Annotated in this window: 45 protein-coding genes, 3 tRNA genes and 1 riboswitch (1 of these 49 running past the window's edge); of the genes, 29 read left to right on the top strand and 19 right to left on the bottom strand. The window is 41.6% G+C overall.

Going from position 1 to position 57,671, the window contains the following annotated elements:
- On the bottom strand, positions 1-429 hold the 5' portion of the coding sequence (locus ACJAZP_RS12385; RefSeq protein WP_415231056.1) for a cation diffusion facilitator family transporter. It extends 528 nt beyond the left edge of the window; the window shows 429 of its 957 coding nt (coding positions 1-429); it begins with the start codon at positions 427-429; its stop codon lies off the left edge, out of view.
- Between the two features lie 472 nt (positions 430-901).
- Between ACJAZP_RS12385 and ACJAZP_RS12380 the strand changes: the two genes are divergently transcribed.
- The 3 genes from ACJAZP_RS12380 (at position 902) to trmL (ending at position 3,833) form a co-directional block, all read left to right on the top strand.
- Positions 902-1,609, top strand: a complete 708-nt coding sequence (locus ACJAZP_RS12380) for a response regulator (protein ID WP_415231055.1) — start codon at positions 902-904, stop codon at positions 1,607-1,609.
- Between the two features lie 103 nt (positions 1,610-1,712).
- The gene (locus ACJAZP_RS12375; RefSeq protein WP_415231054.1) at positions 1,713-3,062 is read left to right on the top strand and encodes an ATP-binding protein; all 1,350 of its coding nucleotides are present in this window, start codon (positions 1,713-1,715) and stop codon (positions 3,060-3,062) included.
- A 306-nt stretch (positions 3,063-3,368) separates the two neighbouring features.
- A complete protein-coding gene (gene trmL / locus ACJAZP_RS12370; protein WP_415231053.1) occupies positions 3,369-3,833 on the top strand; it encodes a tRNA (uridine(34)/cytosine(34)/5-carboxymethylaminomethyluridine(34)-2'-O)-methyltransferase TrmL in 465 nt (154 codons plus the stop codon).
- 169 nt (positions 3,834-4,002) lie between these two features.
- Here trmL and recJ read toward each other — a convergent pair whose 3' ends face one another.
- From recJ to xerD, 3 genes are all read right to left on the bottom strand, one after another.
- Positions 4,003-5,721: a single-stranded-DNA-specific exonuclease RecJ gene (gene recJ, locus ACJAZP_RS12365; protein ID WP_415231052.1), complete on the bottom strand. Its 1,719-nt coding sequence runs from the start codon at positions 5,719-5,721 to the stop codon at positions 4,003-4,005.
- Positions 5,722-5,886: 165 nt separating this feature from the next.
- Positions 5,887-6,639 carry a bifunctional protein-disulfide isomerase/oxidoreductase DsbC gene (dsbC, locus tag ACJAZP_RS12360; RefSeq protein ID WP_415231051.1) on the bottom strand — a complete coding sequence of 251 codons (753 nt, stop codon included), beginning with the start codon at positions 6,637-6,639 and terminating at the stop codon, positions 5,887-5,889.
- A 165-nt stretch (positions 6,640-6,804) separates the two neighbouring features.
- Positions 6,805-7,701: a site-specific tyrosine recombinase XerD gene (gene xerD / locus ACJAZP_RS12355; protein ID WP_415231050.1), complete on the bottom strand. Its 897-nt coding sequence runs from the start codon at positions 7,699-7,701 to the stop codon at positions 6,805-6,807.
- Positions 7,702-7,757: 56 nt separating this feature from the next.
- On the opposite strand from xerD, the gene fldB reads away from it, so the two are divergent.
- Both fldB and ACJAZP_RS12345 read left to right on the top strand, forming a co-directional pair.
- Entirely contained in the window at positions 7,758-8,276 is a 519-nt protein-coding gene (fldB, locus tag ACJAZP_RS12350) for a flavodoxin FldB (RefSeq protein WP_415231049.1), read from the top strand.
- A gap of 313 nt (positions 8,277-8,589) precedes the next feature.
- A complete protein-coding gene (locus tag ACJAZP_RS12345; RefSeq protein WP_415231048.1) occupies positions 8,590-10,116 on the top strand; it encodes a DUF3360 family protein in 1,527 nt (508 codons plus the stop codon).
- A gap of 80 nt (positions 10,117-10,196) precedes the next feature.
- On the opposite strand, the gene ACJAZP_RS12340 is transcribed toward ACJAZP_RS12345, so the two are convergent.
- Positions 10,197-10,697 (bottom strand): glycine cleavage system protein R, encoded by a 501-nt coding sequence (locus ACJAZP_RS12340; RefSeq protein ID WP_415231047.1) that lies wholly within the window; start codon positions 10,695-10,697, stop codon positions 10,197-10,199.
- A 781-nt stretch (positions 10,698-11,478) separates the two neighbouring features.
- Here ACJAZP_RS12340 and pflB point away from each other — a divergent pair.
- From pflB to rlmA, 3 genes are all read left to right on the top strand, one after another.
- Entirely contained in the window at positions 11,479-13,764 is a 2,286-nt protein-coding gene (gene pflB, locus ACJAZP_RS12335; RefSeq protein ID WP_415231046.1) for a formate C-acetyltransferase, read from the top strand.
- Between the two features lie 162 nt (positions 13,765-13,926).
- Positions 13,927-14,667 (top strand): pyruvate formate lyase 1-activating protein, encoded by a 741-nt coding sequence (pflA, locus tag ACJAZP_RS12330; protein ID WP_415231045.1) that lies wholly within the window; start codon positions 13,927-13,929, stop codon positions 14,665-14,667.
- Positions 14,668-14,950: 283 nt separating this feature from the next.
- The gene (gene rlmA / locus ACJAZP_RS12325) at positions 14,951-15,769 is read left to right on the top strand and encodes a 23S rRNA (guanine(745)-N(1))-methyltransferase (RefSeq protein ID WP_415231044.1); all 819 of its coding nucleotides are present in this window, start codon (positions 14,951-14,953) and stop codon (positions 15,767-15,769) included.
- Between the two features lie 78 nt (positions 15,770-15,847).
- Here rlmA and yfbV read toward each other — a convergent pair whose 3' ends face one another.
- Positions 15,848-16,297 (bottom strand): terminus macrodomain insulation protein YfbV, encoded by a 450-nt coding sequence (gene yfbV, locus ACJAZP_RS12320; RefSeq protein ID WP_415231043.1) that lies wholly within the window; start codon positions 16,295-16,297, stop codon positions 15,848-15,850.
- A 413-nt stretch (positions 16,298-16,710) separates the two neighbouring features.
- On the opposite strand from yfbV, the gene ACJAZP_RS12315 reads away from it, so the two are divergent.
- Both ACJAZP_RS12315 and pta read left to right on the top strand, forming a co-directional pair.
- On the top strand, positions 16,711-17,913 hold the full coding sequence (locus tag ACJAZP_RS12315; RefSeq protein ID WP_415231042.1) for an acetate kinase: 1,203 nt from the start codon (positions 16,711-16,713) through the stop codon (positions 17,911-17,913).
- A 70-nt stretch (positions 17,914-17,983) separates the two neighbouring features.
- On the top strand, positions 17,984-20,146 hold the full coding sequence (pta, locus tag ACJAZP_RS12310; RefSeq protein WP_415231041.1) for a phosphate acetyltransferase: 2,163 nt from the start codon (positions 17,984-17,986) through the stop codon (positions 20,144-20,146).
- An 89-nt stretch (positions 20,147-20,235) separates the two neighbouring features.
- Here the strand turns inward: pta and ACJAZP_RS12305 are convergent, their stop codons facing one another.
- Positions 20,236-21,174, bottom strand: a complete 939-nt coding sequence (locus ACJAZP_RS12305) for a class I SAM-dependent methyltransferase (RefSeq protein WP_415231040.1) — start codon at positions 21,172-21,174, stop codon at positions 20,236-20,238.
- The gene (locus ACJAZP_RS12300) at positions 21,174-22,235 is read right to left on the bottom strand and encodes an AI-2E family transporter (RefSeq protein ID WP_415231039.1); all 1,062 of its coding nucleotides are present in this window, start codon (positions 22,233-22,235) and stop codon (positions 21,174-21,176) included. Before ACJAZP_RS12300 ends, ACJAZP_RS12305 begins: the two co-directional genes overlap by 1 nt.
- 386 nt (positions 22,236-22,621) lie before the next feature.
- Between ACJAZP_RS12300 and adhE the strand changes: the two genes are divergently transcribed.
- Entirely contained in the window at positions 22,622-25,267 is a 2,646-nt protein-coding gene (gene adhE, locus ACJAZP_RS12295) for a bifunctional acetaldehyde-CoA/alcohol dehydrogenase (protein ID WP_415231038.1), read from the top strand.
- A gap of 205 nt (positions 25,268-25,472) precedes the next feature.
- Here adhE and cls read toward each other — a convergent pair whose 3' ends face one another.
- The 3 genes from cls to purL form a co-directional block, all read right to left on the bottom strand.
- Positions 25,473-26,951 (bottom strand): cardiolipin synthase, encoded by a 1,479-nt coding sequence (gene cls / locus ACJAZP_RS12290; RefSeq protein WP_415231037.1) that lies wholly within the window; start codon positions 26,949-26,951, stop codon positions 25,473-25,475.
- Positions 26,952-27,050: 99 nt separating this feature from the next.
- Positions 27,051-29,750 carry a diguanylate cyclase domain-containing protein gene (locus ACJAZP_RS12285; protein ID WP_415231036.1) on the bottom strand — a complete coding sequence of 900 codons (2,700 nt, stop codon included), beginning with the start codon at positions 29,748-29,750 and terminating at the stop codon, positions 27,051-27,053.
- 147 nt (positions 29,751-29,897) lie between these two features.
- The gene (purL, locus tag ACJAZP_RS12280; protein WP_415231035.1) at positions 29,898-33,791 is read right to left on the bottom strand and encodes a phosphoribosylformylglycinamidine synthase; all 3,894 of its coding nucleotides are present in this window, start codon (positions 33,789-33,791) and stop codon (positions 29,898-29,900) included.
- A 280-nt stretch (positions 33,792-34,071) separates the two neighbouring features.
- Between purL and mltF the strand changes: the two genes are divergently transcribed.
- Positions 34,072-36,036: a membrane-bound lytic murein transglycosylase MltF gene (gene mltF, locus ACJAZP_RS12275; RefSeq protein WP_415231034.1), complete on the top strand. Its 1,965-nt coding sequence runs from the start codon at positions 34,072-34,074 to the stop codon at positions 36,034-36,036.
- A 217-nt stretch (positions 36,037-36,253) separates the two neighbouring features.
- On the opposite strand, the gene tadA is transcribed toward mltF, so the two are convergent.
- From tadA to ndk, 3 genes are read right to left on the bottom strand one after another with little or no spacing between them, the layout of a single operon-like run.
- Positions 36,254-36,799: a tRNA adenosine(34) deaminase TadA gene (gene tadA / locus ACJAZP_RS12270; RefSeq protein ID WP_415231033.1), complete on the bottom strand. Its 546-nt coding sequence runs from the start codon at positions 36,797-36,799 to the stop codon at positions 36,254-36,256.
- The gene (locus tag ACJAZP_RS12265) at positions 36,799-37,671 is read right to left on the bottom strand and encodes a prepilin peptidase (protein WP_415231032.1); all 873 of its coding nucleotides are present in this window, start codon (positions 37,669-37,671) and stop codon (positions 36,799-36,801) included. Before ACJAZP_RS12265 ends, tadA begins: the two co-directional genes overlap by 1 nt.
- Positions 37,672-37,689: 18 nt before the next feature.
- A complete protein-coding gene (ndk, locus tag ACJAZP_RS12260; RefSeq protein ID WP_415231031.1) occupies positions 37,690-38,124 on the bottom strand; it encodes a nucleoside-diphosphate kinase in 435 nt (144 codons plus the stop codon).
- A gap of 79 nt (positions 38,125-38,203) precedes the next feature.
- Here ndk and ACJAZP_RS12255 point away from each other — a divergent pair, with 79 nt between their 5' ends.
- From ACJAZP_RS12255 to ACJAZP_RS12230, 6 genes are all read left to right on the top strand, one after another.
- Positions 38,204-39,079: an endonuclease/exonuclease/phosphatase family protein gene (locus ACJAZP_RS12255; protein WP_415231030.1), complete on the top strand. Its 876-nt coding sequence runs from the start codon at positions 38,204-38,206 to the stop codon at positions 39,077-39,079.
- A gap of 97 nt (positions 39,080-39,176) precedes the next feature.
- On the top strand, positions 39,177-39,347 hold the full coding sequence (locus ACJAZP_RS12250) for a nicotinate-nucleotide--dimethylbenzimidazole phosphoribosyltransferase (protein WP_415231029.1): 171 nt from the start codon (positions 39,177-39,179) through the stop codon (positions 39,345-39,347).
- A 17-nt stretch (positions 39,348-39,364) separates the two neighbouring features.
- Entirely contained in the window at positions 39,365-40,231 is an 867-nt protein-coding gene (cobT, locus tag ACJAZP_RS12245; RefSeq protein WP_415231028.1) for a nicotinate-nucleotide--dimethylbenzimidazole phosphoribosyltransferase, read from the top strand.
- Positions 40,228-41,064 carry an adenosylcobinamide-GDP ribazoletransferase gene (locus ACJAZP_RS12240; protein ID WP_415231027.1) on the top strand — a complete coding sequence of 279 codons (837 nt, stop codon included), beginning with the start codon at positions 40,228-40,230 and terminating at the stop codon, positions 41,062-41,064. The genes cobT and ACJAZP_RS12240 overlap by 4 nt, the downstream gene beginning before the upstream one ends.
- A gap of 8 nt (positions 41,065-41,072) precedes the next feature.
- Entirely contained in the window at positions 41,073-41,678 is a 606-nt protein-coding gene (gene cobU, locus ACJAZP_RS12235; protein WP_415231026.1) for a bifunctional adenosylcobinamide kinase/adenosylcobinamide-phosphate guanylyltransferase, read from the top strand.
- Positions 41,679-42,308 carry a histidine phosphatase family protein gene (locus ACJAZP_RS12230; protein WP_415231025.1) on the top strand — a complete coding sequence of 210 codons (630 nt, stop codon included), beginning with the start codon at positions 41,679-41,681 and terminating at the stop codon, positions 42,306-42,308.
- A 218-nt stretch (positions 42,309-42,526) separates the two neighbouring features.
- Here the strand turns inward: ACJAZP_RS12230 and ACJAZP_RS12225 are convergent.
- The 4 genes from ACJAZP_RS12225 to orn all read right to left on the bottom strand — a co-directional run bounded on the left by ACJAZP_RS12225 (position 42,527) and on the right by orn (position 43,915).
- Positions 42,527-42,601, bottom strand: a tRNA-Gly gene (locus ACJAZP_RS12225).
- 132 nt (positions 42,602-42,733) lie between these two features.
- Positions 42,734-42,808: transfer RNA gene (locus ACJAZP_RS12220), tRNA-Gly, on the bottom strand.
- Positions 42,809-43,031: 223 nt separating this feature from the next.
- Positions 43,032-43,106 (bottom strand) — tRNA-Gly (locus ACJAZP_RS12215).
- A gap of 269 nt (positions 43,107-43,375) precedes the next feature.
- Positions 43,376-43,915, bottom strand: a complete 540-nt coding sequence (gene orn, locus ACJAZP_RS12210) for an oligoribonuclease (RefSeq protein WP_415231024.1) — start codon at positions 43,913-43,915, stop codon at positions 43,376-43,378.
- Between the two features lie 96 nt (positions 43,916-44,011).
- Between orn and rsgA the strand changes: the two genes are divergently transcribed.
- From rsgA to ACJAZP_RS12155, 11 genes are all read left to right on the top strand, one after another.
- On the top strand, positions 44,012-45,055 hold the full coding sequence (rsgA, locus tag ACJAZP_RS12205; protein WP_415231023.1) for a small ribosomal subunit biogenesis GTPase RsgA: 1,044 nt from the start codon (positions 44,012-44,014) through the stop codon (positions 45,053-45,055).
- 69 nt (positions 45,056-45,124) lie between these two features.
- Entirely contained in the window at positions 45,125-45,976 is an 852-nt protein-coding gene (gene asd, locus ACJAZP_RS12200) for an archaetidylserine decarboxylase (RefSeq protein ID WP_415231022.1), read from the top strand.
- Between the two features lie 25 nt (positions 45,977-46,001).
- Positions 46,002-47,537 carry a threonine ammonia-lyase, biosynthetic gene (ilvA, locus tag ACJAZP_RS12195; protein WP_415231021.1) on the top strand — a complete coding sequence of 512 codons (1,536 nt, stop codon included), beginning with the start codon at positions 46,002-46,004 and terminating at the stop codon, positions 47,535-47,537.
- Between the two features lie 13 nt (positions 47,538-47,550).
- Positions 47,551-48,615: a potassium channel family protein gene (locus ACJAZP_RS12190; RefSeq protein ID WP_415231020.1), complete on the top strand. Its 1,065-nt coding sequence runs from the start codon at positions 47,551-47,553 to the stop codon at positions 48,613-48,615.
- A gap of 79 nt (positions 48,616-48,694) precedes the next feature.
- Positions 48,695-48,866: riboswitch (cobalamin riboswitch) on the top strand.
- Between the two features lie 204 nt (positions 48,867-49,070).
- The gene (locus ACJAZP_RS12185; protein ID WP_415231019.1) at positions 49,071-50,909 is read left to right on the top strand and encodes a TonB-dependent receptor plug domain-containing protein; all 1,839 of its coding nucleotides are present in this window, start codon (positions 49,071-49,073) and stop codon (positions 50,907-50,909) included.
- A 26-nt stretch (positions 50,910-50,935) separates the two neighbouring features.
- The gene (locus ACJAZP_RS12180; protein ID WP_415231018.1) at positions 50,936-51,943 is read left to right on the top strand and encodes an ABC transporter substrate-binding protein; all 1,008 of its coding nucleotides are present in this window, start codon (positions 50,936-50,938) and stop codon (positions 51,941-51,943) included.
- Positions 51,933-52,970, top strand: a complete 1,038-nt coding sequence (locus ACJAZP_RS12175; RefSeq protein WP_415231017.1) for a FecCD family ABC transporter permease — start codon at positions 51,933-51,935, stop codon at positions 52,968-52,970. Before ACJAZP_RS12180 ends, ACJAZP_RS12175 begins: the two co-directional genes overlap by 11 nt.
- 13 nt (positions 52,971-52,983) lie before the next feature.
- A complete protein-coding gene (locus ACJAZP_RS12170; protein ID WP_415231016.1) occupies positions 52,984-53,841 on the top strand; it encodes an ABC transporter ATP-binding protein in 858 nt (285 codons plus the stop codon).
- Positions 53,842-53,940: 99 nt separating this feature from the next.
- Positions 53,941-54,936, top strand: a complete 996-nt coding sequence (locus tag ACJAZP_RS12165) for a MotA/TolQ/ExbB proton channel family protein (protein ID WP_415231015.1) — start codon at positions 53,941-53,943, stop codon at positions 54,934-54,936.
- Positions 54,933-55,346, top strand: a complete 414-nt coding sequence (locus tag ACJAZP_RS12160) for an ExbD/TolR family protein (RefSeq protein ID WP_415231014.1) — start codon at positions 54,933-54,935, stop codon at positions 55,344-55,346. The genes ACJAZP_RS12165 and ACJAZP_RS12160 overlap by 4 nt, the downstream gene beginning before the upstream one ends.
- 15 nt (positions 55,347-55,361) lie before the next feature.
- The gene (locus tag ACJAZP_RS12155) at positions 55,362-56,189 is read left to right on the top strand and encodes an energy transducer TonB (protein WP_415231013.1); all 828 of its coding nucleotides are present in this window, start codon (positions 55,362-55,364) and stop codon (positions 56,187-56,189) included.
- 234 nt (positions 56,190-56,423) lie between these two features.
- Here ACJAZP_RS12155 and ACJAZP_RS12150 read toward each other — a convergent pair whose 3' ends face one another.
- The gene (locus ACJAZP_RS12150) at positions 56,424-56,897 is read right to left on the bottom strand and encodes a hypothetical protein (RefSeq protein WP_415231012.1); all 474 of its coding nucleotides are present in this window, start codon (positions 56,895-56,897) and stop codon (positions 56,424-56,426) included.
- Between the last annotated feature and the right edge of the window lie 774 nt (positions 56,898-57,671).

Raw genomic sequence — 57,671 nt, 5'->3', positions numbered from 1 at the left:
AATATAGCTTTGAAACGCAACCAATAAAATAGTAACGATAACAGAGAAGATCATAACACCAATGCCAACACTGGATGCGCTTATTTGATGGCCGTTAACCAAAGCAGAGATACCATTAAACATCAGGTAAACAGAGGTACCGGAAATAAAGGCAGCTTGCGCGAGCCCGGCAAGACTTTCTGCTTTACCATGGCCAAAACGGTGCTCATCATCGGCAGGTTGAAGTGCTATTTTAATCGCTAACAAATTGATAATAGAGGTTGTAACATCCATTAATGAATCAGTCAGGGTGGCTAAAATACTGGCCGATCCCGTCATCACCCAAGCAATCAATTTAACGATAATGAGCAAAGAGGCGGCGAAAATAGCAGCCCGTCCGGCAAGATTAACCAAACGGTTGTATTCTTCTTTTTTGAGATTGTTGGACAAAAATAACACCTATAATATAACAAAAAAATCAGGCAGTTATTATACCCTACCCAGTTATAAATGCGAGTATCAGAGAACCCTCAAAGCGTTAAAATAACCCCTTCAACAGAGCACGTTCGCCCGCCTTAATGTCGACAACATATTTTAATATAATCAATTTTTATCTTTTCAGACCTGCATGTTCAAACAAATCAGGTATAATAGGAAGCCTGACGAATGGGCATGACACCAACTTAACCGCGTAAACAACCGCCCGGCTTAAGAGTTATTATGCAAAAATTGCGTGTGCTATTGTGTAAAGAAACGTAAATAATCATACAAATGCTTAAAAATATTGTCTAATAGTCAGGCAAATAATATGCATTATGTTCTTTCATTTAGTTTTTAATTTGGGAGGTATTTAAATTTTTCCTAAATATATTTTACAGAGCCTCGAGTTATATTATGCCGAGGTACCGGATAAGGCCACAACGTGGAAAAGTTACTAATAATTGATGATGATATTGAGCTTGTTTCTTTACTTGCCGAATTTTTGTCTCTCGAAAATTTTGATGTTGAAACAGCGAATGATGGCGAAGAGGGTTTACAAAAAGCACTTAGTGGCGATTATGAACTGATCCTGTTAGATGTCATGATGCCGCGGATGAATGGCTTTGAAATGTTGACTCTATTACGCCAAAAAAGTGAAATTCCAGTATTAATGCTAACCGCTAAAGGAGATGATCTAAATAAAGTATTAGGGCTTGAGATGGGCGCTGATGATTATCTGGCAAAACCATTTAGCGAACGTGAATTAATTGCACGTATCAGAGCTATTTTACGACGTACTCAATATAAAAATGTTGATCAGTTAGGCAGAATAAATCATCTGGATATTGAACTTTTTCCCGCTCAGCAACAGGCTGTCTGTCAGGGTATTACCATTGAATTAACCGCAACTGAATTGTTGCTATTAGAAAAATTTATTCTTCATCCTGGAGAGTTATTTTCAAAAGCTGAGCTTAGTGAGCAGGTATTAGATAAAAAATTAGAACCTTTTGACCGTAGCATTGATATGCATTTAAGTAACTTAAGACGGAAGTTACCCGCGAGACTTGATGGTAACACTCGGGTTAAAAACTTTAGAGGCCGTGGTTATATGTGGTTAGAGGGTCAACTGAATCTGCAAGGGGTTATTTGACAAACGCTTAGGCCCCGGTATTAAGGATCACCCTTTAATAAAAGAGGATGATCTTAACAATTCAAAAAGTAGGATTAATATCTCCACTTACATAGGATGCATTGTGAATTGGAAGCCGATCAACACCTTATTTATAAAAATATTTTTATCTTTTTGGTTTTTAATCTCATTATTAACCACGGTGTTAATTTCATTTCCTCTCTTAGATAACAGACAACTTCAGAATGTCACCAGCAGTGATTTAGATGATTTAAATCTGGCTCAACAAAATTTGCAAAATTTCGCAGAGCTCCACCCTGAAGCGACGGTCAGAGAATTACTCGAGTATGACCCGGGAACTGATTTTCGTAAGGTCTATTTAACTTATTTTTCCGGAAGTTTCGTCAATAATAGTGCCCCGAGGAAGATGCGCCAGTTTATCTTAGATAGCGATTCAGCCGAGCAGCCCCAGAAAAAAATCACCAGAGAGCTGACTTATTTAGGCCCAATCATATTTAAACACCACCAACAGAGTTATTTGCTGTATTTTTCAGCCCCGAACCAAAAAGACTCATTAGAAGTGATTGAATGGTTAATTGACAATCCTTTTTTATTGCTGCTCACCGCCTTATTTATCAGCACCCCACTTTGCGCAATACTGGCATGGCATTTAACCCAACCACTTCGTCAACTCCAACAAGTGGCCAATCAGGTTGCTCAGGGCGAACTGAATACACCTTTCCCGATCATTAATAATAGTGATGAAATACAAAAACTTGCCGATTCAATGCAGTTAATGGTCATTTTCTTAAAAAACATGCTCAATAACCAACAACGCTTGCTGAGTGATATTTCCCACGAATTGCGCTCGCCTCTAACGCGCTTGGGTCTGGCGCTGGCGATTAGCAAAAAACATTCAGGCACGAGCAAAGAATTTCAACGTATTGAACTTGAAGCGAAACGAATTGAATCAATGATAAGTGAGATGTTAAACCTTTCACGAATCCAATTGAGTCCAATGCAAAAAGAGGATATTGCACTTAATGATTTTTTAGAGGAGCTTTTTTTAGATGCTAAATTTGAAGCAAATGAATATGGAAAAATATTCACCTATCCGCCCTTATCAACCATTAATATCAATCTGTATCCGGAGTTAGCTTACCGCGCTATCGAAAATGTTATTCGCAATGCCATTAAGTATGCGTTGCACAACATAATTGTTGAAATATCAATAAAACCCCAGACCATCATTTTGAGTATTAAAAATGATGGACCGCTGATTCCTGAAAATGAATTGACCAATATTTTCCGCCCTTTTTATCGCTTAAGCGAAGCAAGAGATCGCGGCACAGGCGGGGAAGGCTTAGGTTTGAGTATTGCTGAAAATGCCATGTTTAAACATGGCGGAAAAATTTGGGCGGAAAACATTGATAATCAGGTATGTATGCACTTACAATTCCCTCGCTTTGATTAAGAGCAAAAGAACTAAAAAAGTGATCGCCCTTGCTGGTCAAAATTATTCTTCACTGCGCGGTGAGTTTTATTCAGAACATCCTGTCCTTCACCACTTTGTAGTCAGCTAAAGCTGTTCCATACTATTTTGTGAAGTGAGCATAGCGATCGAATGCAACTCCCGCTTTGTTAGTACTAATTTTTTCTTCGCAATCCTTGATCATTTAATTAGTTATTTTGCTATAAAAAATCAACTCACACCATGAAAAACACGATTTGCAGCGGATATTCCTGTAATAAGACTAAACAAAAAAAATGGCTACCCACTATGATTGAAATAGCACTATTTGAACCTGAAATCCCCCCAAACACAGGCAATATTATTCGACTCTGCGCCAATACAGGTTGTGTTTTGCACTTAATCGAACCTTTAGGTTTTGATTTAGACGATAAAAAAGTCCGCAGAGCAGGACTCGACTACCATGAAATGACCCATGTTTATTGTCATAAAAATTATGCGGATTTTTTACAGGCAGTATCAGGTAAAAGAATTTTTGCTTGTACAACAAAAACAACCACCTTTCATAGTCAGGCAAATTTTCAAGCAAACGATGTCTTACTCTTTGGTCCTGAAACGCGTGGCCTGCCAAGTGAAATTCTCGATGCTTTACCCCTCGAGCAAAAACTGCGAATTCCAATGATGGCAGAAAGTCGCTCAATGAACTTATCTAATGCGGTATCGGTATTCGTCTACGAAGCCTGGCGTCAACTGGATTTTAACGGCGCTGTTTAAAAACGGCTGTTAGCTGACAACTGTCGGCTAACTGCTTGTTATTTCGCTTGTAACACTTCCACCAGCATTTGCACTGTTCTAATTTGGCGACTAAGCTTGGTCTCTATTCGATTTTAACGGTGCGGTTTAAACACGGCTGTTAGCTGACAGGCTGTCGGCTAACAGCTTGTTATTTAGCTTGTAAGACTTCCACCAGCATCTGCACCGTTCTATTGCCTCTAAATTCATTAATCTCCAAACGGTAAACACAATAAACATTTTTCACCATCGGATTTGGCCAGAACTCGATATCAACATTAAAGGCAATCGCCTCAATAGTCTTACCTTCAAACTCTAAGGTCATTTTCAAATGTTTGCTGCCCACCAGACGCTGCTGTAACAGTTTAAACTCGCCATCAAACAGAGGAGGCGGAAAGCCCTGCCCCCAGGGACCAGCATCCCTTAACTCTTGAGCTTGTTCAAGGCTAAACTGCTGGCTATTTAACTGCCCGTCACAAAGGATAATATTGTTTAGCAGGTCATTATCAACCTGTTCTTCAAGTACCCTGTTGATTGTTTGACTAAATAATTCAAAATCAGCCTCCCTTAAAGAGAGCCCTGCGGCCATCGCATGTCCGCCGAATTTTAAAATAACACCGGGTATTTGTTTGTCTACTAAATCGAGCATATCACGAATATGTACACCGGGAATGGAGCGTGCCGATGCTTTAATTTCACCATTATTCGCCTTGGCAAAGGCAAAGGTAGGACGGTAATATTTTTCTTTAATACGCGATGCCACTAAACCTATCACGCCCTGATGCCATTCTTTTTCAAATAAGCAGATCGCATGGGGAATATTATTTTCATCCAGTGACAAACTCGCCAGCGTTTTTAACGCCTCATCCTGCATACTTTGCTCAATCTCGCGGCGCGACTGATTTAAAGCATCCAATTCATTAGCCAGTATATTTGCCTGCTCAACATTTTCGCATAATAATAACTCAACCCCGAAGCTCATTTCATCAAGGCGCCCGGCGGCGTTTAACCTCGGACCTAATGAAAATCCTAAATCACTGGCAACTAACTGGCTTTGGTTTCTTTTAGCAACACTGATTAAAGCGCTGATCCCGACCCGGCAAACTCCCGCGCGAATACGTGCCAAGCCCTGATGGACTAAAGTGCGGTTATTGGCATCAAGCACCACCACATCGGCAACCGTGCCTAGGGCAACGATATCTAGCAATTTTGCTAAATTAGGCGCTTTAAAATGAGTAAAATAGCCTTTGTTTTGCATAAAAGCACGCAGCGCCAGCATCACGTAAAATGCGACTCCGACACCGGCGAGATTTTTACTCGGAAAATCACAGCCAACCTGATTCGGATTAACGATGGCATCAGCTTGCGGTGTTTCGACTCCGGGTAAATGGTGATCTGTAATCAATAGCTTCAGACCTTTATCTTTCGCATGTTTAGCACCGGAGAGACTGGAAATACCATTATCAACGGTCATCAGTACCTGTGCACCCTTGCTAATGGCTAAATCGACGATCTCCGGGCTTAACCCATAACCGTAATCAAAACGATTGGGAATAAGATAATCAATATTGGTAAAACCTAAAGCGCGTAATGCCAAAATACTCAGTGCAGTACTGGTCGCGCCATCTGCGTCAAAATCGCCCACGACTATTATTTTTTGTGAAGTTAACAACGCCTGGTACAAAAGTTCACAGGCCGTGGTGATCCCTTTTAATTGTTGCGCGTGCAGCAAACTTTGGGTGCTGTTATCAAGTTCAGTTGCGCAGCTAATACCGCGATTGATATACAGCTGTGTTAATAAAGGGGAACAGGATAAGTTGATCGAAGCCGAATCTAAAATACTTCGGTTTTTAACTTGGACTGCAGACATAATGGCTACCAGATACGTTTGTAACAGGAATAGATTAAAGAGGCAGGAATCTGCATCTTTAGATGATTTTCTGTAGGGCTTTTTATTGAGTCGCCAATAAACCGCAGATTGCTAAAAGCGCAGTGCAGTTTATTGGACAAACTTGACCAAAAACCCAAGTTTGCTTTATTTTTTATCTAACAGTTGCAGTAAACGCGCGGCGGGCAGGTAACCGGGAGCCAGCGTACCATCTTCTAAAATCAAAGCGGGAGTGCCGTTTATCCCGAGCAAGCGCCCTAGCTGATATTGTTCTTTGACGGTGTTTTCACAGGTTTTAAAAGGAATTTCGCGGCGTTTTTTAGCGCTGTTCATCGCCTCTTTGGGATCATCTGAGCACCATATTGAGACCATAGTACGGTAGGTTGCAGAATCAATACCGGCGCGTGGAAATGCTAAATAGCGAATCGTAATGCCCAATTTATTATAATCTTGCATTTCTGAATGTAATTTCTGGCAGTAACTGCAGGTCGGATCGGTAAAGACGGTAACAACGTGTTTCTCATTCGGCGCTTTATAAACAATCATGTCTTTTTCAAAGGCGCTTATTTTATCGATATTTTTAGCAACATTTGCGCGACTTAATTGGGCTTTTTTCTGTTCGGTAATATTGACCATCTGATTGTCTAAATCGTAAATACTGCCATACAACAAATACTTTGTATCTGCACTAATATAATAAATATCACCATCGGAGGTAACTTCATATAACCCCTCTATGGCTGACTTATTAATCGCATTAACGGGGATCTTAAGGCTTTGCATTTTAGTTGTAATTTGCTCAACCACCGAAAGGGAGGATTCCGATGTCGCTCCAACGGCTGCAAAACTGCTTAATAACAAAGTACAAATAAGCCCTGTTTTTGAAAAAATAGTCGCCATAAAAACCTCATGTTGTTAGTGGAATAAAGAGAGTCTTTCTTAAGAGCTAATTATGCCTAGTAAGGACTGCTTTGTGAAATTTTTAATTTACCATCAATTAATACTAGCTTAAAGTTATCTGCTTGTGGCCATATAGGGCAATGAAGAGTGCACAGTGCGACCGCTTTATGCTCGAGGATGATGCTCCCGATGCAGCTCTTTAATTCTGTCCTGGGCAATATGGGTATATATTTGTGTGGTAGAAAGGTCGCTATGCCCCAATAGCATCTGCACCACACGCAGATCCGCGCCGTAATTTAACAAATGCGTTGCAAATGCATGGCGCAGTACATGCGGGGATAAAGCTTCCTTATCGATGCCGCATAATTGCGCATAAAATTTAATGCGATGCCAAAATGTTTGTCTCACCATCACCGTGCCCCGCCGGCTTGGAAATAATACATCGCTACTTTGACCCCTTAACAGATCCGGCCGCGCTTCTTCTATATAACGATCAACCCAATAGATAGCCTCTTCACCTAGGGGGACCAAACGGGTTTTATTACCCTTTCCGGTGACCCGCACCACCCCTTGTTTTAAATTAATCTCTTCCATCGCCAGCCCGACTAACTCAGAAACCCGCAAACCCGTTGCATAAAGGAGCTCAAGCATGGCTTTATCTCGAAATTGCACGCTGTCCGATAAATCCGGTGAGGCTAATAATCCGTCAACTTCGGATTCTGAAAGTGACTTAGGTAAGGGTTTGATTATTTTAGGACTTTCCAGCTTGGCACTGGGATCATCCGCGCGCATTTTCTCCCGGCATAAATATTGATAATAACGGCGCAGAGCACTCATTAAACGTGCAGTTGATGCATTTTTGTATTCTATCTCTGCGTTCAGGCGATAACTAAAATAATCGATTAAATCGAAGGACGAAGCTGCGTATAAACTCAGCGATTTTGTGGCAAGAAAAGTTTCAACCAAACGTAAATCGTGACGATATGATGCTAATGTATTTTGCGACAACCCTCTCTCTAACCATAATGAATCTAAAAACTGATCTATGCTTAATGCTTCCATTAACGCTTCCTTAACTGTAAATTAACACCGTTTTTTAACCTAATCGGGCGTTATATATGAAAATCGGATTATTTTATGGTTCTAGTACTTGTTATACCGAAATTGCAGCGGAAAAGATTCAAGCAAGTATAGGTGAATCACTTGTTGAGTTATTTAACATAAAAACCACTCCCATTAGCAAGATAAATGATTACGATATTCTTATTTTAGGGATTTCTACCTGGGATTATGGCGAACTTCAGGAAGATTGGGGAGCGCTTTGGGATGAGCTTGAAGCGCTGAATATCAAAGACAAGATTATCGCTTTATATGGTTTAGGGGATCAAGACGGCTACAGTGAATGGTTTCTTGATGCCGTTGGCATGCTGCATGACAAACTGCTACCGCAGGAGCCTATTTTTGTTGGTTACTGGCCAACCACAGGTTATGAATTTATTGCTTCAAAAGCCCTTTTACCCGATCAAAAGCACTTTATGGGATTGGCGCTTGACGAAGACTCGCAATACGAATTAAGCGATCAACGTATTGATGAATGGTGTTTACAGATTTTACAAGAAATACAGCTGTTAGTTTGATGATTCAGCGTTATTCAACGGGATCATAACTGCTTAAAATTTAACTTTAGAGTATAAAATTCATACAATCCGAGCTTAAAAGGCTTTTTTACTACGACATGGATCACACCAAGATCAAAAAAAATGACCGGTTTAATTTCAGAATTGTAACTATTCTGATCCAGATCAATCAGATTTAAAATGCTTTATATAAGCTACACAACACAATAAAACAGGCTACTTAGGCGCTTACATTTTTCTTGATTACTAACTAAACCTGCTAACCAGATTAATTTTTAACTAATACTTACTAAAGTAATGGAGCACCAACCAGATGTCGGAAGAAAACCAAAACGCGAGTTATCGCGAGTTACACAAGCCAGCAAGCGAGTTCGCAACGCGTTCTGACTATCTGGATCATGAGCTAAAAATCATGAAACCACGTCGTTACGCTCTGAACTTACCCGGACGTGATTTCAATTTTGAATGGGAAGATCTTGTTCCGGCTATCGCGGGTACAATCGGCATTATCGCCATGTATTCAGCTGTATCTGCATCTTGGGCAGAAGGACTAACCGCACGTTGGGCCCATATTACCCTCGGTTCAGAATTTGCCATCGAAATTGCACGGGTAGAAATGCTTATACCCGCATTACTTTTTTGTGTTCTTGCCTCTGGTTTTATTAACCCGCGCGCTAACCTTGCCGGTAACCATGGCCCAATGATCCCGTTAATTGGCGCAATTGCGCTAGCAGGGGCTCACCCGCTCGCACTGGCTATTTTGCTCGGTGTATTTGGTTTGATACTCAGTTACTTTAAAGGTGGATCGAAACTGGTGAACTTAACCAGTGACGGGGTTGCCGGTGGTTTATTGGTGTTTCTTGGTTTTGGCGGCACGCTGTCCATGATCAGCAGTGTGCAATCATGGGGTAAAGGCCTTGAATCCGTCGAGCACGGTGTTGCTGCAGGCAGCATGGGATATGTCGGCCTGGTCGTTTTGGCCTCCACGGTGGTTCTTTATGCCTACCTGGCCAAGATTAATAAACGCTGGTTAGCAATTCCGGCCTGTGCTATCACAGGCCTTGTGGTGGCGCTTGTTTGTGGCGCCGGATTTGATATTACCTTCCAAACAGAAATGGGCTTACCTAACTTAAACCCAGTTTACTGGTGGGGTAGTACAACTGAAGGTTGGATGCTTGGTCTGCCTAACTTAGAGCACTTTATTGCTTCATTACCCTTTGCTATTTTAGCGGTTGCGATGTGGTCTCCGGATTTCTTAGGACACCGTATTTTCCAAGAGCTGAACTATCCCAAAGGGACTGAAAAAGTACTGATGGACGTGGACGATACAATGACCATGTGTTCTATCCGTCAAATTGTCGGCACAGCAGTGGGTGGTGGTAATATCACCTCAAGCTGGGGCACCTATATGATTCCGGCAGCTATCGCAAAACGTCCGATTCCCGGTGGCTCAATTATTCTTGGTGTATTGGTCATGATTATCGCTATTTTGGGTTTCCCAATGGATGTTGCAGTATGGCCTCCAGTGATGAAAATTGCCTTGCTGGTTGGCGTATTTTTACCATTGCTTGAAGCCGGTATGCAGATGATTAAAGACACCAAAGACACTCAGTCCGCAGGTATCTGCATCTTTGCAGCAGCGGTTGCTAATCCCGTATTAGCCTGGGCGCTGACCATGTTTTTAGATAACAACGGATTAATCGGTGATAAAGAACGCGCCAAAAAATTATCTTTTATGGACAAGATAGTTATTCCGGGTACCGTCTTTGTTGTTTGTTTAGCGGCAATGCTTGCAGTCGGTATGCTTGAAGGGAAATTCGGTATTCCTGCACTGCTTTAAAGCCAAGCAAGTGAAATAATAAAAAGGCGACTATTTTCCAATAGTCGCCTTTTTTGCTTTGCAGATAGAGTTTGAATTGCTTAAGCGTGTAGATTAATCACTAAATCTTTGGAGATGGTCTGCAGGGATTTAATCAGTTCCGCTTTATCAAAATCGTCTCCGGCTGATATTTTAAATTCACTGGTAAAAACGATACCGCCAATATCAGCCCCGCCAATACGATGGCATTCCAGACTCTCAATTTTAATATCGTTTTCGCCTAATACTTCAGAGATATCATTAACTAATCCAAAACGATCTTTAGCATCAACATTCAAAATAAAATGTTTTGATTTATCCTGTGAATGTAAATCTAATTTTGCCGTTTCAACATGAATATGCAGGGCTTTAAATTGCTCAATTAGTTTATCCACATTGTTCGATGCAATTTCAATTTTTATCAAACCGGCAAAATAATTATCAATATGACTGATTTTACTGTTAAGCCATTTACCGCCTAGTTCATGGGTTTTTTCCGACAGCACCTTAATTAAATGAGCTTGCTCGGCTCCGTGTACTATTACCATAATTTGAATATTCATAAACACCTCCCCCCGTTGGAAAAAACATTAAGATTAAAACTATAATTCATTGTTAATAAAGACACTTTTATATTTTTATTATCACCGTATATAAATTATAAACCATAGCATTAATAAGGTTTGTTTTACTTTCAATTAAATCTTGTCGAATGTAATTAATTGATTATTCGGAAAAAACATTAGAATACAGACTCAGATCACGCCGAAAAGAAATAAAACTACAAAACAACTTCATTAATGACTGGAAAAATTTAATTGGTAAAATACTGTAATAAAATTACAACTTTTTTTTGTAAATTGATCTAAATCAGTTTCACTAAAGTGAGCATTTGTTAGACTCATCCAATAGGTAGTCGATAGCATATTATTTTTAAAGAAGGGCAAGCAACGAAAATTACTCAATCGTTATTGTTTAGAGTAAAAAACGTTAAAAGGCTAATCAATAAAATAAATATTATCTTATAAAAATCCTGATTCTTTTACGACAAGATATCCTATTGGTATCTTTAGATTTGCAGCATCATTTTGGCACTATTTTTATATTAAAACTGAGATATTGTCCCAGATTATGTAATATTTGAATTTTGAATGAAAATTGAATACAAGCAGGTTAATTAGCCCTACGTGTTTTTATCAAAATTTAAACTACGTGACCATTCATTCCGCTTAAGCGGAACGTAATAGTTATTTTGATCCGTGGCATGCACTATTTTACCTAGCGCAAAACAACAATTTTATAAACACATTTAATCTTAAACTCTAACTATAATGGAGAATCTTAATGACTAAGCTTAATGAAGAATTTGCATCGGCATGGCAAGGTTTTGCTGGTGACGTTTGGAAAACTGAAGTTAACGTTCGTGACTTCATCCAAAAAAACTACACACCTTTTGATGGTGATGAAAGTTTCCTAGCAGGTCCAACTCAAGCAACAGACAAGCTTTGGGCGAAAGTAATGGAAGGCATCAAACTGGAAAACAGCACTCATGCTCCAGTTGATTTCGATACTGATGTTGTTTCAACAATCACAGCTCATGATGCGGGTTACATCAACAAAGACTTAGAAACTATTGTTGGTCTGCAAACTGATGCGCCTTTAAAACGTGCGATTATCCCTAACGGCGGTATTCGTATGATCGAAGGTTCTTGTAAAGTTTATGGTAAAGAGCTCGATCCTACTATCGATAAAATTTACTCTGAATTCCGTAAAACACATAACCAAGGTGTTTTTGATGTTTACACGGGTGACATTTTAAAATGTCGTAAATCAGGTATCTTAACCGGTTTGCCAGATGCTTACGGCCGTGGTCGTATCATCGGTGATTACCGTCGTGTTGCGCTGTACGGAATTGATTTCCTAATGGCCGACAAAGCTAAGCAGCATAAAAGCTTAGAAACAGATTTACTTGCCGGAACAACACTTGAAGATACACTTAAATTACGTGAAGAAATCTTTGAGCAATTTCGTGCACTAGCGCAAATCAAAGAAATGGCGGCTAAATACGGCTCAGATATTTCTCATCCTGCACAAAACGCTAAAGAAGCCATTCAGTGGACTTACTTTGGTTACTTAGCTGCAATCAAATCTCAAAATGGCGCGGCAATGTCATTTGGTCGTACCATGAGTTTCCTTGATATCTATATCGAAAAAGATATGCAAGCAGGTAAACTTAATGAGACTGAAGCACAAGAGCTTATCGATCACCTGATCATGAAGTTACGTATGGTACGTTTCCTACGTACACCTGAATATGATGATCTGTTCTCTGGTGACCCAATCTGGGCAACAGAATCAATCGGTGGTATGGGTGTTGACGGACGTACGCTTGTTACTAAAAGTAGCTTCCGTATCCTGCATACGCAATACACTATGGGTCCTTCTCCAGAGCCAAATATTACTGTTTTATGGTCTGAAGGATTACCTCTTAACTTCAAAAAATACTGTGCGAAAGTATCTATCGATACTTCATCTATCCAGTATGAAAATGATGATCTAATGCGTAGCGATTTCAATAGCGATGATTACGCTATCGCTTGTTGTGTATCACCAATGATTGTCGGTAAACAAATGCAATTCTTTGGTGCTCGTGCCAACCTTGCTAAAACGTTGCTTTACGCTATCAACGGCGGCGTAGATGAAAAATCTAAAGTGCAAGTTGGCCCTAAAAAATTGCCAGCAATCACTTCTGAAATTTTAGATTACGATGAAGTTTTCGCTAACCTTGATCACTTTATGGACTGGTTGGCTGAAACATACGTCACTGCACTTAACTGTATTCATTATATGCATGACAAATACAGCTATGAAGCATCGTTAATGGCACTGCATGATCGTGATGTTGAACGTACTATGGCTTGTGGTATTGCCGGTCTTTCAATTGCAGCAGATTCACTTTCTGCTATTAAATTCGCAACAGTTAAACCTATTCGTGATGAAGACGGTATTGCAACTGACTTTGATATCGAAGGTGATTACCCTAAATTTGGTAACAATGACCCTCGTGTAGATGATATGGCTTGTGATCTTGTTGAACGTTTTATGAAGAAAATTCAATCTCATAAAATGTACCGTGGTGCTCGTGCAACACAGTCTATCCTTACTATTACTTCTAACGTGGTATACGGTAAGAAAACCGGTAATACACCTGACGGACGTCGTGCTGGCATGCCGTTTGCTCCTGGTGCTAACCCAATGCACGGACGTGATGAAAAAGGTGCGGTTGCATCATTAACATCTGTTTCTAAACTACCTTTTGCCTACGCACAGGACGGTATTTCATATACTTTCTCTATCGTACCAAACGCATTGGGTAAAACTGATGATTCGCAAAAAACCAACCTAGCGGGTCTGATGGACGGTTACTTTAAGCACACCCCTGAAATTGAAGGTGGTCAGCACTTAAACGTAAACGTAATGAACCGTGAAATGTTAGTAGATGCGATGGCAAATCCTGAAAAATATCCTCAGTTGACTATTCGTGTTTCTGGTTACGCAGTGCGTTTTAACTCGCTAACTAAAGAACAGCAAAACGATGTTATCTCACGTACCTTTACAGCTAACATGTAAAAAAAAGAGATAAACAGGTTAACTTTTTTATTAGCCTGTTATAATCAAAAAAGGTTTCATTCTTCGGAGTGAAACCTTTCTTTTTATCTATCATAAAATGTTTATTTGATTTGTTTTTTGCGTAAGACGTAAATCAAATAATCTATTTTCAAGGGGCTTTTAATGTCAGCAACTGGACGCGTTCATTCTATTGAGACCTGTGGCACCGTAGATGGGCCGGGAATCCGTTTTATTATATTTTTACAGGGCTGTTTAATGCGTTGTAAATACTGCCATAATCGCGATACGTGGGATACCGAAGGTGGCAAAATAACGAGTGTTGATGAATTAATGGCCGAGCTGGTGCAATACCGCGCTTATATGGAGGCATCGGGTGGTGGTATTACCATTTCCGGTGGCGAGGCGATGCTGCAACCGGAATTTGTGAAAGCCATTTTTAACGCCTGCAGAATGGAAGGGATTCATACCTGTTTAGATACCAATGGTTTTGTTCGTCGAATCGATGACACGGTTAAAAGCGTGCTCGATGTAACTGATCTGGTGTTATTGGATATCAAACAGATGGACAATGAAAAACATATTGATTTAACCCACGTAAGTAATAAATACACGCTTGAATTTGCTCAATTTTTAGCCGATCGGAATCAGCCTGTTTATTTGCGTTATGTGGTTTTACCCACTTATACCGATGCTGAAAAAGATGTACATGCACTGGGTAAATTTATAGAGCCGATGAAAAACATCGAAAAGGTAGAACTGTTACCCTACCATGAATTAGGCAAGCATAAATGGACCGCAATGGGTGAAATCTATCCGCTCGACGGCATCAGCCCGCCAACCCATGAGAGCATGGAAAAAACCAAAGAGATTCTTTTACAATACCATAACTGCGTGATCTACTGATTAACAGACAAAGCAGACAAATTTTTCGCTTGCTTGAACAATCGACACACCAACTCATAAGAGTATGGTAAAAAAAGAGAGCCTTTTACAATACCATGACTGCGTTTTCTACTGAATAACAAACAAAGCAGGTAAATATTTCGCCAGCCTGAACAGTCGACACGCCAACTCATAAGAGCATGGAAAAAACCAAAGAGATTCTTTTACAATACCATAACTGCGTGATCTACTGATTAACAGACAAAGCAGGCAAATATTTAGCCTGCTTGAATAGGGCCCCATAATGACTCCTTTTATTTGCCCGCTTTGCCAAACTAAACTGCAACGCATCCATAACACTCAAATCTGCGCCAACAACCACCATTTTGATATTGCCAAGGAAGGTTATCTAAACCTCCTGCCGGTGAATGCTAAAAACTCAAAGAATCCGGGTGATAATAAAGAGATGATCAGCGCACGCCGTGCTTTTTTAAACAGCGACGGCTATTTGCCATTAGCGGAAAAAGTCAGTGAGTTAGTGAATGAATACTTAGCAGACTACGATCAGGCTGAAATTCTTGATTTAGGTTGCGGCGAAGGTTATTACACGGCATCTCTGGCCGCACGACTGCCGGAGCAGTTTATGATTAACGGCTTGGATATTTCCAAAGTGGCAATACGTTATGCGGCTAAGCGCTATAAAAACATCAACTTTTGTGTCGCCAGCGCCTACGATGTTCCGCTGGCGGATAATAGCCTGGATGCCTTAATTCGAATCTACGCACCGTCACTCGAAAGTGAATTACAGCGATTAATAAAATCCAATGGTTATCTGCTAACAGTAACCCCTGCCCCGCGCCATCTGTTTCAACTGCGAGAAAAAATCTACCTGCAGGTCAATGAACATGCCGAGGACAATTCAGCCCCTTGCGGATTTAATAAAATTAAGCAGGTAAATCTTAACTATCTCCTCAACATTGACTCACCGGCTATACTGCAAAATTTAATTAATATGACGCCTTTTGCCTGGAAGTTTAATGAGCAAAAAATGCTGGATTTATTAGCAGAGAAGCACTGGGAAATTGAATGTGATTTTAATATTGAGGTTTATCAGAAAGAGTAACATAACCAGAGGGACAAGCTGCGAAAGTCGCAGCTACCGACTTTCAACTATCAACTATCAACTATCAACTCGTAATGCTTAAATCAGCTCGTGGTTCTGTAAAAAATCATCACCACCCAGTTTAAAAGCTTGCTGCAATAATTTTGCAAGATCCAAATAGCAAGGATGTTGAATCATCGCCTGCTCCGCTTTATTTTTTACACTCAATTTGTTTTTGATAGCCATAAACCAGGGTAATAATTTCTGTGGTAAAAGCTGCTGCGAACGTTTACCTAACCAATAAAAACCTTGAATCGGCAGCCCTAATAAAAATAACGAAAATGTCACGCTGACTAAAGGATTAAACAAAGCGGGAAACGTCACCGTTAAACCTAAGCTCAGAGCAATAAAAGCCGGGGTTATTTTAATTGACAGGCGAGTATAGAGAGCAATTTTGCTGTCAACAAACAAGCAATTTAGTGCACTTTGCTTTGGCCAAATCTTGAGGTAACGGCCGCCCTCTCGAATAACATCAAAAAATGAATACAAAAAAACCTCAACTTAATTAGTATAAAAAAGTGGTTAATGGACATTAGCAAGATTAAACACAAGCATCAACATAACAGGCAACATAAATACAATACAATAGCAATACAAACGAAATGAGATAATAATACAACAAAAATACAACTGAAGTAAAAAAAACAAAAAAACCACAACTAATTTATAATACAATAATATAATAATATGTAATTATACTAGTGTGGTTAATGTTGATTTAAATCATTTTCTGGCCCGATACTTCATTGTCATTTAATAACAATGGAGTAGACTTTATACACAATTCCGTGAGCTAAATCACCAATAAATAGACCTTTATTGGTGATTAAGCACACCATGAAGCGCATTAGTGTTGATCGACTGGAATGCTGATTTTTCAAACTTTACTTATTGGATTTTTCATGAATAACAAACTGGTACTTGTCCTTAACTGTGGTAGTTCATCTCTTAAATTCGCCGTTATTAATGCCGATAATGGTGATGAGATAATTAGCGGTCTTGCCGAATGCTTTAATCTTCCTGATGCACGTATCAAGTGGAAAATTGCAGGGAATAAAAAATCCACCAATCTTCCCTCTCATAGCGCGCACTCAGCAGCAATATCCTACATTGTTGAACAGATCATCAAAAAAGAGGACGGGTTAGCTGAGCAGTTTGTAGCAGTTGGACACCGCATTGTTCATGGTGGTGAAAAATTCACTCAGTCCGTGGTTATTAATGATGCAGTACTGGAGGGAATTGAAGAATGTTCATCCCTCGCGCCGCTGCATAATCCCGCACACGTTTTAGGTATTAAAGCCGCACAATCCGCCTTTCCGGCACTCACCCAAGTTGCCGTATTTGATACCGCATTCCATCAAACAATGCCTGCTAAAGCATTTATGTATGCTCTGCCATATAACCTCTATAAAGAAGCGCATGTTCGTCGTTACGGAATGCACGGTACGAGTCACCTGTTTGTCACCGATGAAGCGGCAAAAGCATTAAACAAAGCGGTTTCTGACACTAATATTATTTCTGCACATTTGGGTAACGGCGCTTCTGTGGCGGCCGTTAAAAATGGTCAATGTGTTGATACCAGTATGGGTATGACACCACTTGCAGGATTGGTAATGGGGACGCGTTGTGGTGATATTGATCCAAGCATTATCGAATACCTGGTAACACGTCAAGGTTACAGTCTGGAAGGTGTCATGGATATGCTCCAAAAACAGAGCGGTCTTTTAGGTATTTCCGGTATTTCTAGTGATTTCCGCAATATTCTCGAAGAGAATGAAAAAGGTAACAAAAGAGCAACGCTGGCAATGGAGATGTTTAGCTACCGTTTAGCGAAATATATCGCCTCTTATGCTGTACCACTCGGTCGTATTGATGCCATCGTCTTTACCGGTGGTATCGGTGAAAACTCTCACCTGATAAGAACCCAAGTGTTATCATTATTATCTATTTTCGGTTATCAGGTTGATCCCGAAAAGAATGAAGCAGCCATTCTGGGTAAGCAAGGTATCATTACCGCTGATGGTTCTCCGATTGCAATGGTCATTCCGACAAATGAAGAGTGGGTTATTGCACAGGATTCTGTAAAATTAGCCTCAAATCAATAATTATTAATATCGACAGGGGAGAAATACTCCTCTGTTTTTTATCTAACTTCTATCTCTACAAGGAATATTCATGCCCCGCACAATTATGCTCATTCCCATCGGCTCGGGTGTCGGTGTTACTTCCGTCAGTCTTGGAATGGTCCGCGCACTAGAACGCCAAGGTGTTGCTGTAAACTTTTTCAAACCTATTGCACAACCACGTTCTGGCGATACAGGTCCAGAACGCTCTACGGCAACACTGCGTAATGCTTCCGCTTTGAATCCGCCTGAACCCTTTGCAATGAAATACGCAGAAAACCTCATCTCTTCCGGCAAAACATCTGATTTATTAGAAAATATCGTTGAACGTTTTCGCCAGGGCACCAAAGAAAGTGATGTGATCATTGTTGAAGGTCTTGTGCCAACGGATAAGCATCAGTTTGCTAATGAAATAAACCACAGCATTGCCAAAGCATTAGGCGCAGAGATGGTCTTTGTGACTCATCCTAGTACTGATTCGTCACAGCAGTTAAAAGAACGTATCGAAATTGCGGTCTCTTCTTTTGGCGGTAAACACAATAAAAATATTGCCGGCTGCATTATCAATAAAGTGGGCGCACCGATCGATGAAAGTGAGCAGTACCGTCCAGATTTGACTGAAATGTTTGAGGGTGCTCACGACTCGGCCAACAGTAATCTTGAAGTATTGCAAATGTTCAGTAAAAGTCCGTTGCCAATTTTGGGATGTATCCCTTGGAGTTCGGAGCTGATTGCACCCCGCGTAATAGATCTTGCTACCCATTTGCATGCGAAAATATTAAACAAAGGTGATCTCAATAACCGTCGTTTACAACGTGTCACATTCTGCGCACGCTCTATTCCTAATATGCTTGAACATTTCAAAGCCGGATCAATGCTGGTCACCTCTGGTGATCGCAGTGATGTGATTATCGCCGCATGTCTTGCGGTAATGAATGGTATGAAAATTGGTTGTTTATTACTGACCGGTGATTACACCCCCGAAGCTGAAGTCATGAAGTTATGTGCTCGGGCAATGGAATCCGGTTTACCGATTCTCTTGATCAACAGCAACACCTGGCAGACCGCTCAGCGTCTGCAAAACTTCAATATGGAAATTCCAGTTGATGATATAGAGCGAATTGAAAAGGTCCAGGAATACATTGCCGGCCATGTGGACAAACACTGGTTAAAAACATTAACCGGAAATTCATCTTTATCCCGTCGTTTATCACCACCGGCATTCCGTTACCATTTAACTGAACTTGCACGTAAAAATAGCCAGCGGATTGTGCTGCCTGAAGGTGAAGAGCCGCGTACTATTCAAGCGGCCCTTATCTGTGCACAACGTGGTATTGCAAAACCCGTTCTATTGGGTAATCCGGAAGAGATTCGCCGTATTGCAACACAACAGGGCATAGTTTTAACCGATGATGTTGAAATCATCAATCCCGCTGATGTTATTGAAGATTACGTTGCTCCTATGGTAGAGCTGCGCAAAGCAAAAGGACTGACCGCAGTTGTTGCCCGTGAACAATTGCAAGATACGGTTGTTTTAGGCACGATGATGTTAGCCGAGGGTGAGGTATCAGGACTTGTCTCGGGTGCTGTTCACACTACAGCGAACACCATTCGCCCTGCGCTGCAGTTGATTAAAACAGCGCCCGGCGCAAACTTGGTTTCTTCTATCTTCTTTATGCTCTTGCCTGAGCAAGTATTAGTCTACGGTGACTGTGCAATCAACCCGGATCCAACGGCTGAACAACTTGCTGATATCGCTATTCAATCTGCAGATTCAGCAATCGCCTTTGGTATTGATCCTAAAGTTGCAATGATCAGTTACTCAACGGGTACTTCAGGCGTCGGCTCCGATGTAGATAAAGTGCGCGAAGCAACCAAGATCGCGCAACAACGTCGCCCGGATCTTCTTATTGATGGTCCGCTTCAATATGATGCGGCAGTAATGGAAAACGTTGCCAAAAGCAAAGCACCAGACAGCCCGGTTGCCGGTAAAGCAACGGTCTTCATCTTCCCGGATTTGAATACCGGTAATACGACTTATAAAGCCGTACAACGAAGTGCCGAGCTAATCAGTATTGGTCCAATGCTGCAGGGTATGCGTAAACCTGTTAATGATTTATCACGTGGCGCATTGGTTGATGATATTGTTTACACTATCGCGTTAACCGCTATTCAGGCAACCCAAGCCATGGATAAAGCAGCTGCTAAAATTTAACTCTGCACAGAGTTATCAACAGACGTAAAAAAGCCCCGATTTGGTTTACAAATCGGGGCTTTTTTTATCCAAAAATTTTCAATTCAAAACTAATCCCACCCATTAGGCTGCCTGTTCAGGCGCACCAACAAACATTTCAAACCACGCTCGGGTTCAATATTGATGAACATTTCAGGCGGGGATATTTGCGCAAAAATAACCGCTTGAGGACATTCTTCGGCAATAATTTCCCTTAAAAACAGCAAATCTAAATCGGGGGAATTTAAACATAAAAGAGCAACCCCATCAGCACTTAATAAATCCGGTAAACGACGAATAATTTTAGGATAATCGCGCTTAATATTAACACTGCCCTTTTGTAATGACGGCGGATCTGCAATGACAATATCATAGGGTCCAAAGCGTTTCACTTTCCCCCAGGATTTAAAAAGATCGTGGGCAAGGTACTTAACCCGGCTTAGGTCATGACCATTTAATCTATGGTTATCACGTCCGACCGCAAGCGCTGCTTTGCTCATATCTAAATTGATAACACGCTCGGCGCCTCCGGCAATAGCGGCGTTCGAAAAAGCGCAGGTATAAGAAAACAGATTTAAAACAGATTTATTCAGGCTGTTCTTTTGTAACCACTGGCGGCCATTTTTCATGTCTAAAAAAATGCCGTAATTTTGGTTACTGCCTAAATTTATTTTATACTTAAGCGCGTTTTCACGGGCAATTAAATCGGTAACAGGCTGGCCATATAAAATCTCAGTCGGCGCAAAATCCCGGCAGCGGAACTGCACTTGAATGCTCTCAACCGTAAAACCTATTTCAGTCATTTTTTGCAGTAACTGCCCGCTCAGTAGTTGTAACTCTTGTGCTGTCACTTCTTTATATAAAATGATTAGGATCACCGGTGAGAACCAGTCGATATTGATATGGGTACACTCTGCAAAGTGGAACCCACGACCGTGTAATAACCGCTGCATCTCATTTTCTGGTTGGCGGGCAACATCCTGCCAATTAATAAGTTCTATTATTTTCATTATTGAGTATCTTGTTGTTTGCTTGCTTCAAAATCGTCTATTTCTTCATCGGAGCTTAATAAAATAGCAAACCAACGTCCCTCTTCACTATTTTCTAATGCTATTTTAAAAATCATGGTCAAAGGCACAGATAATAACATGCCTACCATCCCTAATAACCATCCCCAAAATATTAATGACAAAAAAACCACCAGGGTAGAAAGCCCCAGACTGCGGCCCATAAACTTAGGCTCAATGATATTCCCCATGAGCATGTTTACACCGGCAAATAAAGCAATCACCGCGGCCGAATAACCTATACCAAGTTGTAAAAAAGTTAAAATAACCGCCGGCACCGCCGCAATAATAGAGCCTATATTGGGTATATAGTTTAATAAGAAAGCCAGTAAAGCCCATAACACGTAAAAATCAACCCCCATCAGCCATAAAGCAAAACCGATCATTAAACCTGTCATTAAACTCATTATGGTTTTTATGGCCATATACTTATTAACTGACTTTAAAAAATGATCTAAGCGCTTTTCCGTTTTGACCGAGTCATCAAAGGCGATATGCAGTTTTTTGGCAAAACCATTGCCTTCCGAGAGCATAAATACCACGGTTAATAACAGCAGAAACACATTTCCCAAAACACTACTGAAACTACTTAAAGTGCTTGTCACCAGGGTCATTATTTTGGCAGGATCAAAGTATCCTCGCACCTCGGTCATAGAAATAACAATATGATACTCACCCATTTTATCAATTAACCATTGCAGTTCGACTGCAAATTGAGCTTCATAGGCGGGGATTGCCTCTCTAAAACCATTAACTGCAGAACCAATAACGCCCCCCAAACCAAAAAACATGGCAAAAATAAAGAAAATGACACAGGCGATAGCAACACCGCGAGGAATGCGACGTGCCGATAAAAAATCAATGGCAGGATTGCAAATAATAGCAACAAACAGTGCCAGTAAAAAAGGAACAACAATGGGCGCCGCGACTTTAACACCGGCAAGTGAGATAACAATCGCAGAAAAAAATATTGCACTGCGCGCAAAGGGGGAGGCATTGGCCATACTATCTCTTTATTCTAATTTAAGTTAAAGTGGTAGCTTATTACCGCTTGCTATCACAAGCAAAGACTTTCCTACTTATAACCCGACAAAAAGGAGAATAAAGTTTTCATCACCCTTTTAATTGCGGCTTGTAAAAAAAGGTATTTAGTACTATAAAATATCAAGCTTTCACCTGCTGCATAATAGCGTGAGAAAAATCACACTTTTAATATCCCGATAAATCGTTTTTTTCTGATCTTGATCAAGGTTCTTCATGAATAGGTTTCTATAATCGGACATAGATTATTAAAAAGAGTTTTTTACTAAACAAGTATTCGCCATCGCGAGTGACATTTTATTAAAACATTTTTAAACTTTTAATCTTATAAATCTTCAGGAGAAATATTATGACAGTAAGCACTGTTGCTGAACTAGAAGCGCTGATTGCACGCGTTAAAGTAGCACAAGCGGAGTATTCAACCTTCTCACAGGAGAAGGTTGATGAAATCTTCCGTGTCGCAGCCCTTAAAGTATCAACACACCGTATCGAACTTGCTAAAATGGCTGTTAAAGAAACAGGCATGGGCATTATGGAAGACAAAGTAATTAAAAACCACTTTGCTTCTGAGTTCATTTACAACAGCTACGCACACACAAAAACTGTTGGTGAATTATCACGTAATGATTCTCTAAATACGGTTACACTTGCTGAGCCTATGGGCATCATCTGTGCAATTATCCCAACAACCAACCCAACATCAACGGCTATTTTTAAAACCTTAATGGCGCTTAAAACGGGTAATGGTTGTATTGTTGCACCGCATCCACGTGCTAAAGAATGTACAAACTACGCGGCTCAACTTGTTTTAGAAGCGGCAGTTTCTGCCGGCGCACCAAAAGATATTATCGGTTGGATTGATGTTCCATCAATTGAACTGACTAATGTTATTATGAAGCACGACGATACGGCCATCATTCTTGCGACCGGTGGTCCAGGCATGGTTAAAGCAGCATACTCTTCAGGTAACCCTGCAATCGGTGTTGGCGCGGGTAATACTCCGGTAGTTATTGATGAATCAGCTGATATCAAACGTGCTGTATCTTCAATCCTAATGTCAAAAACATTCGATAACGGTATGATTTGTGCTTCTGAGCAGGCAGTTATTGTTGTTGAATCAAAATATGAAGAATTTAAAGCACGCCTTGATGAATACGGGGCTTATATATTAAATAAAGCAGAAGCCGAAAAAGTGGCTAGCACTATGTTTATCAACGGTGCACTAAACGCTAAAATCGTAGGTCAATCAGCATATACTATTGCTAAACTTGCCGGCGTTAAAGTACCTACTTCAACTAAAATTCTTGTTGGTGAAGGTCCTGAAGTTGTCGTTGAAAACATGTTTGCACATGAAAAACTATCTCCAACTTTAGGTCTGTTTAAAGCGAAAAACTATGAAGATGCTGTTCGTCAAGCACATATTGTTCTTGATATAGGCGGTGTTGGTCACACAGCTGCACTATATACAGACCAAGATTCAAACTCTGACCGTATTGATAAGTTTGGTCTTGCAATGAAAGCATGTCGTATCGTTATTAACTCGCCAACATCGCACGGTGGTATCGGTGATATCTATAACTTCGGTTTTGCACCTTCAATGACCTTAGGTTGTGGTACGCACAGTGGTAATGCAGTTTCAGAAAACGTAGGCCCACAACATCTAATCAATACTAAAAAGATTGCGAAGAGAGCTGAAAATATGTTATGGCATAAACTACCAAAATCTATCTACTTCCGTCGTGGTTGTTTACCAATCGCACTAACTGATTTAGAAGACAAAAAACGTGCAATGATCGTAACAGACGGTTTCTTATTTGCTAACGGATATATTGACGAGTTACGTTCAATCCTTGAAGGCAAAGGCCTTATGGTTGAAATCTTCCATGAAGTGGAAGCGGACCCTACACTTGCAATCATCAAAAAAGGTGCTGCTGCCTGTAATGCATTTAACCCTGACGTTATTCTTGCTGTCGGTGGTGGTTCACCAATGGATGCAGCGAAAATCATGTGGGTTCTATACGAACATCCAGCAACTGATTTCGAAGACTTGGCAATGCGCTTTATGGATATCCGTAAACGTATCTACAAGTTCCCTAAAATGGGCGTTAAAGCTGAACTAGTTTGTATCACTACAACATCTGGTACAGGTTCTGAAGTAACACCATTTGCCGTTGTAACAGATGAAACGACTGGTAAAAAATACCCACTTGCAGATTATGAATTAACACCGACTATGGCGATTGTTGATGCTAACTTAGTAATGGATATGCCTAAGTCTCTTTGTGCATTCGGTGGTTACGATGCAGTAACACATGCGATGGAAGCTTACGTTTCAATTCTTGCTAACGAATACTCAGATGGTCAGGCACTACAAGCGCTTAAAATGCTTAAAGAGTACCTACCAAGTTCTTACAAAAACGGTAAAAACGATGCAGTTGCACGTGAAAAAGTTCACAATGCGGCAACTATTGCGGGTATCGCGTTTGCTCAGTCATTCCTTGGAGTGTGTCACTCAATGGCGCATAAAATCGGTAATGAATTCCATATTCCACATGGTTTAGCAAATGCATTATTAATGACCAATACTATTCGTTTTAATGCAACCAACAACCCGACTAAACAAGGTACTTTCTCACAATACGACCGTCCTAAAGCACGTGCTCGTTACGCAGAAGTTGCTGACCATTTAGGTTTCCGTGAAGGTAACACTGAAGCTAAAATTCAGGCGCTACTGACTTGGTTAGACGAGTTAAAAGTTGAATTGAATATTCCACTATCAATTCAAGCTGCGGGCGTTAACGAAGCTGACTTCCTAGCTGCAGTTGATGATCTTGCGGAACAAGCGTTTGATGACCAATGTACACCTGCAAACCCACGTTACCCGCTTGTATCTGAGCTTAAAGCAGTGCTTCTTGCTTCTTACTACGGTACAGATTACGTTGATGTAATGGATGCGCCTGAAGTTGAAGTGAAAGAAGAAAAAAAAGCTAAATAATTTATTTGCTTTAATCAATAAATAAAGACTAAAAAGCCTGCTTAATTGCAGGCTTTTTTATGTCTAATTTTTGAGATAGTAGCAAATCCAAAGATGTCGACTATCGACAGTAAGCTGCGAGCTTCTAGTTGTGAGCGGTGAGTTGAGGGCTGTCGGCTGCGAGCTGCGAGCTGTAAGCTGATAGCTGATAGCTGAAGACTGTGGGCTATAAAAGCGGGCTAAACAGGTACATGATACTTTCTAATAGGCGCTGCGGATAACTTCGTTTCTGCCAATTTTCTAACATTAAACGATCTGACGACAATAAATAACTTATTTGTAACTGCAATAATTCGCCTGCAAAAAAGTGATTGTCAACGAGCATGGTCATTTCAAAATTAAGCCAAAAACTACGTCTATCCAGATTAACAGTGCCTAATAAAGCAATGCTCTCATCGATAACAATACTTTTACTGTGCAGTAAACCGCCGTGGAATTTATATATTTTCACTCCAGCTACCAGCAGTTCCTGAAAAAAAGCCCGTGATGCATAATCAACCATAAAAGAATCATTTTTAGCCGGCAAAATCACTTTCACATCAACACCACGTAGCGCTGCTACTTTTAATGCTTCGTGCAAACTTTCATCGGGAACAAAATAGGGAGTGGTGAGTACCAAGCTAAATTTGGCCTCGTAAATAGCGATCAATAAAACTTGATAGATACTCGCTTCACCAAACTCAGGACCCGACGGAATAAGCTGCACATTTTGCTCCCCGGCGAGGACAAAACTGTCTTCATAAAGTTTATGAAAAGGTAATCTAACATTAGTTTCCAAATACCAATCCCAGACAAACAAACTTTTCATCAACTGCACGATAGGCCCCTCGCAGCGCACCATTAGATCGACCCATTGACCGACATTTTTCTCTTTCTTAAAGAAAGCGGGATCAACTAAGTTCATGCTGCCGGTATAAGCGACACGGTCATCGATACAAACTAATTTACGGTGTAAACGTAAATCTTGACGCTGAAAGAGCAGTCTAAAGGTCCCAACCGGTAAGGCTTCGCAGACTTCAACACCTGACTCTCTAAGTCGCAGGATATGTTTGGAGTTAAAAAAATCATGACTGCCAACGGAATCAAATAATAACTTGCAGCTCACTCCTCTGGACGCTGCGCGCATTAATGCATCGAAAACATCATTTGCCAATCCTCCCTCAGCGCAGATATAAAACATCAGATAACAGCTGTGCCTGGCTTGTTCAATACAATCAGCCAGTTCGGTTAAAATAGCGTCAGTAGAGGATAATAGGGTGAGTTTATTGCCCGCCATCATCGGCATCTGGCTATCAAATTCAACAAAATGTTTCATCGAGGTAACGGCCGTCGAGATTTGTTGATCAGATAAGCGATATTCCGTGACTTCGTCTGCGAGCCAGGTTCTAAATAATCCCGACATCTCAAGTCGGCGCTTCTGTCTTTTTTTCCCTAAATTAAGCTGACCAAAAATATAATAACTTACCATGCCCACCATCGGTAAGGCATAAATAAGAAATAACCATGCCAGTGAAACACCAATGGGTTTACGTTTAATAAGTACACTTAATGAGGTCAGTATAACCAGCGTTATATATATAAAAGCGCTTAGTCCGACATAGAGAGAGTTATCTGACCAGCTCGTTCCAAATAAAGAAGTGTCCATATGGCAAATTCTTGAAAGAAAAAATAACGTTAACTTAAAAAATAGCGCACTACAACTATCAATGGTTTATTACGAGAGAGTAGATTTCAAAAACAATGATTATTTATGTTTATTGCAACGCAGGAAAAAGGCGGCTTTAGAGGCGCTCATCGCTTTTTTCTGAGCAAGGTTTACTGTCTTTGAGTCGACACTCTGAAAGCTTGATAAATCCTGTTGTTCGGCATCTTCGAGAGCATCACTCAGCACACTAAGACCTAAGCTGCTGACTAAAATGTTAACGGATTTTAATTGTGCGTCGCTCTCTAAGGACACTAATCCATTTTTAATCAGTGGCTCTGGTATTTTTAAATTTTCAATGCCCAGGTGATTAATCAAATCAATAACATTTGAGGCTATACCAAAATTGGTAACGGTCAATGTGATGCCCATCTTATTAACATTCTTCAGATTCGACAGAATATCAATTGAAGCATCACGAAGAATTACCTTATCCACGAGTAATTCAAGCTGTCCGGCTGAACAACCCGTTTCTTTTAAAATCGTCTGCAACTCCGCAATAAAGCTAATTTGTGATAAATGTACGGGGAACAGATTAATGGCAATCCGGCCAAATTTAATCTCCGATTTTGTCCAGGAAACCGCTTGTAAGGCGGCTTTACGGATCATTTCCCAACCAATGGGCACTAACAAATTACGTTTTTCGGCAACGCTTAAAAAGCGCTCCGGCAGCAACATCCCACGCTTCGGGTGATGCCAACGCAGTAAAGCTTCCAGAGCAACTATTTGCCTTTTGTTAATGTCGTATTGCGGCTGGTAATACAAATCAAACTGCTTAGACAATAAGGCCTGTTTTAACTCTTTTTCTAATTCAAACTCTTTCTTCAAACCCAGATTCAAGCCAATAGTATAAAAATGGTATGCGGTGCTTTTGTCACTTTTACCACGCTTCATCGCTTTTTCCGCATTCAAAAACAGGGTGCCAACCTCAATGCCATCATCCGGGGAAAGGCTGATACCGATTTTCACGGTCAGATTTGTGTGCAGATTTTCGATGATAAACGCGCTGCTAAACTGATCTGCTATTTTATGGGCAACCGTAGCCGCATCATGCTCATTGGCTAATTCATCAATGATAATAATAAATTGGTCATTAGCAAAACGCCCCAGAGTCTCTTTTTCAGAAACACAGCTCCTTAGACGCTCAGCAACCTCTTTTAAAACCTGATCACCGGCATTATGACCATGGGTATCATTAATCCCTTTAAAATCATCAACATCAACTAAAATAACGGCTACTGCGCTGCGCTGATAATTAGCACTTGTTATGATATCCTCCAATCGGCTAAACAGGTTGATTCGATTACGTAATCCAGTTAACGGATCCTGTTTTGATAAAAATTTTATTTTTGGTTCAACATTTTCACTTTGCCTTAAATCAGTCCAGGCACAGATACGGCTGACGGCCTCGAGTTCTTGGTGTTCAACAATATAAATTTCGGCCCAGGCAAAATGAATTTCGCCATTTTTCACGTGGTAAGTAAGATCTCCCTGCCAACTCTTTGTGCTTAGGAGGGCTGTTGCGATATTCTCAAGTTGATTGGTTGCAAATATACTAACATGAGATTGCAGCAGTTCGTCTTTTGAGTAACCCGTCGTCTCGCAGCAGGCCCGATTAGCCGCAATAATATTACCCGTATTATCAGTGACAAACATATTCTCTTTGCCGTTTTCAAATGCCGTATCGCTGATTTTCAGGCGTTTCTGCATCTTTAGCTGTTCGCTCATATTCCGACCAACAGCAATCACTCCCTGTACATTGCCCTGTTTATCCCGCAGAGGCACCTTTTTGACTTCGAGAAATTGAAGTTCGCCATTGCAGTCCGTGGTAAACACTTCCTTTATATTAACCTGACTAGTTTTGATAATACGCTGGTCTTCCTCAATAGACTCCATCGCTTGCTTAAAAACAAAAAAAGCATAGGCGTTTTTACCCAAAATTTCCTTTTCCGAATAACCCACAAATTTCTCAAAGGCATTATTACAGCCTAATACGCGACTTTCGAGGTCTTTAATAAAGATCATATCCTGAAAAATATTTGCCGTTGTACGCAGCATGAGACGTTCTTTTTCTAATAAATATTTTGAATTATTAAGCTCTGTGATGTCAAAAATAAGACCGATTTGCATTTCACCGTTAGCGGCACACTCTTTATGCAAAAGAAAATCTCGCTGTTCACCCGAGATATTACCCCCTCGGCATTCCAGTAAGGCAGCTTGATGATCAATACACATTTGTCGATCTATTTTATCAATATCAATATCAAAGCTTGAAAAAGAGTCTGAAATATCAGTATATTTTTTCCCGGTAACCTGATCAGGCGTAAGGCCGAACAGCTTTGAAAAATGGCGATTACAAGCTAAATATTGGGCCTGTTTGTTTTTAAAATAGACAGGAATACTGAGAGACTCTAAGACGACTTGAACTTCATCAGTAAAAACATTTTCAACATCAATGGATAATGCGCTTCGTTTCAGCGCAACCTCGGTGTTCAGATAGGTTGTATTTAGTAGGGGGAAATCTGCTTTGATTTTATCTTTTAAATCTGCATTAAGGGGAAATTCTGATATAAGGTGGCTAAAACTATTTTCCGATAGCGTCAGGTAGAGCGGTTCTACATTCACTAGATGAAAAACATGATAGTTATCTGCTTTTTCAGCGCCAGCAATTGAGCTAAGCAATGCATCTACAAGGGGAGCGTTATCGCCTAGGTGCAATACATTTCTAATAGAATTAGACAAAAAAAAAACCCTTACACACAAAAAATTAATCACCATTAAATCAACAACTAAAATCTAATGCAAGTAAAAAGGGAGAACTTAAGTTCTCCCTTTGTTTTTTTGTACCATTAAGTTATTTTTTGTGCGCTTAAGCCAATTTTTGAACAGTTAAGTGAGTTGTTTGCGCGCATTTCTAAACATCCGCATCCATGGGCTGTCTTCACGCCACTCGTCCGGGTGCCAGGAGTTTGCTACCGTTCTAAATACTCGCTCAGGATGCGGCATCATAATAGTAACGCGCCCGTCTTTAGAGGTTAATCCGCTAATACCCTTTGGCGATCCATTCGGGTTAGCAGGATATTGCTCGGTCTGCTTACCGTAGTTATCAATAAAGCGTAAAGCGACTGAACCACTTGCTTCAATGGCATTCAAATGCGCCTGATCTCTGACTTCAACACGACCTTCTCCGTGTGACACAGCAATCGGCATGGTTGAACCCGCCATATCATTTAAAAACAATGAGTTGGTTTTTTGCACTTCAACCAGGCTGAAGCGAGCTTCAAAACGTTCCGAGTTATTACGCACAAAACGCGGCCATAAATCAGAACCCGGAATTAATTCGTTGAGGTTTGATAACATCTGACAACCGTTACAAACACCTAAGGTAAAGGAGTTCTGACGTTCAAAGAATGTCTGGAATTGATCCCGAGCCTGAGCATTAAATAAAATTGATTTAGCCCAGCCTTCACCCGCACCTAATACATCACCGTAGGAGAAACCACCACAAGCCACTAAACCGGCAAAGTCAGCAAGCTGCACATCACCCGATAAGATATCGCTCATATGCACATCTATTGCCGAGAAACCCGCGCGATTAAAAGCAGCAGCCATCTCCTGTTGTGAATTGACTCCCTGCTCGCGCAAAATAGCCATGCGCGGTAAAACACCGGTGGCAATATAGGGAGCTGCAACATCTTCGTTGATATCAAAGGTTAAGTTCGCGCTTAAACCAGGATCTTTATCATCTAATTTTTGCTCAAACTCCTGTAAAGCACACTCAGGATTATCACGTAACGCCTGCATTTTAAGGGTCGTTTCGGCCCAAATTCCGCGGAACTCAGAACGCGGAGCAACTAACACGTCATTACCATCACGAGTAAACTCAATTTGGTCGCTATTGTTAAGCTTACCGATGACCATTGAATTGGTCGCTAAACCATGTCCTGCAAGCGTATTTAAGACCGCTTCTTTATCTTCGGCACTGACCTGAATAACCGCGCCCAGCTCTTCACTGTAAAGCGCAGCAAAATCATCACTGCCAAGCTGATCCAGCTTAACCGTCACACCACAATGCCCGGCAAAGGCCATTTCGGTAATAGTCGCGAATAAACCGCCATCACTGCGGTCATGGTAAGCAAGCAGCTTACGCTCTGCCACTAAGGTCTGCAGCGCATTAAAGAATCCTCTGAGCTGCGCAGGATTATCCACATCAGGCGTAGTATCACCCAGCTGTTTATAAACCTGTGCCAGCGATGAGCCACCCAGACGATTTTGACCGTTACCTAAATCAACCAGAATAAGACAGCTATCCTCATGTTCAGTACGTAACTGCGGAGTGACCGTATTGCGAATATCTTTGACTGCACCAAAAGCGGTAATAATTAACGACAGCGGAGAGATAACTTCCCTATCCACATCATCTTCCTGCCAGCGGGTTTTCATCGACATTGAATCTTTACCCACTGGAATAGCCAATTCCAGCTCAGGACAAAGCTCTTCACCGACCGCTTTGACAGCGGCATATAAACCCGCATCTTCGCCGGGGTGACCCGTTGCCGACATCCAGTTGGCAGAAAGTTTAATACGTTTAAAATCACCGATATCAGAACAGGCGATATTGGTGATTGATTCTGCCACGGCTAAACGAGCGGAGGCTGCAAAGTTAAGCAGGGCAACGGGGGCACGTTCGCCAATCGCCATTGACTCACCAAAGTAAGTATCGTAACTGGCTGCGGTTACCGCACAGTCAGCTACCGGCACCTGCCAGGGTCCAACCATTTGGTCACGCGCCACTAAACCGGTCACACTGCGGTCGCCAATGGTGATTAAAAATGTTTTTTCGGCAATCGACGGTAAGCGCAACAGGCGCTCAGCCGCATCCTTGATACTTGCACCGGATAAATCCAGAGCTTTACCCTGAGCGTTTTGGGTGACCGCTTCACGATGCATTTTAGGTGCTTTACCTAATAATACTTCAAGGGGCATATCGATGGGATTGTTATCAAATTCTGAATCATGCAGAGTGAGCTGCATCTCTTCCGTGGCATCACCAATAATCGCATATTCAGCACGTTCACGCTGACAGATAGCCTCAAACACGGCGAGGTTTGCAGGTTTAACCGCCAGCACGTAACGTTCTTGAGATTCATTACACCAAATCTCATGGGGTGCCATACTTTTTTCATCATTAGCAATAGCACGTAAATTAAATTTACCACCACGACCGGCATCATTGACCAGTTCAGGCATGGCATTAGAAAGACCACCCGCACCCACATCGTGAATAAACTGGATTGGATTATCGTCACCCATCTGCCAGCAACGGTCGATAACTTCCTGACAACGACGTTCCATTTCCGGGTTTTCACGCTGCACTGAAGCAAAGTCCAGAGCTTCTGAAGAGGAGCCGGAATCCATTGAAGAAGCAGCTCCGCCGCCTAAACCAATGTTCATTGCCGGGCCGCCTAAAACGATTAATTTGGCGCCCACCGGCACCTCTTTTTTCTCCACATGGCTGCGGCGAATATTACCCAGACCGCCGGCTAACATAATAGGTTTGTGGTAGCCGCGAATTTCTAAGCCGTTATGGCTTTCGACCTGCTCTTCGTAGGTTCGGAAATAACCGAGAATATTAGGACGTCCAAATTCGTTATTAAACGCAGCACCACCCAGTGGCGCCTCTAGCATAATATCTAATGCTGAAACGATACGCGCCGGTTTGCCAAAATCTGTTTCCCAGGGTTGTTCAAATTCAGGAATACGCAGATTAGAAACAGAGAATCCCACTAAACCCGCTTTGGGTTTAGAGCCGATACCCGTTGCGCCCTCATCACGAATCTCACCGCCGGATCCTGTCGCAGCGCCAGGGAAAGGAGAAATGGCCGTTGGATGGTTATGGGTTTCAACTTTCATGAGAATATCGATATCTTCATGGTGATAGCCATATTCACGCTCATCAACACTGGGGAAGAAACGACCCGCTTTTTCTCCGGCCATCACAGCGGCATTATCTTTGTAGGCAGATAAGACAAAGTCAGGCATTTTTTCATGCGTATTACGGATCATTTTAAACAGCGATTTAGGCTGTTTTACGCCATCAATCGTCCAATCTGCATTAAATATTTTATGACGGCAATGCTCAGAGTTTGCCTGTGCAAACATCATTAATTCAATATCGTTAGGATTACGACCCAGTTTAATAAAATTTTCTACCAAATAGTCAATTTCATCATCGGCCAGTGCCAAGCCTAAGTTTTTATTGGCAACTTCAAGGGCAACGCGGCCACCGCCTAATACGTCAACACTGTTCATTTTGGCAGGAGATCCCTGCACAAAGAGTTTCTTGGCATCATCAAAGCAGGTCAGTACCACTTCCATCATACGGTCGTGTAATAAAGCAGATAAGGTTTTAACCTGTTCGGCCGTTAACACTAAGTTCGTTTCAATATAATAAGCAATACCGCGCTCTAAACGTGCCACCTTGGCGAGTCCGCAGTTATGGGCGATATTGGTTGCTTTTGAGGACCAGGGTGAAATGGTGCCCGGACGAGGCGTAACAAACAGTAAGGTACCTACCGGCTCATGCTCTGCAATTTTAGGCCCGTAAGTTAATAGTTTTTGTAGTACAACTAACTCTTGGTCATTTAAAGTCTCAGTTAAATCAGCTGCATGCATATATTCTGCATAGATATCTTTTACAGGCAGATTTAATGCTTCACAGTTTTTTAATAACTGATTAACACGAAATGTCGATAAGGCGGGAGCCCCACGCAAAATTTCCATAGGTAATTTCTCTCATAAGATAGATAAATGAACTTGGGTTACGCCAATCACGCAGAAAAAGTGTTACAGTTTAGGTCTCCTGCTTATAATAGAGTAACCTTCACATTCAAACCTGTTTGACATAATTGGTATTAAGAGCCGCATTATATGCAAAAAGCATTTTATATTAAATAGAAACCCTCTATAGTCGAACTTAATTTATTTTTGATAATGTAATTTTTACAAAATTTTGCTGGAAATCCAGACGATTCCACTCAAAAATCATTATATGGATCTAAAGATGCCTTTTACAAAATTCAAGCAGCCAGTCATATGGCTCTCTTTTAGTTTTTTAATTTTATTGCTCTCCGCCTGCAACCCTTTTTTACAGACCACTCACTTGGAAAAGATTCAAAAGCGCGGTGATATCATGATGGGAACCATTAATGGATCCTTAACTTACAGTTATGACGGCAGTGTTTACAGCGGTTTTGACTACGAGCTGGGCAAACAACTCGCCGATGACCTGAACGTTAAATTAACCATCAAAGAATATTCGACATTTGAAGCGTTATTTAAGGCTTTAGATAATAACAAAGTAGATTTTCTCGCGGCCGGGCTGACATTAACCCCCAAAAGAGCGCAAAAATACCGCAGCTCTCCCCCCTATTATTTTGCATCTCAAAAATTAGTTTATCGCAAGGGCAGTTATCGTCCTCGGAAAGTCGCTGACATTAACGCCCCAGTGTCTGTTCTTAAGGACAGTAACCACGAAGAAACTCTGGAAAAGTTGTTAAAAGAAATACCTGAACTCGAAGTTAATATTCTAGAAAACGAAGATCAGGAGACTTTACTGCGAAAAGTTGCTGAAAAAGAGATTACCTTTGCCATTGTAGACAGCTCAACACTGGCACAAAAACAGCGTTATTATCCGGTCCTCACGGAAGCTTTTACGATCTCGGAAAAACAACCTGTCGCGTGGTTATTGAAGCGCAATCAAGATGATACGCTGTACTCTGTGATCATTGAATTTATGGGTAACAGATACAATGACCAAAGCATTGCCAAGCTTGAAGAAAAATATTTTGGTCATGTCAGACACTTTGATTTTGTTGAGACAAAGATATTTTTACAACGCAATAAAAGCACCCTGCCTCAATTTGAAAGTTTATTTAAAAAATATGCCACCTCGGAGGTCAATTGGTTATTACTCGCCGCGGTCAGTTATCAGGAATCGCATTGGAATCCAAAGGCCAGGTCACCCACAGGCGTGCGTGGTTTAATGATGTTAACCCTTGATACGGCAAATTATATCGGTATAAAAAACAGATTAGACCCCGCTCAAAGCATCAAGGGGGGGGCTAACTATCTAACCAAACTCATTAAACGTCTGCCCAATAGTATTCCCGATGATGAAAAAATCTGGTTTGCATTAGCCAGTTACAATATTGGTTACGGGCATTTAATGGATGCCCGGCGGATCACCCAGAAGCGAAAACAGAATCCCGATGCATGGTCAGATGTTAAAGAAAACCTGCCACTGCTTCATGAAAAAAAATGGTATAGCAAAACCCGATACGGTTATGCGCGAGGTCGGGAAGCCCAACATTATGTCAACAATATCCGTCAATATCTAAAAACATTAACTTGGTTTGTCACCAAAAGAGAATTACTGTTGGCAGAGCAAAAAGCGCTGCAGAACGCCAAAGATAAAGCCTTAGCCGAAGAGAACGCTCTGCAAAGGGTAAAAGTATTAGCCGCAGAGCGTGCGCTGCAACCCCAATTGAGCCCAATTGAAGCGCTGCAGCAAGCTAAAGAGGCTGTATTAGAGAAAGCACAAGCCTTACAAAAAGCCAAAGAGCAAACTTTAGCGATGAAAACGTCATTGCAGCAAGCCCTCGAAAAAACGTTAGCTGAAGAAATGAACCTGCAACAAGCTAAAGATAAAACCTTAGCGCAACAGCAAGCACTGCTAGAGGCCAAAGAGAAAGCCCTGGCCGAAGAAAAACGCCTGCAAGAGAGCGCCTTAGCCGAGCAAGAATTACTGCTGCAGGCAAAAGATAATGCCTTAGCCGCACAGGAACGACTGCAGCAGGCGAAAGATAATGCATTGGCTGCGCAGGAAGTTTCCCGGCAGGCGACAGATAAAGCGATTGCTGAACAGCAAAGCTACCAGGAAGCAAAAGATCAAGCATTCAGTCGGCAGCAGACATTACAAGAGGCTATCGAGCAAGGGCCGGTGCAAGAAAGTAATAATCAACCCTAGGTGCCTGCGGAGAAGGCTTAATAAATAATTTAAGATGCCCAAAACCGCATCTTATATTCAAATAATAAGTGCTCACTTTTGCGGGTTAAATAGTGATAGAAGCGGAAAAACAGAAGACTTAGCGGCAGAAATTGAATCTAAGCCGGCACCAGAAGCCGGCTTGAAGAGTAAGTAGCGAAAGGCCGCTAACAGCTATATTTTGTCGAACCGGCAACTTTCACAAGGGAGCAGACAAGTTTGCCAAAGCTTGCTGCTTTTTCAGTGCTTTTTTTTCTTGACGACGACGCTTAAAAAAATCGCTTATTTTTGTTGCGCACTGCTCGCTAAGAATGCCCGCGCAGACCTCTATTTGGTGGTTGGATTTTTCACTGCGCACCAAATTATAAACCGATCCCGCAGCACCGGTCTTATAATCACCCGCGCCGTACACAAGACGTTTAATGCGCGCATGGACCATAGCTCCGGCACACATCGGACAGGGCTCCAGAGTGACATACAAAGTGCAGTCAATTAAGCGATAGTTTTGGATCTTTTTACCCGCCTCACGAATAGCCATAATTTCAGCATGGCCGCTGGCATCATGATTAAAGATGGATAAGTTCCACCCTTCAGCGATAACCTGCCCATCTTTAACGACCACGGCGCCCACGGGTATTTCATCCTGTAACTCTGCCCTATCCGCCAAAGATAAGGCATAATTCATCCATTTTGTATCTGCGGCTTGCTGCGCATCGGCTAATACCGAAGTTTTCTTATCTGCCACTACAAAACCAGTGAATAATAAAATTGCGTTAACGGTTCGCCATAGACAAGATAAATCCAGCCGGCAATCGCAAGATAAGGCCCAAAAGGCATTGGCCTGCTGTGTTTATCTTTGGATGCCATAATCACCGCAATACCGATAATAGCCCCGGAAAAAGAGGACAGTAAAATAATCAGCGGTAATGCCTGCCAGCCGAACCACGCGCCTAACGCGGCCAACAATTTAAAATCACCGTACCCCATGCCCTCTTTACCGGTGATTATTTTAAAAGCCCAATAGATAGACCAAAGCGTTAAATAACCAAAGGTTGCGCCTAACACCGCACTGCTTATATCGGTAAAAGTGCCGGAAACATTTACTAGCAGACCAAACCACAATAACGGCAGGGTAAGACTGTCGGGTAATAACATCGTATCGAAATCAATAAAAGTCAGGCTGATTAATACCCAGGTAAAGACTAATGCAAATAATAATGGCCAGCCAAAGGGCAGCAGATAAGCAACGGCTAAAGAGAGTATCGCAGTTAATAATTCAATACTTGGATAACGTTTGCTGATTTTACAATTGCAATGTTTACAGCGCCCCTTTTGTACCAACCAGCTGATCACCGGGATATTTTCCAGCGGACCAATCAAATGCTGACAGCTTGGGCAACGCGAATGAGGCAAGACCAGATTAAAGGGACCGGATTCAACCTTGATATTGGCATCGGGAAAAGAATCGGCACATTCTTCTTTCCATTCCCGCTCCATCATTACCGGCACACGATAGATCACCACATTTAAAAATGAACCTATCAACAACCCCAAAATAGTCACTACTCCATAGAGATACAGAGGGTTGTATTCTAACAAAATCACAATATCATTCATCAATATAAACACCTTCAGTTACTGTTTTACTGGCGGGCATATTTCATCATCACTGAAAAAGAAGGCTATTTCTCTTGCTGCAGAAACGGGGCTATCGGAACCGTGCACCGCATTATAACGGGTAGATTCAGCAAAGTCGGCACGAATGGTACCAGCCGCTGCTTGGGTCGGGTCGGTTTTGCCTATCATTTCACGATAAAGTGTTATCGCATTTTCAGCTTGTAAAACCTGCACGACTATTGGTCCGGAGGTCATAAAATCAATTAATGGCTGATAAAATTCCCGGCCTTCATGCTCCGCATAAAAAGCGCCAGCCTGTTCGCTGGTGAGGTGCACCATTTTTAGGGCAACAGGCTGTAAGCCGGCCTGCTCAAAACGCTGTAAAATTGTACCAATAAGGTGTTTACCTACGGCGTCGGGTTTAATGATTGAAAGAGTTCTTTCTAATGGCATAATGAGGACTTAAAATATGAATGAATTGAACGCCTAATATAACCATATAATCCTTCGCCATCAATAAGAAGATGAACAGATGAAACGCAATCTCACACTTCTATCAACAACAATGATAATGACGGTTTATTTACCGGTGATAATTATCCTGATCGCAGTGTTAACCATCTTCCCCAAATCAGCGCAGCATTTAACCCTATTAGATAATAAGGAACGGCTTTATTTACAAAGCTGTCCTGAACTGGCAACAGTCAAAGCGGCTTTCGGTTCAGCAAAAAAACTGGCACTCCCCTTTACCCTGTTGAATTGGAACATCTACAAACAACAACATACCAATTGGCAAAAAGCGCTGCAAAAATGGACTCAAAAATCTGACCTGCTTACCCTGCAGGAGATAAAATATTCGCCTGCATTTATAAATTTCAGCCAGATTAACAGCTTGTTTTATTTTCAAAATAACGCTTTTCAATATCAAGATGTTGTCTACGGGGTGAATACGCTCAGTAAAGTGGCACCAAGTTATGTTTGCGGAACACGCTACAGTGAACCTTGGATAAGCATTCCCAAAACAGGGATAGCCACAATCTACCCCTTAGAGAATCTGCCAGATTCATTATTACTTATCAATATTCATGGCGTGAATTTCACCTTTACGGCAGCTCCCTTAATGGAGCAGATACAACCTTATCTGGCACTCATTAAGTCTCATCGCGGGCCGGTGATATTTAGCGGTGATTTTAATACCTGGTCAGCCCAGCGCTTAGAGCAGGTTGCGCAAACATTGCTGCAGGCGGATTTTCAAGACGCATTATTTGCAAATGATCAACGTATCACTATTTTTGGCCAGCCCTTAGATCATATTTATTATCGGGGGTTACAGGTAGTAAAGAGTGAAAGCTGGGCAACTAAAACATCGGATCATAATCCGCAGCTGGTCACTTTCAAGCTAAGATAGACAGCCATAAAAATAACATCAGAATAAAAAACAGGTGCAATAAGTAAATTAGCTAAAATAATCCCATTTTAATAAAAACAATAAAAAGAGCTTTCAAATGTCTAAAACCATCAATATTCCAGCCGTCAATAAACGGTTTTGTGCGCAAATTCAAACCATAATAGATAATAAAACCAAACCATTAGGCTCCCTCGGTAAACTCGAATCCGTAGCCTTGCAGTTAGCGTTATTACAAAGTCAAAGCGCTTCTTTTGAATCTCAAAAATAACCTTACCCAAACCTCTGATGATCATTTTCGCAGCAGACCATGGCATTGCCGATCAGGGAGTGAGTATCGCCAGCAGTGATGTCACCGCACAAATGGTAAGCAATTTCATTGATGGAGGTGCTGCCATTAACTGTTTTTGCCAGGTGAATAATATTGACCTTTATATTGTCGATGCGGGGATTAAAAAGGCACTGGACTGTGCTTCTGAATGTTTTTTTGTACAACGACTAGGAAGTGGTACGGCTGATTTTTCTTTGCATGCGGCGATGAGCCGGGAACAAGTCCAACAAGGATTTGAATTTGGCCGACAAATTGTCACCAAGCTGACTCAAAAAGGAGAGCATATCCTGTTGCTCGGAGAAATGGGGATTGCCAATACCAGTTCAGCGAGCGCCTTAATGTGCGCTTTAACTCATTATCAGATTGAACAGTGTGTCGGTAAAGGGACGGGCATTACGGAACAGCAATATACGCACAAATTAGCACTGATTAAAAAGGCATTAACGCGCCTGACGGAAGATGATGATGTAACCACTATTCTGGCACAGGTCGGCGGTTTCGAAATTGTGCAAATGGTCGGCGCAATATTAGCCGCAGGTCAGCAGCAGATGCCCATTATGATTGATGGTTTTATCGTCAGCATCGCGGCGCTTGCAGCCTATCGTTTAGCACCCAACATACTGGGTTATTTTATTTTCAGCCATCAATCCGACGAGCAAGGGCATCACTTACTGCTTCAAGAGATGTCAGCCGAACCTTTATTATCGCTTGGCTTACGCCTAGGAGAAGGGACTGGCGCGGCTCTCGCCTGGCCACTCATCCAAGCCGCTGCTTATTTTTATAACAACATGGCCAGTTTTGAAAGTGCCGGAGTCACGGTGTGAGCTGCAAAAAAAGAGAGTTTCACGCTTATAAAGAGATCATCAAGAAAGAATTTAATCTGCTCTTTTTGGCATTAAGTTTTTTTAGCCGGATTCCGACGCCTAAGAAAATGATTTATTCTCCTCGTTTGCTCAATCAATCCAATCGCTATTTTTCTTTAGTGGGTTTGTTATTAGCACTGTTACAGGGAGCATTTTTTTTAATCTTTATACAAATTCTTCCCGCGCCCATCACTCTGATATTAATGCTCGCGGCGGGTCTTATACTAACGGGCGCATTCCATGAAGATGGTTTGGCGGATATGGCTGACGGCATTGGCGGCGGATTAAATATTGAGCAACGTCTAAGCATCATGAAAGACAGCCGGGTAGGCACCTATGGAGTAGTCACCTTAGTGACTATTTTGGCTTTGAAGTATTTATTACTCTTAGAACTCGCACAAAAGGGTTACTTATACACAGATAGTCATCTGTTTTTTTTAGTTTGCTTAACCTTGGGGTTTTCTCTTTCGCGCGCCGTCGCGGCCAGTTTAATTATCAATACAGCTTACGTCCGTGAAAAAAAATCAAGTAAAAGTACGACCTTAGCAAGTGCGCAAAAACCACAGGAATTGTTTATTCTGCTGGCTGTGGCTTTACTACCGGCTTGGTATTTTTCATTTTATGAAGTATTAAGCCTGATCCTATTGCTGTTTATTTTCAGACAGCTGTTTCGAGCCTGGCTAATCGATAAAATTGGAGGTATCACAGGGGATTGCCTCGGAGCCGCGCAACAAATTTCCGAAGTTATCATTTACATTGTACTGATGGCCAGTCTTACCTTAAATCCGAGCTGAGAATATTTATGATTCATCTTATTATCGGCGGAGCGCGCTCAGGCAAATCCGCTTTCGCCGAAAAAACAGTATTAAATCAAGCTGCTGTCCCTGTGTACATTGCCACGGCAACGGCCTTGGATAACGAAATGCAATCTCGAATAGCCCATCATCAACAGCTGCGCTCATCAAACTGGCAGTTGATGGAGTGCCCTCTTGCACTAGATAAGCTGTTATTAAACGAAGCACAATATATTAACCAAGGCACACCTCGGCACTATCTCATTGACTGCTTGACGCTGTGGCTGAATAATATTATTTATCAATATGACCAGCAGTTACTGGCGAGTAATTATGAACCCGGCAGAGTGCAATACGAGAAGATAAGCGCCGGAATAGAAAACACCATAGCAGACTTTATTGAGCAGTTGAGTGCTTTTAAAAATACCAATGTAAACATCACTCTAGTCAGCAATGAAGTGGGTTTGGGTATTATTCCCCTTGGTATCATCAGCCGCTTATTTCTCGATCATTGCGGGCGATTAAACCAGAAAGTAGCACAACTTGCAGATCGGGTGACGTTAATTACGGCGGGATTGCCGCTCGACTTAAAATCACCACAGCAGGAGTTATAAATGTCCAGCATAACCCTATTAAGGCACCCAAAAGTGCTCGGAGAAGCCGCTTTATACGGGCGGACCAATATTGCCTGTTGCCCTCGATCTTTTGCACAGGCCTTTAGCGCTCTGGGGAAAATGGCGGAGCAGTTTGACCTTATCGTCACCTCTCCCCTGCAACGATGCGCTTTATTGGCCGAAAAATTCAGTGAGCAGTCAGGCTTACCTTTACTCGTTGAACATGATTTTCAGGAAATTAATTTTGGAATTTTTGATGGGATCCCCTTTACTGCTCTGCACAAAGAGTGGCCTATCCTTGAACAATTTTGGGCGACGCCGCACAGTGTTACTTTCGATCAAGCAGAAAAACTGGCGCACTTCAATCGCCGGGTAGTCGCTGCCTGGGCATCTTTATTAACCTCATCGGCTGATAAAAGGATATTAGTGATTTGTCATGGTGGAGTGATCCGTCAAATCATTGCCGACTGTTTAGGATTAAGCTGGCAGCAACCTAAACTTTATCGAAGTTTACAGGTAGCCAATAACAGCATGACAAAAATTGATTATTTCCAGCAATACCAAACCAGCAGTATCAGGCACATTAGTTTACCGCTCTACAGCTTAACTAGAATAGAAAAAATAATATGACTAATTGGGATTTTTATATTTAGGGGGATTGTACTAGGCAGTGAATTTGGAGCGTTACATGAGACTAAAAAAAGCTAATGACCCCGGCTCTTATTGGGCAAGGTAGTGTTCTGACAACTTAACTCAAATAGATATAAATAAAAAAATAAAAATATTATCGGCTAAAACTTTTAGTTAGTTGTTTTTTGGGGGAATTATAAATGGAAAGTAAGTAAAATTGGAGCGGCACAAGAGATTCGAACTCTTGACCCCAACCTTGGCAAGGTTGTGCTCTACCACTGAGCTAGTGCCGCATCAAATTTTTTGAAATTAGTATGTACGAGTGAACTCATAACGCCAGTCAATTCTTGTCAAGGTGAACTCGACGAACCAAACTAGTACCGCATCACATTTTATCTTTAAGTTTTACTTCTAAAAGAGAAGTTTGGAGCGGCACAAGAGATTCGAACTCTTGACCCCAACCTTGGCAAGGTTGTGCTCTACCACTGAGCTAGTGCCGCATCACATTTTTTGGAATTAGTATGTACGAGTAAACTCATAACACCAGTCAATTCTTGTCAAGGTGAACTCGACGAACCAAACTAGTACCGCATCACATTTTTTGGAATTAGTATGTACGAGTAAACTCATAACGCCAGTCAATTCTTGTCAAGGTGAACTCGACGAACCAAACTAGTACCGCATCACATTTTATCTTTAAGTTTTACTTCTAAAGGAGAAGTTTGGAGCGGTACAAGAGATTCGAACTCTTGACCCCAACCTTGGCAAGGTTGTGCTCTACCACTGAGCTAGTACCGCATCACATTTTTGGAATTAGTATGTACGAGTAAACTCATAACGCCAGTCAATTCTTGTCAAGCTTGAACTCGACGAATCAAACTAGTACCGCATCACATCTTATTTTCATAACAAATTATTAGGCATGCTAGAAGATACCGGCTTGTTATGAGGTGCGCATTATAAATAGGGAGTGGATGAATGCAAGCTTTTTCTGCTGATTTGTCCTTGACTGTCGCTTGTCTGCTGAGTTTTTGAGCAAACAAGCGCTATCTGCTCAAAAAATAGCTTTAAAACTTAAAGAAATGTTTTTGGTAATGCTGCAATTCAGAAATCGATTCTTTAATATCTTGAAGCGCAGTGTGAGCGCCGCTTTTTTTATGTTCATTCACCATTTCCGGCGCCCAGCGGTTGCCCAGTTCCTTAATGGTACTGACATCAATATTACGGTAATGAAAATAAGCTTCTAATACTGGCATCTGACGCACTAAAAAACGACGATCCTGACCGATACTATTACCGCATAATGGTGCGGCTCCGGCCGGTACCCACTCCTTTAAAAAATCGAGGGTTGCTTGCTCTGCATCGGCGCAGCTAATCTTACTGGCCTTCACTTTATCCGTTAAACCTGATTTACCGTGCTGCGTTGTGCACCACTCATCCATCGCATCAAGCGCCTGATTACTTTGATGAATAACAAATTCAGGTCCTTGTGCAAGAATATTTAAATCGCTGTCAGTCACGATAGTGGCGATTTCTATTATTTTATCCGTATCTGGATTTAAACCGGTCATCTCCAAATCAATCCATACAAGGTTATTTTTATTCATCGTTATTATGATCCTTTTCGTTACAAGAGAGCCGCATTTCTAAATTAATATAGTATGATACGGTATTAACACTACGAGTGATAGCTAAGGAAACCTGTGACCAAGAAGAAACGACTCAGTAAAAATCAAGTTCGCCGCGTTCAAACTAATCAGAAAAAACGTTTAACTAAAGATAACACTAAACAGTGGGAAGAATCTGAACTTGGCCCACAGCTGGAAGGCATAGTGATCAGTCGTTTCGGACAACATGCGGATGTTGAAGATGAGCATGGCAAAATTGAGCGTTGTAATCTGCGCCGGGGGATAAAGTCTCTGGTAACCGGAGACCGGGTTGTATGGCGTGCAGGTAATGAGGCTTATCATGGTATCAGTGGTGTGATTGAAGCGGTACATCCGCGCAAAACCGTGCTCACACGTCCTGATTATTATGATGGTATAAAACCCATCGCGGCTAATATTGACCACATTATTATTGTCAGCTCCATTGCGCCTGAATTTTCCCGTAATATTATTGATCGCTACCTGATTGCCTGTGAGGATATCGGCATTACGCCCATTATCGTCTTAAATAAAAGTGATTTATTAGACGAGCAATCAGCAAAATTTATCGATCAGGAATTACAAAGCTACCGGGATATCGGTTATCAGGTTTTATATAGCTCGATGCACGGCGATGGTTTATTAGGCCTAAAAAGTGCGATGAAAGATAAAATTAATATTTTTGTCGGTCAGTCAGGTGTGGGTAAAACATCTTTAGTGAATATGTTATTACCTGAAATTGAAGCAGCGACGGGCGAAATTTCGGAAAACTCCGGATTAGGTAAACATACCACCACCACCGCACGCCTTTATCATTTCCCGGACGGAGGTGATCTTATTGATAGCCCGGGCATTCGTGAGTTTTCATTATGGCACTTAGAGCCTGAACGCATTGCGACCGGATTCATCGAATTTCGTCCCTTTTTAGGGCAATGCCGTTTCCGAGATTGTAAACATCAAATAGATCCCGGTTGCGCGCTGGTTGAAGCCGTTACCGAAGGTAAAATTGATAACGCCCGCTATCGTAGCTTTTTACGTATTTTAGAGACCATGGATGATGCAAAGAATGCACGTCATCGTCCACCCAACACCTATGATTAAAAGAGCCCTTTATAGCTCCAAAAATGTAGGTGAAATTTTCGATATATAAATTAACAAAAAGAGAGCACCATGATTGATCAACTTAAAATTATCGGGCAATACCTGCTGCCAAAAAAGCTATTATCGCGACTGTTAGGTAAATTAGCCGCCGCGCAAGCAGGTAAATTAACGACTTTTTTAATAAAAAAATTCATCAAAAAATTTAACGTTGATATGAGTGAAGCAAAATATTCAGACCCGGATCATTTTACAACCTTTAACGATTTTTTCACTCGTGAATTAAAACAAGATGCGCGACAAATCATCATTGGAGAAGATAACCTGGCGCTCCCCGTGGATGGTTGTATCAGCCAAATGGGCGATATCAAAGAAGGTCGTATTTTTCAAGCTAAGGGTCATGACTTTAGCCTGCGAGAACTGTTAGGCGGCCGGGATGATGTTGCAGCGCCCTTTGACAATGGTTTGTTTTCTACGATTTATCTGGCACCTAAAGATTATCACCGCATTCATATGCCGATCACCGGTAAACTTGAGCAAATGATTTTTATTCCCGGCGATCTTTTCTCGGTTAATCCATTAACAGCGCAAAATGTTCCCAATTTATTTGCCCGCAACGAGCGCGCCGTGGCCATTTTTTCAACGGCCGTTGGCCCGATGGCGATGGTCTTAGTTGGCGCGACGATCGTGGCCAGTATCGAAACCGTTTGGGCTGGGACACTGACCGCCAATACAGACAAAGAGATCCAATATTGGGATTACAAGAACCAGAATATTACCCTTGAAAAAGGCGCTGAAATGGGCCGCTTTAAACTTGGCAGTACCGTTGTTGCTTTATTCCCCAAAGAGAGCATTCATTTTGCAGAAGATCTTCAAGCAGACTCAGTCACACGCTTAGGTGAATTATTTGCAAACAAAATTTAAAAATAAATAGAGGTTTTAGAACGTAATGACAGAATTATCGGCAGCACAATACCTAAAAAAAATCTTACTTGCTCCTGTTTATGAAGCAGCCGTAGAAACAGCATTACAACCATTAAGTAAGTTATCAAAGCGTTTTAATAATGAAATTTTATTAAAACGGGAAGACCAGCAACCCGTGCATTCATTTAAATTACGCGGTGCTTATAATAAATTAGCCAGTTTAACGGATCAGCAAAAAAGCTGCGGTGTGATTGCCGCCTCGGCAGGGAACCATGCCCAAGGTGTTGCGCTTTCAGCCAAACGCATGGGCCTCAAAGCAACGATCGTTATGCCCTGCACCACGCCCGAGATAAAAGTCGACGCGGTACGGGCATTCGGTGCCAACGTGGTGTTATTTGGTGATGCTTTTGATGCAGCCAGCAACCATGCTAAAGAACTGGCTGAATTACATCATTACACCATCATCCACCCTTTTGATGATCCCGATGTCATTGCCGGACAAGGCACTATCGGCAAAGAGTTATTGCAGCAAAATTCTCATCTGGATAAAATTTTTGTGCCCGTCGGTGGCGGTGGTTTGCTGGCCGGTATTGCCGTTTATGTCAAACAGCTTTTACCTCATATTAAAGTGATTGGCGTTGAACCGGAGAATGCAGCGTCTTTAAAAGCGGCGTTGGCGAATGGCGGCCCGATAACCTTAAGTAAAGTTGGTTTATTTGCCGATGGTGTTGCGGTTAAAACTATCGGCACTGAAACCTTTCGTTTATGTCAGCAATACGTTGATGAAGTGATCACCGTCAGCAGTGATGAAATCTGTACAGCCGTAAAAGATATCTTTGAAGATACGCGTGCAATCGCAGAGCCTGCAGGGGCATTATCATTGGCCGGTTTAAAAAAATATTGTCAATTACACGAAGTTAAAGATCAAAGTCTTGCGGCAATTTTAAGCGGTGCCAACGTCAACTTTCATGCCCTGCGTTATGTTTCCGAACGGTGCGAATTAGGTGAGCAGAAAGAGAGCATCCTGGCCGTCACTATCCCTGAAAAACAGGGGGCCTTTTTAACCTTTTGTAATCAGCTCGACGGACGCGCTATTACCGAGTTTAATTATCGTTTAAATTCCCGTAAAGACGCTAATATTTTTGTCGGCGTGCGAACTCCCCAAGGTGTTGAGGAACTTTTAACACTGACAGAAAAACTGCACAGCGCAGGTTATTCAGTTGCCGATTTAAGCCAGGATGAAATGGCCAAACTGCATGTCCGTTATATGGTCGGTGGCGCCCCGGTCGGTGATATAAAAGAGCGTTTATACAGCTTTGAATTTCCTGAGCATCCTAATGCCCTGATTAAATTTTTAAACATGCTTGGTACACACGCTAATATCACCCTGTTCCATTACCGCAATCACGGCGCGGCTTATGGGCAGGTACTTGCCGGTTTTGAACTCGATGAAGGTATTGATGCATTTAGTGAACATTTAAACGCACTGGGTTACCACTATAAAGATGAAACAGATAATCAGGCCTATCGTTTCTTTTTATCCCAAGCAAATAGCCACTAAGGATCAGTTGCCCATGCTCCCCCTGAAGCGCATTAGAAAGCTGTTCCGGCGCCTGGCGCATCAACTAACCTGGCCAACCATGTTTCTGCTTGTGCTGGCACAGGCAATCACTGCTTATCTGTTATTTGTGCTTGCCGGGGAGAGCGCATTAACCGATCATCCCATGGACTTTATTTATTACAATATGGTGGTGGTTTCCACGGTGGGTTTTGGTGATTTCAGCCCGACTACCGAGATGGGAAAAGCGATTGTTGCCTTTGTGCAAATTCCATCGGGACTGATCGTTTTCGCTTCTTTTATAGGAAAAGCCACGCAACTATTTATAAATCTAGCGAGAAAAAACATGAACGGTACCAGTAACTTTTATCATTTTAATGATCATATTTTATTATTAGGTTGGGACACCTCTTCAACAGAGCAGATAATACAGCTGATTCTCGGTGATAAAAAACGCCAAAAACGGAAAATATTATTGTGCGTTACGGAACAGATGAACAATCCCTTTCCGGATAATAGTGAGGTTTTTTTTGTGCGCTTACGTAGTTTTTCTGATAATGAGGAGCTTAACCGGATCGCCTTAAGTAACGCCAAGCGTATTATTATTGATGGTAAATCCGATGATGAAACCTTATCCATTGCACTTTGTATCTCGACTTACACCAACACCGATGCCAACATCTCTGCGCACTTTTTTGATAAAACCAAAGCAGACTTATTAAAGGTACATTGCCCGCAAATTGAATGCAGTATTGATAGCAGCGCACAAATGATGGTGCGTAGCATGCAGGATCCGGGCTCAAGCCAGGTAACCAAGCACTTACTTTCAACCTTAACCGGGGCGACACTGTATTGTGTGCAAGCACCGGAACTGACAAAAGCGGTTGAGTTTGAACTGCTCTTTAACCAATTTAAAAGTAAATATGCAATGCTGGTGATTGCCTTCAGCCATTTTAAAAATGGCGATGCGATGATTCTAAATCCATCACCAGATGCCCTTATAAACAGTGGCGATTATTTACACTATATCGCTAACGAGCGAATAACTGTGGACGAGATAAACTGGGATGATTTCTCTTAGACTCAGCTGATATTAATTTTACTAAAAGGAGCCTTCTGCTTAGGGACGGTTGATTTATTGACAGTTGTTTATATTTACCTATAATCTCCCCTCTTTATGTTCATCGTTTTATTAACGCGATGATTAAATGGGAAGCATGTTTTAGTAACTTTAAAAGTTGCTAAAAATGAGCATGCACTGCCCCCGCAACTGTATCCGTTTTTCAATGTGAAAACGCTAGTCAGATACCAGCATAAAGAGCGTCACTGTCCATTAAGCGGGTCGGCTTATTGGAACGTAAAAACCCCCAAACGGCTGGGAATAATATTCCATGTTTGCAGAGGGTCTTCGTAATGGTGGCGAGCCAAAGAAAGTCTTTGATGCTCAGCGTATTATATAAAAGGCCACCACCTTGCTGTAACACCTCGAACAACAGATTTTCTTCTTATTTTAAATAAAAATATTAAGGAATAACCATGCCACGTTTATATTACACTCCAATTGCCTTAGCCTTAACGACACTGTTCAGCGTACCCAGTATTGCCGCAGAAACACAAAATACTCAGGACGATATTATCATTTCCGCCAGCCGCGTTGAAACTAAACGTATTGAAAGCGGAAGCTCAATTACCGTGCTTGATCAACAATATATAAAAGATAATCAGGCACGTACCGTTGCTGAACTTTTACGAGATGTGCCGGGCGTGAGTGTTGCCAGCAACGGCGGTTTAGGGCAAACAACCTCGGTATTTATTCGCGGTGCTAACTCCGGTGAAACCTTAGTGATTATTGATGGGATTGAAGTGAATGATTTATCAACCCCTGGCGGCAGTTATGACTTTGCATATTTAATGGCGGATGATATAGAGCGGATTGAAGTTTTAAAAGGCTCTCAAAGCGCACTGTGGGGCAGTGATGCCATGGGTGGCGTGATTAATATCATTACCAAAAAAGGCAAAGCCGGGTTCCATCCCACAGCAAGTGTCGAAACGGGTGCGCATAACTACCATAAGGAAAACATTAACCTTAGCGGTGCACAAGGCAACAGCCATTATTCACTTTCTGCCAGCAACCTGCAAACGGACGGGATCAGTGCAAAAAACGGTGAATTTGATGATCCCGATGATGACGGTTACAAAAATCAGAATATCAGCTTAAAAGCCGGCCATCAATTTACCGATATTTTTACAGTGGATACTGTACTGAGATACAGCGATGCAGAGACAGAATATGATAGTTTTTCAAGTGATGCCAATTCTACCAATCAACAGCGTCAAGCAAAATTAAACACAAATTTCAATTTGCTCGACAATCAATGGAAAAGCCATCTTTCAGTCGCCTTTTCTGATTCCGAAAGAGAAGCATTTTCAGGCAATACAAGTGAATCTCAATATGAATGGCAAAAAATAAAAACCGAACTGCAGAGCGATTATTACTTCGATACAGTTAATGAATATACGCAACGTGTCACCTTTTTTGCCGAGCACGAAAATGACAAATATGAAACAACATCTGCAGAATACAAAATGGATACATCAAGCGTTGTTTTAGGATATGGTGCAGATTGGCAAAAAATAGTTTTTGTTAATGCAGCCATTCGTGGTGACTTTAATAATAAATTTGATGATACCAGCACTTATCATATTGATGTTTCTGCTTGGGTAAGCGATGGTACACGTTTACATGCCAGCCATGGTACAGGAGTTAAAAATCCGACTTTCTATCAATTATATGGATACTATGGCAATACTTCTCTAGTCTCGGAGGAAAGTCTTAGCTGGGATGCGGGTGTTGAGTATAATTTTGCAGATAGTGATGCTTATATCGATCTGACCTATTTTGATTCTCGTTATAGCGATATGATCGATACTAACTATGACTCTAGTACCGGTGTGTATGCTTATTATAACATTGATGAAGCGACTTCACGTGGTGTTGAACTTACCGGTAAAGTAAAAGTGACCAATAAGTTACGTGTTAATACCGGGTACACTTATATGGAGACGGATAATGGTGAAGGCGATGAACTGGTGCGTCGACCAAAACATTCAGCTAGCATCAATGCCAACTATAAATACACGTCAAACCTAAGTGCCAATATTGGAGCACGTTATATTGGTGAGCGTGATAATAGTGATTACGATGACGTAAGATTAGATAACTACACTGTGGTTAATATTGGCGCTGCTTATCAGGTGCAGAAGCATATCACTCTTTCTGCTCGTATTGAAAATGCGCTTGATAAAGACTATGAAGAGGTTTCAGGTTATAACACTGATCCACTTACGGCTTATATTGGTATTAGCTTTAAATAATAGATAGTTGAAAAAGTGGGGGTGAAATGAATAATCTAAAACTCGTTTTTTTCGCCCTATTTTTAGTGTTTTTTATTAGCCTTATCCATTTTAAAAAAGGAGCCTTGTTTGCCCTTTTTCCAGAAGGCAGAGGCAACTTCACCACTCAGATCGACAGTGAAAATTTTCCGAAAACGCTGATCGATACTACTGGTATTAAGTTTATTTTAAAAAAACCTCCCGAACGTATTCTTTCCGCTACTTTAGCCACCGATCATATACTTTCAGGCTTAATAAACCCGCAACGTTTAGTGGCGGTGAGCAGTTATGTTGACACTGCCAGCATGTCCAATATTGTTGGTTTTTTTGATAAAAGCATTGCCCGCACACAGGGAGAAATTGAATCAATGCTCGCGCTGCAACCTGATTTAGTGTTTGTCGCTTCCTACAGCAATCCTGAAACAGTGCGTTACCTGCTGCGCAGCGGTATTGCTATTGTGCGCCTCAGTGAATTTAACTCCTTTGCCGATATTTTTAATAATATTCGCATTGTCGCCAATGTTACCGATACAAAAGCCGCGGGTGAGGCCATGATTGACTCGCTGCAAAAACGCATCGATTTTATTACAATGCAGGTCAAAGATAAAACTCCACCGCGTGTATTATATTACGACCTCAACGGTTACAGCGTCGGCGGAAATTCGTTAATGAATGAGGCGATTCAACTCTCCGGCGGTTTTAATGTAACCAACGGCATCCTTGCCGACGGGGAAAACAAAATCAGTGAAGAGCTGGCGATTTCATTACAACCCGACGTGATTGTAATGAACCAGTGGGTTTTTAATCAGGCCGATGGCCAAGCCTCACCGAGCACTATTTTGAAAAATAAAATAGCCTGGAAAGATGTACCCGCGGTGAAAAATGATCGCATTTATGCCGTTCCCGGTATCTGGCTTAGAAGTGTTTCCCAGCACCGTATTAAAGGTGTTGAAGCTATCGCTAAACTGCTCCATCCGGAAATACAAAGTTATTCAGAGACAAGCTATGTTCACTAAGTTACCTACCATTCGCTCGGTGTTAATACTGTTAATGCTGCTGGTTATCACTCTAACTGTTCTGGGGGTGTTGCAGGGACCTGCCGATATTTCATTAACTCATATTGGCGCAATTTTCAAACAGACTCTGTTTGCGGCGTCAGACAATGATATTCCCGGCTGGCAGCACAGTATTATTATCGATATTCGTTTACCACGGGTCATTATTGCCCTGTTTGCCGGTGCAAGTTTAGCGTTATGCGGGCTGGTCATGCAGGGGATGTTCCGTAATCCTCTGGCCTCCCCTTCCGTATTAGGTGTTTCATCGGGGGCTTCATTAGGGGCAGTGATCGCGATTTATCTTGGTTTTTCACTTATTTCCGCCTGGGCGATTCCACTGTTTGCTTTTATCGGCGCCGGACTTTCTTTGAGTGTTGTTTACCGCGTAGCTTCCAACAGAGGCCAAACCAATGTGGCTACTCTGCTGCTTTCAGGCGTTGCCATTAGCGCACTAAATGTGGCTGCCACCTCACTATTACTGGCTTTATCCCTGAGCAATTGGGATGTCGCACGGATGATTATTTATTGGACCATGGGCGGACTAGACGGTCGCACCTGGGATCATGTATTCATTATTTTGCCGATTGTGCTCAGCGGTTTTGTATTGCTGCTATTTTATAGCAGGCAATTAGATCTGTTACTGCTTGGCGAGCAGCACGCCTTATCGGTCGGTGTGGATGTGCGCAGAACGCGGCGCAATCTTTTGATTATCAGCAGTGCCATGGTCGGTGCATCGGTTTCGGTGGTCGGCGGAATAGGCTTTATCGGCTTGGTAGTACCGCATATTTTGCGTTTGTTATTAGGCCCTGCGCACCGTTATCTGTTACCCGCCTGTTTATTTGGCGGCGCGATCACCTTACTCGGTGCCGATCTGTTTTTACACAGTTTCTTTAGTGAGCAGGCTATTCCACTGGGCGTGGTGACGGCGGCATTAGGTGCTCCTTTCTTTTTGTTTCTTTTAATCAAACAACGTTTTGTTTTAAGTTAGTGGAGGCTTATTTATGTCACCTTTGAGTTGCACCAAGCTTGCTTTCTCTTTTGATAAAAATCCGTTATTAACGGATATTAATTTAGACTTTAAAAGCGGCCAATTTGTCGGCTTGATCGGTGCTAATGGGTCGGGTAAAAGTACCCTCCTGCAGCTACTGTTAGGTTTGATAAAGCAACAATCCGGTACAGTTAACCTTAATGGGGTGGATATTCATGCCCATAAGCGTCGCGATATTGCCAAGCAGTTAGCCTTTGTGCCGCAATCGATTGAGCTGCCCTATGCTTTTACTGTGCAGGCGCTGGTTGCCATGGGACGAAACCCGTATTTGGGGCCCTTTGAGTTAGAAACAGCCGAAGATAGTAGGCTTATTCAGGAGGCGATGCTGAAAACAGATATTACCCACCTCAGAGAACGTTCGGTCACTACCCTGTCGGGGGGTGAAAAGCAGCGGGTAATTATTGCCCGTGCGCTTGCGCAACAAGCAGCGACTATTTTGCTTGATGAGCCGATTTCAAGCCTGGATATTTGCCACCAAATAGAAACCCTGCAGTTAATACAATCACTGACTCAATCGGGCAAATTAGCCATCACCGCACTTCACGACCTTAACCTCGCGGCAAGCTATTGTGATCGTTTAATATTGCTGGGTGAGACTCAGCCCAATGATGACTCAGGAAGGAGTCATTCAAGCAGAACTATTATTGCCGACGGCACGCCGGAACAGGTACTTAATCGAGAAAATCTAGCCAAATACTTTTTTATTAATGCTGATATAATCAAAACAGATGATAAAATCAGTTTGGCGAATATCAGTCCGGTTAAAAAACACCAGGACCATGATGCAAAACCATTAACCAATGTTCAATGACAATTAGAACCCGCTCTGCTTTAAGATACGCTTAAAATAGGAGGGTGTTCAATGGTCTTTTTTGTAACACATCTGTATTACTAATAGGCAAAATAAAGTATGGCAATCGACAGCACATCCATTATCAGCGCAAGTTTTTCTGCTCTGCAGCAAATCAATCAAGCGATGCCGGTATGGTTTCAACAGGGTGGTCTGATAATGTGGTTGTTACTATTCACTTCTTTTTTAGCAACTGTTGTCACCCTCGAACGTGGTTTTGTGTGGATCCAATACTACTTTAAAAAAGAACATTTCCCTCTGCTTGATTGTTTTGCCTATTTAAATAAAAAAGAGAAAACCAACGCTCTTCTAGCATGCCAGCACTTAGATACGCCGGCTTTAAATATGTTAACATTTGGCATTAATGCCCTGCCTTTTTCGCCCAATGAGAAAATGGAATCCTACGCAGAACGACAAATTCACAATATGTCCCGCGGGCAAACGTTACTCGATACCGTTATCACCCTAGCTCCAATGCTGGGTATTTTAGGCACAGTATTAGGTATTATTCACTCTTTTAATATTCTCGGTTCACAGGGAATCGACAACCCTACCGAGGTTGTTGCCGGTATCGCACAAGCTTTAGTATCAACCGCAATGGGCTTATCCGTCGCGCTGTTGGCATTATTACCCTTTAATCTGTTTCGCTCGCTACTGCACCGGTTAACACTGCATTTGGAGGGTGTTGGCAGTGAATTTTATCATATCTGTCATCAAAAGAGCCTGATCACCAATGAGCTCAGTGATATTATGAAAGTTCAGGAGTTGAGCCGCGCCGCCAAGAATGACCAGCAGGTGTTTAAATACGAAGTGCAGAAGGACAGTGAAATGCCTTATCATTACGAATTTAAAGAGGGTACAGATGAAGTCAGTGTTAATCTTCATGACGAGATGAAGGAGCTTAACAAAACCTCTCAGGAATCACTGCTGGAGATGTATGCCAGTGCAGTGAATGAAGAGCAGGAGTGTTACGGCATTGATGAAATTGAATTGCAGAAGCAGCAAGAGCGTGCCCGGGAGACAAAAAAAGAGCCCGTCATGAAGCACAATCGATGAAATTAAGTAAGAAGCGTTTTCAAAAACCCGCCCGATTTGAGTTGTTACCTCTGCTGGATGTGATTTTTTTATTGCTGATTTTTTTTATTTTTGTGATGCTTAAAATGACCATGCAAAGCAGCATTAATATTGAATTGCCACAGTTAGTTGATAGCAAGCAGCAAACTGAAGAGCTTTTGATTATTAGTATAAACAGCAAAAATCAGATTTTTATTAATGAAGAAATGACCACAGAAGCGCTTCTGTTGCCGCAAGTGATGACGTTACAAGAAGAGCAAAAGGATCAGAAATTACCCATATTAATCCGCGGTGACAAACAATCCAATTTAGGTGTCGCCCTTTCAATTTTGGATAAACTGCGTTTATCCGGATTTCAGCATGTTGCTTTTGCAACCGAAAAAGATAAATGAGAGTGACAAAGGCACATGAAAAAAACTAGCTCTTATTTCCCTTTTATTATTATCAGCCTGATTTTATATGGTTTTCTTTTTATTTATATTGATAAACCTAAACGTATCACAATACTGCCGCTAAATTCCGGCGAACAAGCGATTCAAGTCCAGTTTATTTCTGAGCCTGATCAATTAAAGAATCTCAGCGAAGATGAGCTAACGCAACCAATCGGCCAGAAAACAGTCGCCTCACCGCGACCGGAAGAAACAGAAATACAGTCAAAAAAAATCATAAAACCGCCTGCAAAATTTTCTGAATCCGAAGTTAAATTAACAGAGCAGGCATTGCCGAAGAGTCTTGAAAAATCCGACACCAATAATGAAGAAAATTTAAAAGCGAAGGTTTCTCACCCGCAACCGACAACCGATGAGATCATTTCTAAGCAAACAGAGCAACTGAGTAAAACCCAAACACAAGCCGAAATCCCCCCCGTACCAACAAACAGCAGTGCAAAAAAGAAGAAGGTTGTAAAAAGATCCCCTTCGGAAAACAGCTCATCACTCGCCAGAGGCACGAAAAATCAAGGCGTATTGCAGGAGGCGATTGTGGTTTCCGGGCGCAAACCTGTCTACCCGCAACGCGCCATTTTGCGTAATCAGCAAGGCCGAGTGGTGGTAAAATTAACCGTCACTCAAAAAGGTCTGCCTGAAAACCCTAAGATATTGACTTCTAGCGGATTTTCCATTTTGGATAATGCGGTGCTCACATTTATTAACCAAGAATTATTTATGCCCGCGCTGCAAGGCGAAGATAAGGTAAATTCAGAACAGCTTTTTGCTTTTCGTTTTCAACTCAATTAGTGCTTATTTAAATGAATATTTATGCCAATCCCACTAATTAGGTGATCTATTTAAGTACTAAAATAACCCATAAAAGCAAGCCGTAAATTGCAGTAATTAGTTGTTATAATTATAAAATTAATACGAAGCCCGCATCTGTTTTAAGCAGCATCAATGAGCAGGAAATTAATGAATTTGGTATTATATTGCGGAGCACTTTAAAAGTGTGCGCTGAAACTCCGCTTCAATTGTTAGTTACTTGAGAATGCCTTTTCTGATTAATTGATAGCTGTAATAAACATAAGCAAAATAAAGTACAAAGCTTATCGCCGTCGAATAATAAGATAAAGGCTCCGCTTCGACTAGTGCTCTCCAGGTAGGAGAAAACAAGTTATGGGTCAGTGCAGCAGCCATTAATGGGATATAACCAAGGTATAGTTTTAATGCGACGGCCTTTAGTCTAAATAACTGCAGCGCACAGAGATAGAAGTAGATAGGGTTAAAAATATTAAAAACATGATCCAGTACGCCAAGGCTTTGATGATACTGCCCCGCCAGACCTTCACTAACCATATCGCCAGAAACGATCAGATAGTAACTAACTAAATTAGATAAACTAAATGCGGCAAAAATAAATATTGCCCATACCAGCATGGGCCGTTTGATTGTCTTTTCCGTGGTTAATTTTTGCTGCTGTTTTTTCTTTGATACTTTTTGACTAGCGGCCATATGCGTTCCTTTTAATATAATGAAGTTTAACAATAGTAAAAATAGTCCGATGCTGACTATTGGTTGTTGACCTAAACTTTTACGCTGCTCTTAATTTACATAACATGGCGAATTTTTCAATCATCTCGGCTTAAAAATGCAAACTAGCATCAGAATTGTTAGCGATTACAGTTAAAAATTCAATCATTCAGGTCATTTTTATGAATGGTTATTATTATTCTTATGGCTTATACCTAACCTTTTGTGAAACATTATATGGCAAAAACTCCGGTTATTTCATCATAAATTGAAATTTAAAGGATTTAAATGCGCGCAACACAATATATCTAAACTTTTAACAGCATAAACCGGCACCTTCAGAATAAAGCCGATCCAGATCACAACCCCTACGCCGCCCCTCCTTTAGTGTAATCGATTACATAACTAAGCCTGTGATCACGAAATCTTCACTTCCCATGTTCGAGTTGGTCATCGCCACAAGTATTAAACGAAAAAATCCCTGCTGATGTTAGTCATCAGGGATTTAATTGCTAAGTTTGTGCTAAAAACTGGCAATTAGCTTGTGCAAGATACTGGTGATGGAACAGGGTTCGCAGAGCTTATACCAAACGCATTAATAAAGTTATCTGATTTACTATTTAAAATTGATGACGTGGTCAACTAAATTCACTCACCCTAGTTAAGCTACTTTTTTCAAATACCCGTTCATCATTTCAAAAGTGTTTGGGCAACAATAACCCAGGTAAGAATGAAGCCTATTACCGTTGTACCACA

This window comes from Psychromonas sp. (genome assembly GCF_047632955.1).
In the GTDB taxonomy this organism is placed as follows: Bacteria; Pseudomonadota; Gammaproteobacteria; order Enterobacterales; family Psychromonadaceae; genus Psychromonas.
This window is presented reverse-complemented; position numbering and strand designations above follow the sequence as displayed.

Bases quoted from the DNA above. Each gene is read 5' to 3' on its own strand.
- recJ (WP_415231052.1), bottom strand. From the start codon at position 5,721: ATGTCTGCAGTCCAAGTTAAAAACCGAAGTATTTTAGATTCGGCTTCG.
- adhE (WP_415231038.1), top strand. From the start codon at position 22,622: ATGACAGTAAGCACTGTTGCTGAACTAGAAGCGCTGATTGCACGCGTT.
- ACJAZP_RS12185 (WP_415231019.1), top strand. From the start codon at position 49,071: ATGCCACGTTTATATTACACTCCAATTGCCTTAGCCTTAACGACACTG.
- ACJAZP_RS12165 (WP_415231015.1), top strand. From the start codon at position 53,941: ATGGCAATCGACAGCACATCCATTATCAGCGCAAGTTTTTCTGCTCTG.
- fldB (WP_415231049.1), top strand. From the start codon at position 7,758: ATGAAAATCGGATTATTTTATGGTTCTAGTACTTGTTATACCGAAATT.
- ACJAZP_RS12160 (WP_415231014.1), top strand. From the start codon at position 54,933: ATGAAATTAAGTAAGAAGCGTTTTCAAAAACCCGCCCGATTTGAGTTG.
- pflB (WP_415231046.1), top strand. From the start codon at position 11,479: ATGACTAAGCTTAATGAAGAATTTGCATCGGCATGGCAAGGTTTTGCT.
- ACJAZP_RS12170 (WP_415231016.1), top strand. From the start codon at position 52,984: ATGTCACCTTTGAGTTGCACCAAGCTTGCTTTCTCTTTTGATAAAAAT.
- ACJAZP_RS12340 (WP_415231047.1), bottom strand. From the start codon at position 10,697: ATGAATATTCAAATTATGGTAATAGTACACGGAGCCGAGCAAGCTCAT.
- ACJAZP_RS12180 (WP_415231018.1), top strand. From the start codon at position 50,936: ATGAATAATCTAAAACTCGTTTTTTTCGCCCTATTTTTAGTGTTTTTT.
- asd (WP_415231022.1), top strand. From the start codon at position 45,125: ATGATTGATCAACTTAAAATTATCGGGCAATACCTGCTGCCAAAAAAG.
- ACJAZP_RS12345 (WP_415231048.1), top strand. From the start codon at position 8,590: ATGTCGGAAGAAAACCAAAACGCGAGTTATCGCGAGTTACACAAGCCA.
- ACJAZP_RS12175 (WP_415231017.1), top strand. From the start codon at position 51,933: ATGTTCACTAAGTTACCTACCATTCGCTCGGTGTTAATACTGTTAATG.
- ACJAZP_RS12300 (WP_415231039.1), bottom strand. From the start codon at position 22,235: ATGGCCAATGCCTCCCCCTTTGCGCGCAGTGCAATATTTTTTTCTGCG.
- ACJAZP_RS12190 (WP_415231020.1), top strand. From the start codon at position 47,551: ATGCTCCCCCTGAAGCGCATTAGAAAGCTGTTCCGGCGCCTGGCGCAT.
- xerD (WP_415231050.1), bottom strand. From the start codon at position 7,701: ATGGAAGCATTAAGCATAGATCAGTTTTTAGATTCATTATGGTTAGAG.
- pflA (WP_415231045.1), top strand. From the start codon at position 13,927: ATGTCAGCAACTGGACGCGTTCATTCTATTGAGACCTGTGGCACCGTA.
- trmL (WP_415231053.1), top strand. From the start codon at position 3,369: ATGATTGAAATAGCACTATTTGAACCTGAAATCCCCCCAAACACAGGC.
- ACJAZP_RS12315 (WP_415231042.1), top strand. From the start codon at position 16,711: ATGAATAACAAACTGGTACTTGTCCTTAACTGTGGTAGTTCATCTCTT.
- purL (WP_415231035.1), bottom strand. From the start codon at position 33,791: ATGGAAATTTTGCGTGGGGCTCCCGCCTTATCGACATTTCGTGTTAAT.
- orn (WP_415231024.1), bottom strand. From the start codon at position 43,915: ATGAATAAAAATAACCTTGTATGGATTGATTTGGAGATGACCGGTTTA.
- dsbC (WP_415231051.1), bottom strand. From the start codon at position 6,639: ATGGCGACTATTTTTTCAAAAACAGGGCTTATTTGTACTTTGTTATTA.
- ACJAZP_RS12305 (WP_415231040.1), bottom strand. From the start codon at position 21,174: ATGAAAATAATAGAACTTATTAATTGGCAGGATGTTGCCCGCCAACCA.
- pta (WP_415231041.1), top strand. From the start codon at position 17,984: ATGCCCCGCACAATTATGCTCATTCCCATCGGCTCGGGTGTCGGTGTT.
- cobT (WP_415231028.1), top strand. From the start codon at position 39,365: ATGATCATTTTCGCAGCAGACCATGGCATTGCCGATCAGGGAGTGAGT.
- ilvA (WP_415231021.1), top strand. From the start codon at position 46,002: ATGACAGAATTATCGGCAGCACAATACCTAAAAAAAATCTTACTTGCT.
- ACJAZP_RS12250 (WP_415231029.1), top strand. From the start codon at position 39,177: ATGTCTAAAACCATCAATATTCCAGCCGTCAATAAACGGTTTTGTGCG.
- mltF (WP_415231034.1), top strand. From the start codon at position 34,072: ATGCCTTTTACAAAATTCAAGCAGCCAGTCATATGGCTCTCTTTTAGT.
- ACJAZP_RS12255 (WP_415231030.1), top strand. From the start codon at position 38,204: ATGAAACGCAATCTCACACTTCTATCAACAACAATGATAATGACGGTT.
- rlmA (WP_415231044.1), top strand. From the start codon at position 14,951: ATGACTCCTTTTATTTGCCCGCTTTGCCAAACTAAACTGCAACGCATC.
- cls (WP_415231037.1), bottom strand. From the start codon at position 26,951: ATGGACACTTCTTTATTTGGAACGAGCTGGTCAGATAACTCTCTCTAT.
- ACJAZP_RS12265 (WP_415231032.1), bottom strand. From the start codon at position 37,671: ATGAATGATATTGTGATTTTGTTAGAATACAACCCTCTGTATCTCTAT.
- ACJAZP_RS12155 (WP_415231013.1), top strand. From the start codon at position 55,362: ATGAAAAAAACTAGCTCTTATTTCCCTTTTATTATTATCAGCCTGATT.
- ACJAZP_RS12230 (WP_415231025.1), top strand. From the start codon at position 41,679: ATGTCCAGCATAACCCTATTAAGGCACCCAAAAGTGCTCGGAGAAGCC.
- cobU (WP_415231026.1), top strand. From the start codon at position 41,073: ATGATTCATCTTATTATCGGCGGAGCGCGCTCAGGCAAATCCGCTTTC.
- ACJAZP_RS12150 (WP_415231012.1), bottom strand. From the start codon at position 56,897: ATGGCCGCTAGTCAAAAAGTATCAAAGAAAAAACAGCAGCAAAAATTA.
- ndk (WP_415231031.1), bottom strand. From the start codon at position 38,124: ATGCCATTAGAAAGAACTCTTTCAATCATTAAACCCGACGCCGTAGGT.